Here is a 57,671-nt window from a genome sequence, read left to right as displayed (position 1 = left end):
ACATGGATCGACGTTGTATCAAACAGCGGAACAGAAAACTGAGTATCCCCAATGAGCATACAAATTTCTGTACATCCCAAAATAATGCCTTCAGCACCTTCTAATATTAGCTGCTCAACAATATGGATGTATTTCTGACGAGATTCTTCCTTGATCACACCTAAACACAATTCATCATAAATAATATTGTGAACCATCTGTCGATGCGCTTGGTTAGGCACCAGTACATTGATGCCTTGTTCTTCTAACCGATGCTTATAGAAGTCCTGTTCCATGGTAAATTGAGTACCTAACAAACCGACTTTGCCAATGTTCTGATTTAAAACGTCTTTTGCTGTTGCATCAGCGATATGAATAAATGGAACTGAGACCGAGCTTTCAATAGCAGAAGCAACTTTATGCATGGTATTGGTACACAGTAAGATCCCTTCTGCCCCTGCTTTCTCCAACTGAATTGCCTTCTCTGTTAAATACAGTGCTGCATCGTCCCATAAGCCTTGACGCTGTAATATTTCTATCTCAGCGAAATCAACACTGATTAAAACAATTTTTGCAGAGTGTAATTTTCCTAATTTTTGTTGAACGCTTTTATTCAGCTGTTGATAGTACAAGTCGGTAGATTCCCAACTCATTCCACCTAATAAACCAATCGTTTTCACTTTTTTGCTCGCTTAGAATTTTCATCTTTTCTAGGGTGTTTTGATATTTGATAAATGCTTTGCGTTGTAGACTCAAATTGAGCACGTCAGGCATATGATCAATATCAATCAAGTTACTTTTGTTTAAAGCTCTATATATTTTCCAATACAAGCACTTTAAATATCTAGTGACTATCGTACGATATTGTCGTGATCAAGCCTTCATTCATTGTTTCAATTTAAATTTCGTCCTACTCATCGCTGAAACAATCTACACGATATCGCATATTTGTATGATTATTCAGCTATACTTTGATCTCATTTCAGCTCTTTATGATTCGCATGCGCCTAGACTTCTTCGATTTGCAACTGTTTATCAATATCGTGGACACAGGAAGCCTCACCAAAGGCGCAGAACGCTCATCGATTTCACTACAAGCAGCCAGTGAACGTATTAAAAAGCTCGAACAACAATATGCCACAAGCCTTTTTACCCGCCATGCCTCAGGGGTCAAACTCACGATTGCAGGTCAAACTTTTGCAGAGCAGGCTTTACGTCTAATACAACAAAGTAAACAGCTTGAACAAGCGATGTCACCCTTCGCAAAAGGTCTAAGCACACAGATGACTTTATGGTGTAATTCATCTGCACAAAGTGAATATCTGCCCTTATTACTCCCTCAGTATTTAGTTGAAAACCCACATATTCAGATTGATCTACAGGAAGCTGAAAGTAATGAAATTATTCAGACCATTGAAAAAGGCAATGCAAAACTCGGCTTAATTTCGAGTTTTTTTAATGCACATCAATTACAGACTTTAGCCTTTTCAGATGATCCGTTAGTGCTGATTTGTCCATCAAATCATGAATTAAGCCAGCGAACAGAGCTCAGACTGGTCGATACTCTGAACTATGCCTTTGTGGGTTTAATGCAATATCACTCTCTACAGCAGTCGATTGAAAACCAAGCCAAATTGCTTAATTGTGCAATTCAGTATCGTTTAAGATTGCCAAATTTTGCTGCGATCGCTCAAGTGGTTGCAAGTGGTGTCGGCATTGCCATTATGCCCAAACGGGCAGCAATGCGACTCAATCAACTCTATGCATTTGATCAAATTGAGCTGGTTGGAGAATGGGCAAAACGCCAACTACAATTGGCTGCTCAAAATTTTGATGAACTTCCAACAGCATATCAACACTTTGCCCAATTTTTAATTTCACAAAAATCGAAACTGATTTTAGCTTAATGACTTGAGCACCACGCTGATATTCATTTTTAAAACTAACTAAATCGCTATCATCTGCTTTGTTTTTTTCAGTTTCTCCAAACATGATCATAACTTCACGTTTGTGGACAAAGCGATTAAACGACCATTTAAGTCCACAAATTAGATCACGCCAAATTGATGCAATACTGAATATAAGCCAAAAATCACCAAGCCACAGAAGAAAACTTTACGAAATTTTTGCTCTGGAATACGGTAACGAATTTTTGTTCCCACCCACATTCCTATTAACGCAGGTACCAAGGCAATAATGGATAGTTGATAATCAATTGGCGTATCTTCAACAGGGTTCTGATGTAAGAAAACCGCAAGGCACAGGGTTGAAACGGTAAAAGCTAAACCTAAAGATTGAACCAAGTCATCACGTTTTAACTGCAAAGATTGTAAATAAGGGACCACAGGAATCACCACCACTCCCGTGGCAACAGTTAAAGCACCGCCTAAATATCCAATGATTGGGGAAAGCCATTTTTCATGCGGTGCAAGATTTGGCATACGTTTGGAAAATAAACCATAGAGTCCATACAATGCCAGCATTCCCCCCAGTAATGCTTCACTATGGAAACCACCACTAGAGTGGCCTAAAGTTGGAAAAATACTCCAAATTGAACCGATAATAATTCCCAACAATAAGGGATAAAAACGGTGAACCAACCGCCATACATGGCCTTCAGCAAACAATTGCCAAAAGTTGGTCACCATAGATGGAATGATCAATAAAGTTGCGGCTTGGAATGGGCTAATCACAAGGCTCAACAGCCCCATTGAAACGGCAGGTAAGCCGAGACCAATTGTGCCTTTAATCATGCCTGCAATTGCAAATACACCAATTACAAATCCCATCATGTCGTTTTACCTCAATATTCTGAGGCAATGCTACGCCAAAGCTTTGCTTTGAAATATCACTGTTTTTAGGATAGAGCCTCAAGCAATGATTGAGGCTTAATATTGAGTGTTTTGGCTAAGTGTCTAAGAAAAGAATTTACGATCATTTTACGTTACTCGAGTAAGCAAGCTTTCTATAATTTTTTTACCTCATTTGGATCTATTCACAATGAATATGTCGCTTGCCAGTTCTACAAAAATATTCCCCACAGCACTGATCTTAGAAAATCAGGACATGCATGATTTCAACAAAGAAATTCAACAATATTTAGAAGATTATCCAGAGACCCAGTTTATTGATATCTGCTTACATGATCTCAATGGTCATCTTCGTGGTAAGCGTATTGAAGTAAATGCCCTCCACCAATTGCAGAAAGGCTGTTATTTTCCGTTGTCTATTTATGCGATGAGCTTGGATGGTCAAGTGGTTGAAGAAAGTGGGCTGGGAAAATATATTGGTGAACCCGATCGCTTATGTATGCCCGTCTTGGGCAGTCTAAAGCCTTGTGCAGATCAACCCACTCAACATGCTCAGTTGCTATTAACCATGAAATCCGATGATGGTTCAGATTGTGTGATTGAGCCTCGCAATATATTAAAAAGAATTTTATTGACACTACATCAGATGCACTATTTTCCAATGATGGCTGGTGAAATCGAGTTTTATTTGTCTAAAAATATCCAAGATGCCCCGTTTTCTCCCCAACCTGATCCGCTCTCTACCCAATGTTTCGATGTTGATACTCCGCATAATTTTCAAACTGTCATTCAACAAATTGAATTAGAAGCAAAACGACAAGATATTAATTTAACAGGTATTGTAGCTGAAAGTGCTTCTGGACAATTTGAATTGAATATTCAGCACAGTGACAACATTTTAAAACTGTGTGATGACATCATGAGTATTAAACGAATGATTCGTCAAATTGCGATGCAACATGGTTTAAAAGCCAGTTTTATGGCAAAACCAAATATGGCTAAAGCAGGCAGTGGCATGCACTTTCATATGAGCATACGCAACCAATGGCAAGACAATCTTTTTAAAATAGATCAGTTGAAAAATCCAAACCCCATCATGCAGAACGTGATTGCAGGTTTACTTGACTTAATGCCCGCATCCATGGCTATTTTAGCACCCAATATTAACGCATTCCGCAGATTTCAACTTGGCAATCATGTTCCACTAGAAGCCAATTGGGGCTTCAATAATCGCAACGTTGCGATTCGCATCCCCTGTTCAGATCAGGACAATCAACGCTTGGAATATCGTGTTGCGGGTGCAGACGTCAACCCTTATTTGTGTGTTGCAACCATTCTGACGGGGGTACTGCATGGCTTACATGCAGCACTGGATTTACCTCAATCAATCCAACAAGTAAAAGTGATCAACTCACAGCATTTCTTACCCTCTAATCAGCTTGAAGCACTGCAATTATTTGAAAAACATGCAGTCTTTAAACAATATTTTGGTTCAGATTTCATCCAATTATGGTGTGCATGTAAAAAATTTGAATATCAATCTGTCATCAATAAAATCACAAATGCAGAATTGGAATGGGGCATATAAAGGGCTAATTCAAGAATGAAAATGCCTAAATCAAAATATAGTCAACTTGTCAAAAACGCATACACAAGAATATAATTTCTCTTAATTTATATTTTTAATTAAATCAATTACATGGGGGAATAAATTGTTTGGTTATAAAAACGTTGATTGCCACATTTTGCTTTGAAAGTTTGAATAAGTTTGTGTAGGCGATGCCTAACTTTTCAGAGATGAAAAGTAACAAAAATCTTCTGTTGGATGAGAGGTACGTCCTGTACCTCCATCCAACGGCGACATCCATGCCGCCCCACGATAGGATAACCATCTATGATTCAAAAGTATAAAAAACGAATTGATAACCAATAGTTTCTAAGAGTTGATACAAGAACATAAGTTCATTTATGATCAATAACTTGATGCAAATCATTTATATGAATAATTAGGTGGTTTGGCTATAGTATGATGACCATAAATTGACAGTAATCAATAAAAAATCCCTTTTATATAAAAGGGATTTTAAGCAGCTTAGACTGAATTGCCTTAAAGCTGATTATGCTTTAAGTATTCAAATAAATAACAATTTAAAAACTATTTACATACGACTTTAAAAAATGCCAGATTAATTTCATCATCATCGATATCACTTGGATCTGAATCTTGCGGATCGCTATTGATCAATTGACCATTTTTTTTATAATCTTCAACCAAGGTGATATTTGTCGTACGATCAGCACATTGGTCTAAATTATGAGAAAGTGTATAGTCACCTTTTTTCATATCCAGTTCTTCACTGTCTGCATCAGCAACAAACTTAGCCCAATAATTAACCGTTTTGTCTTTTTTCACAATACGATCGGTATCTAGATAAAAACTGCCATCCTCATCTTTGACAATAAATTTCCAATTTTCTGCAAGTGCATACTGACTCAACATTGTTGTGATGCAGATTAGAATAATTTTTTTCATACCGTTCTCTAAAATAAATATTTTTATGGGCAAAATTAAAATCACATCACCGTTATGGACGGATTTCTTTTAATTCTCTTTGGATAAAATGCTGGATCATTTCCCGATAGAGCATTTCCACCAAATCAGGGTTGGTGCCAACATCTATGGCTTTCTGACGTACTTTATTAATCACTTGTTGTACACGCTCTGGAGACTGTACGTCATCTACATTACGTTTAAATCGGACGGCTTGATCAACATAAAATTGGCGGGTTGCAATCAGCTCAATCAGTTCCTGATCCAACTGATCGATTCGATCACGTACTTGTTCTAATGATTCACATTTCTCTTTTTTAATCATCTGTTTTTTCTGCATCCTGTGCTTCTATATGATGTTGAGCGCGTTCCAACTCATTCTCGGCTTTATACTTCTGTTCTAACACATTACTAAAAATACTTTCAATCATCCAAACCCGATATAGGCTATTAAAAACGTAACGCTTTCCTTCAATACGCAATTCTAAAACAGGAAAATCAGGCTGATGTTTCTCTGCACATTGCTGATCGTTGGCTGTTAATAAAGCCTCAACATCAGTATCGGTTAGATTTTCAATCCCTAAATCATGTTGCATTTGCTGTAAATGCGGCTTGAATGATAAATCACGCCCCTTGGTCCAAACCGCCTGTAAAATGTCATACATCACATCTACACGTTGCTCTTCTGGTACGCTGTAATAAAGCTTTGCCATATTTAAGGTGCTTTCAGCAGTCGGACGACAGAACGGGGTAAATTTCACTTCTGAACGCTTGGAAAGACGGGTCGCCAAACTCCAGTCAAAAAAGTCCCGACCGTGATAACTCAGCGGAAATAGGTTCAACTGAATATTATAATAATTTGCGAGTTCTTCTTTGATATATGCCAATAATAACCAACTGATCGGGTCTTCTAAGGCAATATATAAATCAAGTTCAGGATGCATAGCCTGAATTTCAGCAAGCTCTTCTGCATCACTCATCAAATGCTCACGCCATTCAATGTGATTGATCAGAAAAATAGGGTTATCAATCAATAATTTTTGTTGTTTTAAACGACGAGTTAACCGTAATAAATCATCCACGGCATGATATTTACGTCCACCAAATTCAAAATAGCTTTCTAAAATTGGGTTTTGACCAAACACGCGTTCTGGAAAATTTTGCGGTTTTTGATGCTGACTAGCCATCACGAATAAAGTGCGCAATTTGCCATACTGCTGTTGCCACAGCATATGGAATACATCTTCGAGTAAATAAAGAAAATTTTGACCGGTCAGCGGTGTATTTCTAAGGATTGTTTCCGCTTGTTGTAATGCTTCTTGAGTTGGTTGTTCTGGTTTTTCATCATCATAACTAAAGCGATGTTGATTGGCTAAGATTTTGGCGTCTTCTAAACTATAATTGCGCCATTCCTCTATAGTCATGCCATTGGGGGGTTCTGCTGCGGTATTGGAAATAATCACTTTAAGTGGCTTTAAATCATCACTTAAAAGATCTTCCAATTGTGTCAGTTGCTGTACAGCAAGATAACTATAAACATCATCTAAACGCAGATAAATACTTAGTCCCTGTTCCGTAGATAACACCTCTTGGCGAATCGGCTTTTGGTAAAACCAACTCGATCGGATTGGATCAAACCAACGGCGTAACAGTGACATGCGTAGAGCCTCGAAATAAGCACTGAAAAATAAAAGAAAATCTGATTGAAACTCGCTCAAGCATACCATTCATTCACGGGTGATGCTGAGAAAATTAATTCTAACCAGTCATAACAAAACTTATAACAATTTGAATCTGAATGATCAATATCCCAAAACTCGATAAAATTTAAATCGTTAGGTCAATTCAATAAAAAGCACCCAATCCATGAGTGCTTTTGTTTTGTTTGAGAATCGTATTTTAACGCTTAGATTTCACGCACCGCACCTTTCGACGCACTGGTGGTATGCATAGCATAAGCTTTTAATGCTTTTGAAACCTTACGTGGACGTTCTTCAGCTGGCTGCCAACCTTTTTCGTCTTGAACTTTACGGCGTGCAGCTAAGGTTGCATCATCAACAGCGAGATGAATTGTACGATTTGGAATATCGATTTCAATCAAATCACCATCTTCAACCAATCCAATAACACCACCCTCAGCAGCTTCTGGCGATACGTGACCAATGGAAAGACCTGAAGAACCACCAGAGAAACGACCATCTGTAAGTAAAGCACATTCTTTACCTAAGCCTTTCGATTTTAGATAGCTGGTTGGGTAAAGCATTTCTTGCATACCCGGACCACCACGTGGACCTTCATAACGGATGACAACCACATCACCAGCTTTGATTTCATGACCAAGAATTGAATCTACAGCAGCATCTTGGCTTTCAAAGACACGAGCCGTACCATTAAATTTCAGGATCGAATCATCTACACCCGCAGTTTTTACAATACAACCATCTACAGCGATATTTCCGTACAGTACAGCCAAACCACCGTCTTTAGAGAATGCATGTTCAGCATTACGGATCACACCTTTTTCACGGTTGCCATCTAAAGTTTGATAATAACGGTTTTGTGAAAATGCTGTTTGAGTTGGAACACCACCTGGTGCTGAACGGAAGAACTCGTAAACCTCTGGATCTTCGGTACGAATAATATCCCATTTATCTAAGGCATCTTTCAAGGTATTTTCATGTACGGTATGCACCGTTGTATCCAATAAACCTGCACGATCTAATTCACCTAGAATCGACATAATACCGCCAGCACGATGGACATCTTCCATATGGACATCTTGTTTTGCCGGTGCAACTTTACACAACACAGGAACTTTACGAGATAAACGATCAATATCGTCCATGGTAAAATCAACACCTGCTTCATGTGCTGCAGCTAATAAATGCAAGACTGTATTAGTTGAACCACCCATTGCAATATCTAAAATCATTGCATTTTCATAAGATGCTTTGGTCGCAATTGAACGTGGTAAAATGGTGTAATCATCTTGTTCATAATGGCGTTTTGCCAACTTAACAATCAATTGACCCGCTCTTTCGAATAATTTTTTTCGATTTGCATGGGTTGCTAAAGTTGAACCATTGCCCGGTAATGATAAACCAAGGGCTTCTGTCAAACAGTTCATTGAGTTGGCTGTAAACATGCCTGAACATGAACCACAAGTTGGACAAGCTGAACGCTCATATTCCTTTACTTCTTCATCGGTAAAGCTATCATCAGCGGCAACCACCATTGCATCAACGAGATCAATCGCATGTTCTGTACCACGGATTTTAACTTTACCCGCTTCCATTGGACCGCCAGAAACAAATACCACAGGAATGTTCAGACGCATTGCCGCCATTAACATCCCTGGTGTGATTTTGTCGCAGTTAGAAATACACACCATGGCATCTGCACAATGCGCATTGACCATGTATTCAACAGAATCTGCAATCAAATCACGCGAAGGCAATGAATACAGCATGCCATCATGCCCCATTGCAATACCATCATCGACCGCAATCGTATTGAATTCTTTTGCCACACCACCCGCTGCTTGAATCTGTTCAGCAACCAGCTGACCTAAGTCTTTTAAATGCACATGACCAGGGACAAACTGAGTAAATGAGTTGACTACCGCAATAATCGGTTTACCAAAATCTTCATCTTTCATTCCTGTTGCACGCCATAAGCCACGTGCACCAGCCATATTTCTTCCATGTGTCGATGTTTTTGAACGATAGTCAGGCATTTGTATTTCCAACATTGTTTGAGCTTGAAATGAATATCAATTCACTCTGGCTAAATAAAACTGATATAGCAATAAATCAGTCGAAATATGAACACATCATACTATAACTTAGCATATAACCAATGATCTTGAGCATGATCTTTTTTTAAACAAGACGTGTCTATTGATATTCCAACAAGCTTTATAGATAAATAAAACATTAGAATTTAATATAACGCTATCGTGTTGGATAAAACACAAAACTTCTATGAATAATTTTTTATTTTTTAATAAAAAATATTTATCATTTAACAAAATTCACTAAATTTTATTTTATAAAAGGCCTCAAAAAGAAGCCTGTTCATTCATTTCCGCATAGATTATTTCTGTTTAATCAAATATAAGCCTGTACATTGTTTGCCTTCACGGTCTGTACAAAGCTCCACTGTTTTAGCGGATATCCATTTTAAACTTAACCGAATATCAGCATTGCTATAATCCACAGGCTCGCCACCACAATCCGCTTTTTTGTTGTCTAACTTAACTTTCATGGCTAAAACATCTAAAGCCTGAGCATTCTCATTTCTTAATATCGCAAAATCACCTGTCATCCGTTTTTGCTTTGTGGTGTAAGTAAATTGGTCTGGCCGAGTAAATTGATAGCTTTCGGTACATTGGATCTTCGCATTGTATACAGTCCAAGTTCCCCAAAAATCATTGGCCAGATTCACTTGTGTTTTATCAAAGGCTTGTGTTTGTATCGCAAATCCAAACCCAAGCAACGCGAATACTATCTTCTTCATCATTTTTATACTCAATACATTCAAATTAGATTTTAGAGCGAAGTTAACTAAATAGCTTAATTCTTTTTTACAGCATCTCATCAAAAAATTTGATTCAACGCTTTCATTAAAAAGTAAGTTGTTGATGTTCTTGATTGGTCAACTAGGCAATCAATATCATCAAGCTGGTTATGATTTATTTCAAAACAAATTATCATTGTATAAGCTTTAACTGTGCATAATTTAAAACGCCCGATGAATTTCATCGGGCGTTTGCATGAAGTAAGACTCGACCTATTTGAGGAATAAGCACCTTCTTTCAAACTGAATTCATTTAATTATGCATTCAGTTTTACCAAGTGATGTTTACTCGGCGATTAGGCGCTAAACACTCGACCAATTGAATTTTTTTGTTCATTCCATTGCATTTCTGATACACGTCAGTTTTATTTTCTGCTGAAAATTGAATTTGATCAGCAGGAATTCCCTGTTGTTTCAACAAATTTACAACGGTATTGGCTCTCGCTGCTGATAAACGTTGGTTATACGGAAATGAACCTAAACGGTCAGTATAACCTGCAACAAAAATTTTACTGTTCCCATCAGTTTGCTTAATCTGATCGGCAATTTTGCTAATCACTTCAGGATTTTTTACCCCACTTTTATCTGAATGATCAAAATAGAATAAAACACTGGCTGATTGACCTGTAGGGGATAGAGCCGTTTGTTCTGTCGAAGATTGGTTATTGATGCCCCAAGCCATCAGACCTTGGCATTGTTCACCTTTCCAATATAAGTTTTCTGAACGATAGTGCTTATCAAAGTCTATGCGCAACTGGCAACGTTTATATTGATTTGAATTCGGCTCTCGAACATCTAATACATAGTTCCAAGTTTTAACAGCAAAAAGGCCTTCAGAAAATTGCGGATTGCCCAAAACATGGCGAATCTGATCTTTGCTTAAACCTTTATCTAAACGTGCCACGTCATCGTTTTCATAACGATTCACTTGCTTTAAATAACTGTCTTTCACTTCAGGAAAATGAATGTCTTGGGTATTTGATGTTTCAACTTCAGCTGCATGACTCAATGACATCACAAGACCACTGAATACACTGAACATAATTTTTTTGTTAAATGCTTTCATTTTTTCTCTCTTAAAAATTTGCGAAGAAAAAGGAAGACCGTTCGATCTTCCTTGTCTCGTGATTTAGTCAATTACACCACTGATACCGATACGAACACTTGGATCGCCTTGAGATGCTGCTGCAACACCACCTGTAATCGACCAACGTCCATTATCTGCAGTTTTACGTAGCGTCACACCTACCGCATTCTCACCACCATGGTATGCCGCACCTGCAGCATAGGTATATTTACCAGGAATATATGGTGCTGATTCAAGTGCCATTGCTGCTGCAATACCCGCATTGGCTTTTTTCTCTACATCATCAATCCGGTTATTGGTAATACGGAAAGCGTTGTCTAACTTGTTGCTGACATTGTCAATTTTGCTATTCAATGCTTGATCCGCTTGGTTCAATGCATCGATTGCACCACCGACATTGTTATACTTAGAGTCACCTACATTGTAAGTTGGTGCAGTGAAGCTACCCGTAATGTTGTCATAACCAGCACCACCGCCAAGATAATTCACAACTGCTTGGTTGGTCGTATTCAATTGGCTACCGTTGACTGCATCTTTTGATGTTACATTGACTGCGCCATCTTTAACACCTGTCACAACACGGTTACCGTCTGTACCCGCCACACTCACACTTGTACCACCAGTATCTTTCGCAACTGTAACTGTTGCGTCTTTACCTGCTTGTTGAACTAAGCCGACAGTACCATTGTTAATATCATTTTTGATATTGCTGATATCCGTTGAGTTTTGATCAACTTGTTGCTGAACATTCCACAATTGACCGCCATTTACAGCATCTTTAGAACCTTGAGTGACTGCACCATCTTTCACATTGCTAATGGTTGTACCATTTGTACCACCACCAAGTGTGATCTTATCTTTTGATGCATCGTCATATTTAACAGCATTATTAGCAAGCTCATTGACATTGTTATTCACAGTGCCAATTGCGCTATCTAACTGCCCTTTATTGACTGCATCTGTAGCGTTAACAGCATTTGCCACATTGGTAATTGTTTTATTACCCGCGTTAATACCTGCCACCGTTACACTTGGTCCACCTGCAATAGTTAATCCTGTGTTGTTTATCACAACCGCATTATTACCAATTGAGATTCCAGTATTATTGAGAACCGTATCACCAGCTTTCACAGAGTCGACTGTTAAATCTTTTGCTGTTGATACCTCATAGTTGTCTGAACCATCAGCATTTTTGCTCTTATTCACAACAATATTCTGACCATTAGAAACAGTCGTTTTAGATGTTGTTGCTGCAGAACCAATGGCTTTATCCAATGCTGTTAAAGCATCACCAACATTCGACTGATTACCTTGTGCAACATTATAGGTTGGTCCAGTAATGGTGCCATCAGCATTGACCTTCGCATTACCGCCCAAACCATTTACAAGTGCGTTTTGAGTGGTAACAACTTGGTTACCAACAGCTTTTAGCTGAGCTACGTTTACAGCATCTGCATCTGCGCTACCTGCTGCAACACCAGTAATTTGACGATAAATACCGCTTGCCGCATCACCAACTGCTACTGCTCCAGTTGTTGATGTTGTATTGCTAATTGCTGTTTTGTCTGCACTTGTTGCAGCTGACAACGCATAACCCGCAACACCTGCACCAGTCGTCGCCGCAGAGCCATTGCCTAACACAACTGAACCAGCAACTGTTTTGGTCACATTGTTTCCAAGTACAAACGTATCATCTGTAAGCACTTGGTTATTATTACCCACAGAATAGCTGTTCGCACCATCAACAATAGTCGGGTCACCAATGGCACCAGAATGATTACCTTTCACTTTGTTGCCCGTACCAATACTGATTGATTGTGTACCTAATGCCTCAGCACCCTGACCAATTGCAATGGATTGTTTGCCCTCAGCTTTTGTATTGTGACCTAATGCAACAGCACTATCTGCACCCGTTGCCACAATTGCATTTACACCAATCGCTGTAGAGTTTAAACCACCCGCGCTTGAGTCATTGGTTGTTCCTAAATCACCTTTCGACATATCGGCATTGGTATGGAAGAATTTAATACCATCGGTATTCATCTTCTGTACTGTTTGACCAATCGTTAGACGATCTGTAGTTTCTTGACCTTGTTTATCATAGGTTAAGAACAATGAGTCTTGGTTTTTATTGTCAGGTTTCGTATTTACAACCTGGTCAATAATATTCACTTTGTTGCCATTACCATCCACAACTTCAGTGATGTTTTTCGTGACAGCTTGCTTCAATTGCTCTTCAGTCGCTGCTCTACCTTTAGTCGCAAAATCACTTGCTCTTAAGTCAGTATTACTTAAGCCTTCGATTGTATTGCTGGCTTTATTTACAACAACATTACCTACTGTCACTTTGTCGAAGTTTACGTCTTTCGCTGTCGCAACTTGATAGTTGCTTGAACCATCTGCATTGGTACCAGCAGTTACTACAACGTTGTCTCCTGCTGTAACTGTGCTCTTCGCTTTGGTTGCTGAATCTTTAACGCTGTTGATCGCACCATCAATTGTGTTGGAACCTGTGCCACCAATGTTATTGGTGGTGATTGCACCTGTCGTTGCATCAATTGTCGTTGATCCACCAATCACATTTTTAACGCTATCTGCAACACCGTGTAATTGACTACCGTTGATCGCATCTGTTGATGTTGAGTTAACAGCACCCGCTTTAACGTTGCTGATTGTGGTTCCAGCTGTACCCGCTAAAGTGATTTTGTCTTTCGTTGCTGCGTCGTCATATTTAACCGCTGCACCATCTAAATTACCAAGCTTGCTATCAACTGCTTGTAATTGGTCTTCTGTCGCTGCTTGACCTGTGACTGCTGTACCGTTCCAAGTCGTATTGCTTAGACCTTTGATCGTATTACTTGTTTTATCAACAACAACATTACCTACAGTCACTTTGTCGAAGTTTACGTCTTTCGCTGTCGCAACTTGATAGTTGCTTGAACCATCTGCATTGGTACCAGCAGTTACTACAACATTGTCTCCAGCCGTAACGGTGGTCTTCGCTTTGGTTGCTGAATCTTTAACGCTGTTGATCGCACCGTCAATTGTGTTGGAGCCTGTGCCACCAATATTATTGGTGGTGATTGCACCTGTCGTTGCATCAATTGTGGTTGATCCACCAATCACATTTTTAACGCTATCAGCAACACCATGTAATTGACTACCGTTGATTGCATCTGTTGATGTTGAGTTAACAGCACCCGCTTTAACGTTGGTGATCGTGGTTCCACCTGTACCTGCAAGGGTTACGCTGTCGTAGTTTGCACTGCCATCAGCATTCTTGTCGTACTTCACTGCAAACTTATCAGTTTCACCTTGCGATGCATTCAGGGTATTGATCGCTTTGTTAATGCTGGTTTCTGTGTTGCCACTACCATCTTTAACTGTCAATACTGTGTTATCTACACCTGCAATGGTATTGCCTGAGCCATCTTTAACCGAGATGCCATCTTTACCGATCACTGTAGAACCATTTGTACCATTGGTTCCATCGTTCACTGTAATGCTGGTTAAGTTATTGAGGTTTTTATTTAACTCAATCGCAACTTGACCATTTGCAACCTTCGTAGTGATGTTGCTATCTGCACCGACAACTTCAACTGCTTCGCCTAGGTTCTTCTGAACTTTAGCGCCATCTGCTGCTTGTAATGCAAAGCCTTTACTGGTCGCTGCATTAGTTGCGTCAACAACTGCATTGTTCAAATCACCAGCGTTAACGCCTTTGCTCGCATTGGCCTCTTTAGTGTAGTCACCCGCACTCGCAACATTGTTTAAGCTTGTACCACCTGTTGTGGTGATCTTGCCTGTCGTTGCATCTTTAGTACTAGTTGAAGCACTACCTGCTAATGTGATGTTGTTATAGTTTGCACTGCCATCAGCATTCTTGTCGTACTTCACTGCAAACTTGTCAGTTTCACCTTGCGATGCATTGAGAGTATTGATCGCTTTGTTAATGCTGGTTTCTGTGTTGCCACTACCATCTTTAACTGTCAACACTGTGTTATCTACACCTGCAATAGTATTGCCTGAACCATCTTTAACCGAGATACCATCTTTACCGATCACTGTAGAACCATTTGTACCATTGATTCCATCGTTCACTGTAATGCTTGTTAAGTTCAAATCTTTGCTTAAAGCAAACGCGACATTGTTACCTGTCTTGGTCGCTGTAAGGTTAGTATCCGCTGGCGTAGCTACACCAATATCAACTGTATCACCCGCTTTGATCGCACCACTATTCTGACCGTTAGTTTGTAAGTTAAAGCCACCTTTTAAGGTCGTGATGTCAGATGTATTGGTCGCAATATTTGATGTATTCGTTGCGATATTCGACGTATTGGTTGCGATGTCTTTGCTATTCTGAGCTACATTCTGGTTTGTCGTATAAAGCTGACTACCATTGATTGCATCTGTTGAGTTTGCAGAAACATCACCCGCTTTAACATTTGTCAGCGTTGTACCTGTAGCGCCACCGCCTAAAGTCACTTTATCTTTAGTTGTGGCGTTGTCGTATTTCACTGCCGAATTATCTGTTGCTGTTTGTTGTCCTGCCAAAGCGTCTAATTGACCTTTGTTTACAACATCTTTCGCATCAGTTCCTGCTTCTACACCACTGATCTTGTTGGTTGTTTTATCTATAACAACATTACCAACTGTCACTTTATCTGCGGTTATACCAGCAGTATTAATCACTGTATTACCTGTAGTAACGCTGGTTAAGTTCAAGTCTTTGCTTAAAGCAAACGCAACATTATTACCTGTCTTAGTCGCTGTAAGGTTGGTATCCGCTGGTGTTGCTACACCAATATCAACCGTGTCACCCGCTTTGATCGCACCACTATTCTGACCGTTGGTTTGTAAATTAAAGCCACCTTTTAAGGTCGTGATGTCAGATGTATTGGTCGCAATATTTGATGTATTCGTTGCGATATTCGACGTATTGGTTGCGATGTCTTTGCTATTCTGGGCTACATTCTGGTTTGTCGTATAAAGCTGACTACCATTGATTGCATCTGTTGAGTTTGCAGAAACATCACCCGCTTTAACATTTGTCAGCGTTGTACCTGCAGCGCCACCGCCTAAAGTCACTTTATCTTTAGTTGTAGCGTTGTCGTATTTCACTGCCGAATTATCTGTTGCTGTTTGTTGTCCTGCCAAAGCGTCTAATTGACCTTTGTTTACAACATCTTTCGCATCAGTTCCTGCTTCTACACCACTGATCTTGTTGGTTGTTTTATCTATAACAACATTACCAACTGTCACTTTATCTGCGGTTATACCAGCAGTGTTAATCACTGTATTACCTGTAGTAACGCTGGTTAAGTTCAAGTCTTTGCTTAAAGCAAACGCAACATTATTACCTGTCTTAGTCGCTGTAAGGTTGGTATCCGCTGGCGTAGCTACACCAATATCAACCGTGTCACCCGCTTTAATCGCACCACTATTCTGACCGTTAGTTTGTAAGTTAAAGCCACCTTTTAAGGTGCTGATATCAGATGTATTGGTTGCGATATTCGACGTATTGGTTGCAATGTCTTTGCTATTCTGAACTACATTCTGGTTTGTCGTATAAAGCTGACTACCATTGATTGCATCTGTTGAGTTTGCAGAAACATCACCCGCTTTAACATTTGTCAGCGTTGTACCTGCAGCGCCACCGCCTAAAGTCACTTTATCTTTAGTTGTGGCGTTGTCGTATTTCACTGCCGAATTATCTGTTGCTGTTTGTTGTCCTGCCAAAACGTCTAATTGACCTTTGTTTACAACATCTTTCGCATCAGTTCCTGCTTCTACACCACTGATCTTGTTGGTTGTTTTATCTATAACAACATTACCAACTGTCACTTTATCTGTGGTTATACCAGCAGTGTTAATCACTGTATTACCTGTAGTAACGCTGGTTAAGTTCAAGTCTTTGCTTAAAGCAAACGCAACATTATTACCTGTCTTGGTTGCGGTAAGGTTGGTATCCGCTGGCGTAGCTACACCAATATCAACCGTGTCACCCGCTTTAATCGCACCACTATTCTTACCGTTAGTTTGTAAGTTAAAGCCACCTTTTAAGGTCGTGATGTCAGATGTATTCGTTGCGATATTCGACGTATTGGTTGCAATGTCTTTGCTATTCTGAGCTACATTCTGGTTTGTCGTATAAAGCTGACTACCATTGATTGCATCTGTTGAGTTTGCAGAAACATCACCCGCTTTAACATTTGTCAGCGTTGTACCTGCAGCGCCACCGCCTAAAGTCACTTTATCTTTAGTTGTGGCGTTGTCGTATTTCACTGCCGAATTATCTGTTGCTGTTTGTTGTCCTGCCAAAGCGTCTAATTGACCTTTGTTTACAACATCTTTCGCATCAGTTCCTGCTTCTACACCACTGATCTTGTTGGTTGTTTTATCTATAACAACATTACCAACTGTCACTTTATCTGCGGTTATACCAGCAGTATTAATCACTGTATTACCTGTAGTAACGCTGGTTAAGTTCAAGTCTTTGCTTAAAGCAAACGCAACATTATTACCTGTCTTAGTCGCTGTAAGGTTGGTATCCGCTGGTGTTGCTACACCAATATCAACCGTGTCACCCGCTTTGATCGCACCACTATTCTGACCGTTAGTTTGTAAGTTAAAGCCACCTTTTAAGGTCGTGATGTCAGATGTATTGGTCGCAATATTTGATGTATTCGTTGCGATATTCGACGTATTGGTTGCGATGTCTTTGCTATTCTGGGCTACATTCTGGTTTGTCGTATAAAGCTGACTACCATTGATTGCATCTGTTGAGTTTGCAGAAACATCACCCGCTTTAACATTTGTCAGCGTTGTACCTGCAGCGCCACCGCCTAAAGTCACTTTATCTTTAGTTGTAGCGTTGTCGTATTTCACTGCCGAATTATCTGTTGCTGTTTGTTGTCCTGCCAAAGCGTCTAATTGACCTTTGTTTACAACATCTTTCGCATCAGTTCCTGCTTCTACACCACTGATCTTGTTGGTTGTTTTATCTATAACAACATTACCAACTGTCACTTTATCTGCGGTTATACCAGCAGTGTTAATCACTGTATTACCTGTAGTAACGCTGGTTAAGTTCAAGTCTTTGCTTAAAGCAAACGCAACATTATTACCTGTCTTAGTCGCTGTAAGGTTGGTATCCGCTGGCGTAGCTACACCAATATCAACCGTGTCACCCGCTTTAATCGCACCACTATTCTGACCGTTAGTTTGTAAGTTAAAGCCACCTTTTAAGGTGCTGATATCAGATGTATTGGTTGCGATATTCGACGTATTGGTTGCAATGTCTTTGCTATTCTGAGCTACATTCTGGTTTGTCGTATAAAGCTGACTACCATTGATTGCATCTGTTGAGTTTGCAGAAACATCACCCGCTTTAACATTTGTCAGCGTTGTACCTGCAGCGCCACCGCCTAAAGTCACTTTATCTTTAGTTGTGGCGTTGTCGTATTTCACTGCCGAATTATCTGTTGCTGTTTGTTGTCCTGCCAAAGCGTCTAATTGACCTTTGTTTACAACATCTTTCGCATCAGTTCCTGCTTCTACACCACTGATCTTGTTGGTTGTTTTATCTATAACAACATTACCAACTGTCACTTTATCTGCGGTTATACCAGCAGTGTTAATCACTGTATTACCTGTAGTAACGCTGGTTAAGTTCAAGTCTTTGCTTAAAGCAAACGCAACATTATTACCTGTCTTGGTTGCGGTAAGGTTGGTATCCGCTGGCGTAGCTACACCAATATCAACCGTGTCACCCGCTTTAATCGCACCACTATTCTGACCGTTAGTTTGTAAATTAAAGCCACCTTTTAATGTACTGATATCAGATGTATTGGTTGCGATATTCGACGTATTGGTCGTGATTTGATTACCTTGATTAGTAACAGTGGTATTTAACGTACTAATGTCTGATGTGTTTTTCGCAACATTCTGATTCGTCGTAAATAATTGACCACCATTCACAGCATCTGTTGATGCTGCTGTACTGATATCACCGGCTGCAACGTTGGTAATCTTTTTACCGCCCGCATTGATCCCAGTCGTTTTATCAACCACCACAGTACCAACAGTCACTTTATCCGCTGTTACACCAGCAGTATTAATCACTGTGTTACCTGTAGTAACGCTCGTTAAGTTCAAGTCTTTGCTTAAAGCAAACGCAACATTATTACCTGTCTTGGTTGCTGTAAGGTTAGTGTCTGCTGGCGTTGCTACACCAATATCAACTGTGTCACCCGCTTTAATCGCACCACTGTTCTTACCGTTGGTTTGTAGGTTAAAGCCACCTTTTAAGGTGCTGATATCAGAAGTGTTGGTTGCGATATTCGACGTATTCGTCGTAATTTGATTACCTTGATTAGTAACAGTGGTATTTAGCGTACTAATGTCTGATGTGTTTTTCGCAACATTTTGATTGGTCGTAAATAATTGACCACCATTCACAGCATCTGTTGATGTCGCTGAGCTGATATCACCTGCCGCTACGTTGGTAATCTTTTTACCACCCGCATTGATCCCAGTCGTTTTATCAACCACCACAGTACCAACAGTCACTTTATCCGCTGTTACACCAGCATTGTTAATCACTGTGTTACCTGTGGTAACGCTGGTTAAGTTCAAGTCTTTGCTTAAAGCAAACGCAACATTATTACCTGTCTTGGTTGCGGTAAGGTTGGTATCCGCTGGCGTAGCTACACCAATATCAACCGTGTCACCCGCTTTAATCGCACCACTATTCTGACCGTTGGTTTGTAAATTAAAGCCACCTTTTAATGTACTGATATCAGACGTATTGGTCGTGATTTGATTACCTTGATTAGTAACAGTGGTATTTAGCGTACTGATGTCTGAAGTGTTTTTCGCAACGTTTTGATTAGTCGTAAATAATTGACCACCATTCACAGCATCTGTTGATGCTGCTGTACTGATATCACCTGCTGCTACGTTGGTAATCTTTTTATCACCTGCATTGATCCCAGTCGTTTTATCAACCACCACAGTACCAACAGTCACTTTATCCGCTGTTATACCAGCAGTGTTAATCACTGTATTACCTGTAGTAACGCTGGTTAAGTTCAAATCTTTGCTTAAAGCAAACGCAACATTATTACCTGTCTTAGTCGCGGTAAGGTTGGTATCCGCTGGCGTAGCTACACCAATATCAACCGTGTCACCCGCTTTAATCGCACCACTATTCTTACCGTTGGTTTGTAAATTAAAGCCACCTTTTAAGGTGCTGATATCAGATGTATTGGTTGCGATATTCGACGTATTGGTCGTGATTTGATTACCTTGATTAGTAACAGTGGTATTTAACGTACTAATGTCTGATGTGTTTTTCGCAACATTTTGATTGGTCGTAAATAATTGACCACCATTCACAGCATCTGTTGATGTCGCTGAGCTGATATCACCTGCCGCTACGTTGGTAATCTTTTTACCACCCGCATTGATCCCAGTCGTTTTATCAACCACCACAGTACCAACAGTCACTTTATCCGCTGTTACACCAGCATTGTTAATCACTGTGTTACCTGTAGTAACGCTGGTTAAGTTCAAGTCTTTGCTTAAAGCAAACGCAACATTATTACCTGTCTTGGTTGCTGTAAGGTTGGTGTCCGCTGGAGTTGCTACACCAATATCAACCGTGTCACCCGCTTTAATCGCACCACTATTCTTACCGTTGGTTTGTAAATTAAAGCCACCTTTTAAGGTGCTGATATCAGATGTATTGGTTGCGATATTCGACGTATTGGTCGTGATTTGATTACCTTGATTAGTAACAGTGGTATTTAACGTACTAATGTCTGATGTGTTTTTCGCAACATTTTGATTGGTCGTAAATAATTGACCACCATTCACAGCATCTGTTGATGCTGCTGTACTGATATCACCTGCCGCTACGTTGGTAATCTTTTTACCACCCGCATTGATCCCAGTCGTTTTATCAACTACCACAGTACCAACAGTCACTTTATCCGCTGTTACACCAGCATTGTTAATCACTGTGTTACCTGTGGTAACGCTGGTTAAGTTCAAGTCTTTGCTTAAAGCAAACGCAACATTATTACCTGTCTTGGTTGCTGTAAGGTTAGTATCCGCTGGAGTTGCTACACCAATATCAACCGTGTCACCCGCTTTAATCGCACCACTATTCTTACCGTTGGTTTGTAAATTAAAGCCACCTTTTAAGGTGCTGATATCAGATGTATTGGTTGCGATATTCGACGTATTCGTCGTAATTTGATTACCTTGATTAGTAACAGTGGTATTTAGCGTACTGATGTCTGAAGTGTTTTTCGCAACGTTTTGATTAGTCGTAAATAATTGACCACCATTCACAGCATCTGTTGATGCTGCTGTACTGATATCACCTGCTGCGACATTGGTAATCTTTTTACCACCCGCATTGATCCCTGTCGTTTTATCAACCACCACAGTACCAACAGTCACTTTATCCGCGGTTACACCAGCGTTGTTAATCACGGTATTACCTGTAGTAACGCTGGTTAAGTTCAAGTCTTTGCTTAAAGCAAACGCAACATTGTTACCTGTCTTGGTCGCTGTAAGGTTGGTGTCCGCTGGCGTTGCTACACCTATATCAACCGTATCACCCGCTTTGATCGCACCACTGTTCTTACCATTGGTTTGTAAGTTAAAACCACCTTTTAATGTACTGATATCAGACGTATTCGTCGTAATTTGATTACCTTGATTGGTGACAGTTGTCGTCAAATTACTTACGTTTTGATTGGTTGTGGTTAATTGACCAAAGTTAACAGCATCACCTGTTGCTGTCCCTGCAGCAACATTTGTAATTTTTTGGCTGTTTAAATTTGCCCCACCATTTAAGTTACTAACTCCTGTAACACTCAACGTCCCACCTGTTGCTAGATTTCCAGCAGTTACAGTACCTGTAAATACAGGTGCTTCTGCCATCTGGATGCTAACGGTACTTCCACTCACAGATGTTTTTAAATTATTACCCGTATATGAGCCTGCTGTAGAACCTGTTCCTGTGATATTCAGAGTCGAACCAAGCTTGTTTGCTGAAGTTCCTGTATTGCCTGCAAAAGTAATGGCTTTTGTTATTTCATTATTTAAGTTAGTTAAAGCAGCAGGTACTGTATTGACTGCAGCATAACTTGTTCCATCTGTCTTAGTAATGATATAGCTTGGAGGTGCAACTATACCTGTTGTTCCATCAACCGTCGTACCTAGTGCTGTAGCAAGTGGTTTTATTTGTGAGACATTGACAGCATCATTATTTTTATAACCATTCGCAATATTCGCTACTCTCATAAAGCGATCATCTGTCCATGTACCACTCGCGACACCACCTACATATTTTGCATCGCCATTCGCATGACCGAAAGAAACGGTATTGTCTTCAACAACAGAAGCTTGTGCACCTAGAGCAAATGAGTTTTTTCCAATTGCAACGGCATCATTACCGATAGCAACGGCACCCTTACCATCTAATACATTTTCACCTGAGTTTGCATATGCCCCACTACCAATCGCAATAGAACCACGACTAGCTGCTTTTGCATTATTACCAATAGCTGTTGCATATGCCTGACTTGCACAAGGGGCCTGATCCCCTCCACCGATTGCTATAGCACCAGTTTGCCCACCAGCACCCGTACTAGTACTATTACAAGCAGTGTTAAGAAAACCGCCTCCAGCACTATAACCTCCTGCGAATACATCTGGTGAAAAGCTGATAGCCCCAACAATAGCAACAACTGCCCCGACAGAGCCTGTGGTTTTAGAAGATTTGGTTTTCCCTTTTGCCAATTCAGAAACTGCAACCCATGCCGACAAAGTCGCATTCCAAATCACTTTGTAGATCTTATTCATATTACTTTTCCTTTAGGAGGTGCATTACAGCCGCTGATTTCGCATCAATAATGCATATAAAATGTACAATTTTTTTTATTTAACAATTTACATACATTTAAAGCAATAGAAAAATTGAGATATATTTCACTTATTTTGTTTTTTTAAACATATGGTCTAAACTTTTAAATAAAAAGCAAAATAATCACACATTTTATAATTTTTATACCTATAAATCAGCAATTTATACACCAATCAAAAAACATTAAGATTTATTAAATACATATTGTTGATAAATTGAGCATGTGACAAAATTTGTCACATTTATCAAAACAATGTGAGACATAGTTTACATTTGACATATTGTTAAATTTCGATTAACTGCCTATGCTTATTCAGTTAACAATTTTTTATTGTGAAATTAGTCACAATTATTTTAACTTCAACTGCCAAACCATCTCTTTATTTAGATTAAGTTAAAAATAAGATATATTTCTATCAATTTAAATCAAAAAATATGACATAAAAAAGTGATTTTTATTTTAAAAAGTGGATGTTGAATAATGTAGATTTACACCAATTTTAAAGGTGCTGTAAAAGACATCTGTTGACTGTTTTAAATCAGATAGCTGATCAGAACAAAATATACCATTGATCGTATTTTATTTTTTACATAGAAAAACCCGTATTTTCATTTGAAAACGCCACCGCATAATCAGGTTTGCTATAATTCAATTTAAAATTTAATCTGAGCATAACCTTTGAAGATCATTTTTGCAGGTACACCCGAATTTGCAGCTTCTGCTTTAGCAGCACTCATTGAAACTGATCACGAAATCGTCGCTGTGTATACTCAACCTGACCGTAAATCAGGTCGTGGACAAAAATTGACAGCTTCAGCCGTGAAACAACTTGCGCTCGCAAACAACCTACCCGTCTATCAACCACTTCATTTCAAAGCATCGACAGACGAAGGCTTAGCGGCTCAACAAGAATTAGCAGCATTGGGTGCAGATGTAATGGTCGTTGCGGCTTATGGCTTAATTTTGCCCCAGGCCGTATTAGATACACCGCGCTATGGTTGTTTAAATATTCATGGTTCTTTGCTACCACGTTGGCGCGGTGCTGCTCCGATTCAGCGTGCCATTGCAACGGGTGACACTGAAACTGGAGTCACGATCATGAAAATGGCGGCTGGTCTAGATACAGGCGATATGATCTTTAAAACAGTTTGCCCAATCACAGCAGAAGAAACCTCAGCAACTTTATATGACAAACTTGCGATCCAAGGCGCTGAAGCAATTTGTGTGGTATTAGAATCAGAACAAAAATTACAACAATATTTAGATGCACGTGAAGTGCAAGATGAACAATTTACGGTATATGCACATAAACTCACAAAAGCTGAAGCACAAATTGATTGGACTAAATCAGCAGTTGAACTTGATCGCAATATTCGGGCATTCAATCCTTGGCCAGTCGCATTTACACCAATAGATGAAAGCAATAATTTACGTGTATGGAATTCTCAAATTTCAGACCTTATAGCCAATGGCGAAGCACCCGGAACCATTATCGAAATGAACAAACAAGGTGTACATGTAGTTTGCGGAGATGGTGTGATTTGTCTGACTAGCCTACAATGGCCAGGTGGCAAAGCCATTAACCCTGTACAAATTATACAAAGCCATAAACTTTCAGTAGGAAATATATTCGCATGAGCCAAATTCAATCATCTGCAAAAAATTTGAATTTGCGCGCACAAGTGGTTAAAACACTTTTAGCTGTTCAAAATGGACAGTCTTTAGCTTCCGTTTTAAACCAACATATCAATATTGTTTCTGAACGTGATCGTGGTTTATACCATGAGCTTACTTTAGGCTGTTTACGTCAATGGTATTCTTTAAAAGCAATTACCTTACCTTTGCTCACAAAACCGTTAGACAATGAAGCACTAGAAAGTTGCTTATATCTGGGTTTATACCAGATTTTATGCACCCGTATTCCTGCACATGCGGCGATTTCAGAAACTGTCAATGCAGCGAAGCAATTAGGTTTTGAACCAATGAGTGGTTTGGTCAATGCCATCCTTCGTCGTGTTTCACGTGAAACAACTGAGTTTCAAACGGCTTTAAATAATACCCATGGTTTACCAAGTTGGCTATTCAAACGACTTAAAAAAGATTGGGCTGATCAACTTCCTGAAATCTGTCAAAATTTAAAACAAGTCGCTCCACTGACTCTTCGTGTCAATGAACGTCAAATTAGTCGTGATGAATATCTTGATATTTTAGATGAAGAACAGATTGATGCCCGTGCTTGTACGCTTTCAGATGTTGGTATTGTTCTGGAACAAACGGGTAATATTACTCATTTACCTGGCTTTGAAGAAGGCGGGTTTTCTGTTCAAGATGAACATGCTCAATTGTGTGCAACACTGTTACCCAACTTAGATGACAAAGTCATTATCGATGCTTGTGCAGCACCGGGTGGTAAAGCAGCTCATATCTTAGAACGCTTTAATCCTAAAAAATTAATCGCACTTGATCATGATGCTAAACGTTTATTGCGTGTTTCAGAAAACTTGGAACGCCTTGAATTAAATGTTGATGCAACAGTTGAAATCATCACAGCAGATGCTACAACATGGGTGCCTAAAGAGTTGGTCGATTGCATCGTATTGGATGCGCCATGTTCTGCTATTGGTGTTCTACGTCGTCATCCTGATATTCGCTTATTGCGCCAATCTACAGATATTCAGCAAGTGGTCGATCTGCAAAAGCAAATTTTAAAGCATATGTGGCAGCAGCTTAAAGTTGGTGGAACACTACTTTATATTACCTGCTCAATTCTGAAAGTTGAAAATGAACAGCAGATGGTCGAGTTTTTTGCTGAACACGCAGATGCTGAAGAAATCAAGATTGATGCAAACTGGGGAATAGAACAAATTCACGGTCGTCAATTGTTGCCTGAAGCGCATCATGGTGATGGTTTCTATTATTGCCGAATTCAGAAAACGGCTTAAAACGCATTAAAAAAGCAGGCTAATTCGCCTGCTTTTTTTGACTCAAGTTTAAAGCGTATGGTGATCTTTGACTTCTTCCAGAACGTCATCCAGTTCTTCAGGATTTTTCATCAAATGTAGGATCGATAAAATCAACCCACCCCATAAAAATACCATTGAAATAATCATCATCACGATTGCAGAAGTATTCATTTTGACGCTCCTATCGATCTTTCATTTTGCTAAGAACTAAAGCAATAACAGCACAGAAAATCACACTGCCCCAACCAAAGAACATCAACATACTTGAACTATAGGTATCATATCCATTTTTAATCAAGCTAAAAACGGTCATAGATAAAGTGACCAGCAAAATTAAAGAAGTGATTACGGTTAAAGTGAAATCCCAACCTTTACCAAGCTGCACAGTTGAAATACGATTCACATGATCACGTAATTCCATCAATGCCGAACGTTTAAACCACGCTATCGAAATGATTGACAATAATGCACCGCCAATAATCCCAATATTATTGATAAAGTGATCGACGATATCTACCAGTTTAATCGAGTTCACGCTAGAGAATAAGAAAATTGAAACCAACGCACTACCACCGCCAATGATGCTTACGGCTTTTTTACGCCCCCATTTTAATTTGTCTTGCATCGCTGCAATCGGCACTTCAAGGATACTCACCATTGAAGAAATACCAGCAACAAATAAAGAAGAGAAGAACAGTAAACCGAATAAATCCGCACCAGTCCCTAAACTAGAAATGATTTTAGGGAAAGCAATGAATGCCAAGCCGATACCACCACTGACCACTTGGTCTACAGGTTTTCCAGCTGAAAATGCCATGAAGCCCAGCGCCGCGAAGATACCAATCCCCGCAAGGATTTCAGTAGACGCATTGGCAAAACCAACGATAAGGCCCGAGCCTGTTAAATTGGTTTTTGGTTTAAGATACGAGGCATAAGTTACCATGATCCCAAAGCCAACAGAGAGTGAAAAGAACGTATGACCAAATGCTGCAAGCCATACTTTATAATCCCACATCGCTGCCCAGTTTGGTGTAAAGAAAGCATTTAAACCTTGAACTGCACCGGGTAAACGCAACGCTTGAATAACAAGAATCGTGAACAGAATAAACAGTAAAGGCATGAAAATTTTATTGGATAATTCAACCCCTTTTTTCACACCACCAAATAAGATGATCAACGTTAATGCCCAGATTCCTACAATTGGCCAAAATAAATGACCAACAAATTGAAAATCAAAACTTGTTGATTTTGAAGTTTGTAAATAGGTATTGAAGAAGAAGTTTTCAGGATCACTTCCCCACAATTGACCTACAGAAAAATAAACATAACTACCGGCCCATGTCAGTACGCTGGCATAATACAAACCAATAATGATACAGACACAGACTTGCCACCAACCTAAAGTTTCGCCCCCTTTAAATAAAGCACGATAGGCTTTAGGAGGTGAAGTATTACTTTTATGCCCTGTCGCATAATCTAAAAATAACAGTGGTAAACCTGCCGTAATAAGTGCAATTAAATATGGAATTAAAAAAGCGCCACCACCGTTTTCATAAGCGATGTAAGGAAAGCGCCAAATATTACCTAAACCGACAGCCGATCCAACAGCTGCGATAATAAAACCTGATCGTGATGTCCAGTTTTCACGAGATTCTGTCATAAAACACCTAATTCTGTAGATGTCCTCAAATGCTGCTTTTTTTCATTGTGATCTGCGAGCAAAAGAAGTACCAATTTTAAATTTTGTTGTTTGAATAAAACAGCACCTTTTGGGTGCTTTGTTATTATTCCAAACCAGTAACTTTGCAAACTTCTCGGTTAAAGTGCATCAACAAAATTACTGTTTAATGTTGTAACAATACTCGTTTTGCAGCGCTTTTTCTGTAATTTGTGTCTATTTTCTCAGGTTTTTTTTACTTTTTATTGCACATGGTTAATTTTTAGCTATTTTGCTTGAAATTGCCTATTTCTAATTGACCGTCTTGGGTAAACGATAATGCCCAATGATTTTATATTCATGCAAAATGTCATTTTCACGTGTTCCAGAACCAATGTTATGAATAACCAAAGGTGTTTTTGACAACATTGTGGTTTTATTTGAAATGATACCAATGTGGGTTAAGCCTTTACCTAAATCCCATGCCACGATATCACCTGCTTGATACTTTTGATCATTCACTTGATAACCTTGACGCTGAAAATAGGTCATGATATTTGGAACCCGTCGATGATCAATATTTCGATCGGTTGCTTTTAAACCCCACTTTTGTGGATATTTTTTAAAATTGGCTTTCATATCTTCATGAATACGTTGTTGTAAATCTATCCCTTGATGGCGTAAGGCACGAATGACCACATCTGTACATACGCCTTTGATCAATGGAACATCACCCATTGGATAAGATAATTGAGTATAAGCAGGATCATAATAAAGTGTTTTTAAAATCTGAGAACGTGCATCATTTACCAGTTTTTCAGATTGAAATGCCCAAATTTGCACACTCTGTAAGCAAAGCAAAACCATTAAAAATAATGAATTGAAAAATTTTATTATCATTTTTTAACTCTATATAAAATTCAAAGAAATAAGGAGCCGTAGCTCCTTAGAATATTAACTTATTGTTTGATCACAAGTAAGCGTTCTTCCTGCATATCACCAATTGCAGACTGGATCCCCTCACGACCTAAACCCGAATCTTTCACACCACCATATGGCATATTATCAACTCTGAAGGTGGGTATATCATTGATAATTACCCCGCCCACGTGTAAATGATCCCATGCATAAAGCATCTTATTGAGATTTTGAGTATATACACCAGCTTGTAAACCAAAGCGACCTTGGTTAATCACTTCGATACCTTTCTCAAATGTTTTATATTTTTCTAAAATTGCCACAGGGCCAAATGCTTCATTTTGATAAATTTCAAGAGATTCATCGACATTTTCAAGCAAAGTTGGTTCAAATAAAACCCCTTTTAAAGTGCCACCAATTAAGATTTTCGCACCCTTTTTCTCCGCTTTATCTACCCATTTTTTTAAACGAATCGCTTCTGCTTCTTTGATCATTGGGCCCACTATCGTGGTTTCTACATGGGGATCTGCCGCAGATACTTTTTTCAATTTTGCTAAGATTTTTTTTCTAAATTCTATATAAATATCAGCATGGACTAAAATTCGTTGCACACTAATACACACCTGTCCCGCATGACCATATGCACCACCAATTACTCGATCAATCAATGCATCACTTATTTCTGTATCAGGTTCAATTAAAACAGCTGCATTCCCCCCCAATTCGAGGGTTACTTTTTTGCGACCAGCACGTGCTTTCATATCCCAACCCACTTGATCAGAACCGGTAAAGCTGAGCAGCTTAAAGCGATCATCCGTCACTAACACATCAGCATGTTCTCGTGGACAAGGCAAAATTGAAAATGCGCCTTTTGGTAAATCTGTTTCAGCCAAAATTTCTGCGATTTTTAATGCGGAAATTGGAGTCAAACTTGCTGGTTTTAATACAAATGGACAACCCGCTGCAATTGCTGGTGCAATTTTATGTGCTGTTAAATTCAAAGGAAAATTAAACGGACTGATCAGAGACACTGCACCAATCGGCACATGTTGTACCATTCCTCGATATGCAGAAGCCGCAGCGGTTACAGCCAAGGGCATTAAATGACCATCATTAATTGTGGAGACTGCATCTGCCGCGAGCTGGAAAGTATTAATCAGCCTTTCAACCTCAGCTGCTGCAGCAAGTTTAGGCTTTCCACCTTCGATAATTAAAATTTGGGTTAATTCTTCACGCAGCTCTTTAAAACGCTGAACACAATGTAACAGTATTTTTTGCTTCTGAAATGGTTTTAAAGCAGCCATTTCTTTCTCTGCTTTCACAGCTGCACTGATGGCTTTTTCTAAAATTTTTGCATCCGCTAAAGCCACTTTTGCATAAATTTTCCCTGAAAATTTATCATGAACTTCAAGCCATTGTCCTGATTTAATCGCTTTATTGGCGACATAAAGTGGGAATTCAATCACTGCTTGATCAATAGAATCACTCATCCTACACCCTCGATTTAATCTTTTTAATAATGCAAAATTTGATAAACCCCTATATCATGCCTTCAGTTGGTACAGTATTGAAATGTATTTAAGTAACAAAAATATAGGATGAAAAATCATTTCATCAAGAAGGACATATGAAATCTATTCAATTACCCTTATTTATCGCAGCCCTAAGTCTAAGTTCATTTGCTCAAGCTGATTTTATTGGTTTAAAAGGTGATATTAGTTATTGGAGTATTGGTGGAGATTCTCAAATCAACCACAAAACATCCAGTCTATCCAACAAAACGGGGACAGATAATTTATTATTAGATCCTTATACTGGACTAAACGCAAAACATGATTTAGATACCAAAGGCACAATTCAAGCCTCTGTTGCTTTTGAGCACCCGATTCCAATCATTCCCAATGTAAAATTAAAATATACCAAGTTAGATACTGAAACTGAGTCTAATAATGAGTTTGCTAAAACTAAAATTGATTTAGACCATACAGATCTTATTCTTTACTATGAAATCTTAGACAACATTGTAAAAGCTGATGTCGGTGTAGGGGCAACTAAACTCAACGGTACTGTAAAGCAATTTTCACAAAATGTTGATGTTGATGAATATGCACCGATCCTTTATGCAGAGGCTGGCGCAAAACTACCATTTACAGGTTTAAGTGCAAAAGCTGAGGCGACTTATACCAATGTCAATGATGTAAAAATCACGGATGCTCAGGCTGAGATTCAATATGATTTTGTTAAATCTATTGTCTTAGATCTTGGTGCGAAAGTGGGTTACCGTGTTTTAAATATCGAACTCAGTGATTTAGATAACCGTGATATGAAATTTAATTTTAAAGGGCCTTATATTGGTTTAAATGCCCATTTTTAATAGAGAATACCCGTTTATGATCATGTAAGCTTTTTCTTACATGGTCTGCCGAATTATGCGTATAGGCAGAACAGCTAAATTTTAATACTATAAACACATCAGGAAACAGGAAGTTTCCATTAAAACAAGAATAAGATAGGACAATAACGCAGGATAGCGAAAGGTACGACAGGAGTTATACCTCAGAACCAATACAAAAAACCTCAGGCATGGATGTCTGAGGTTTTTTATTTTGAATACACTAAAAACAATTAAAGAAAAAAACTTACCACTTCATAAAAGCCATTCCTTCAATAGCATCAATTTGAATCAGTTCAGTTTGTTTTTGAACCAGTTTAATCGCTTCATGCAAACTTATTGTTTTTGTATAAGAGCCTTTTTGATCAGGAACAGGAATATCTGCATCTAATGAATAATCATCATTAACGATAAACTGTAAAGTATGATCATTTTTATCAACGATCCCTAAAAAGTTTTCTGGCCTGATTAACACAGATTGCATTAGTTCGATGATTTCATCGATAGATGCATACTGATTTTGAGTGGGTAAAACCTCTTCACCATCATAATCTGTAAAGAAAAATTGGAAAATCAACATATTATTAACTGTTTTTATCGTAATACTTTAATTTTTAGCATAAAGAGACAGCTGGTTCAATAGCTCGACTCTTTCTATATCTCTTACTTCAATGATGATCATGATGAGGAATACAGAAAATAAGTTCAGTTTCATCAATGCACAAGCTTAATCAGCCATCAATTAGCTCAATATAACGAGATCTATTTTATTTCGATAATAAACACTACAAATCCCACGCATAAAAAAACACCCCGCTCTCGCTAGAGATCGGGGTGTTTTAGATTTAAAAGCTGGCGATGACTTACTCTCACATGGGTAACCCCACACTACCATCAGCGCTAAGAGGTTTCACTTCTGAGTTCGGGAAGGGATCAGGTGGTTCACTCTTGCTATTGTCGCCAGCAAACTGTTATGGACTTGTTCGGGTCTTATTTAAATGCCTTACTTCGTACCAAATGAGTTATTAACAGAACATTTGAGTTGAATAGTTTAACTAGCTTTACAACTAAATCAAGTATGTTTGATCTTTTATGAATCAAATGATGCTTCGTATACAACTGCTTGGGTGTTGTATAGTCAAGCCTCACGAGCAATTAGTATTGGTCAGCTTCATGCGTCACCGCACTTCCACATCCAACCTATCAACGTCGTAGTCTTCAACGGCTCTTTAGAGGACATAAAGTCCTAGGGAAATCTTATCTTGAGGTAGGCTTCCCGCTTAGATGCTTTCAGCGGTTATCCCTTCCGAACATAGCTACCCGGCGATGCGACTGGCGTCACAACCGGTACACCAGAGGTTCGTCCACTCTGGTCCTCTCGTACTAGGAGCAGATCCTCTCAAATTTCCAACGCCCACGGTAGATAGGGACCGAACTGTCTCACGACGTTCTAAACCCAGCTCGCGTACCTCTTTAAATGGCGAACAGCCATACCCTTGGGACCTGCTTCAGCCCCAGGATGAGATGAGCCGACATCGAGGTGCCAAACACCGCCGTCGATATGAACTCTTGGGCGGTATCAGCCTGTTATCCCCAGAGTACCTTTTATCCGTTGAGCGATGGCCCTTCCATACAGAACCACCGGATCACTAAGACCTACTTTCGTACCTGCTCGACTTGTGGGTCTCGCAGTTAAGCGCGCTTTTGCCTTTATACTCTACGCGTGATTTCCGACCACGCTGAGCGCACCTTCGTACTCCTCCGTTACTCTTTAGGAGGAGACCGCCCCAGTCAAACTACCCACCAGACATGGTCCTCGTCCCGGATAACGGGACAGAGTTAGAACCTCAATATTACCAGGGTGGTATTTCAAGGATGGCTCCATAGCAACTGGCGTCACTACTTCAAAGCCTCCCACCTATCCTACACAAGTAAGATCAAAGTTCAATGTCAAGCTGCAGTAAAGGTTCACGGGGTCTTTCCGTCTAGCCGCGGGTACACCGCATCTTCACGGCGATTTCGATTTCACTGAGCCTCTGCTGGAGACAGCGCCCCCATCATTATGCCATTCGTGCAGGTCGGAACTTACCCGACAAGGAATTTCGCTACCTTAGGACCGTTATAGTTACGGCCGCCGTTTACTGGGGCTTCGATCAAGAGCTTCGCTTACGCTAACCCCATCAATTAACCTTCCAGCACCGGGCAGGCATCACACCCTATACGTCCACTTTCGTGTTTGCAGAGTGCTATGTTTTTAATAAACAGTTGCAGGGGCCTGGTTTCTGTGGCTGCCAATAGCTCAAGGAGCAAGTCCTATCACCGTCAGCAGCGTACCTTCTCCCGAAGTTACGGTACCATTTTGCCTAGTTCCTTCAGCAGAGTTCTCTCAAGCGCTTTGGTCTACTCGACCTGACCACCTGTGTCGGTTTAGGGTACGATTCCTGTGTAACTGAAGCTTAGAGACTTTTCCTGGAAGCATAGTATCAGCCACTTCGCTAGTAAACTAGCTTGCTATCAGCTCTCAGCATAGAGCACCCCGGATTTGCCTAAGATGCATGCCTACTGCCTTTCACCTGGACAACCAACGCCAGGCTGACTTAACTTTCTCCGTCCTCTCATCGCATTACACAGAAGTATTGGAATATTAACCAATTTCCCATCGACTACGCCTCTCGGCCTCGCCTTAGGGGTCGACTCACCCAGCCCCGATTAACGTTGGACTGGAACCCTTGGTCTTTCAGCGAACGGGTTTTTCACCCGTTTTGTCGTTACTCACGTCAGCATTCGCACTTCTGATACCTCCAGCATACTTCTCAATACACCTTCATCGGCTTACAGAACGCTCCCCTACCACGTATACATAGTATACATCCGCAGCTTCGGCATATAGTTTTAGCCCCGTTACATCTTCCGCGCAGGCCGACTCGACTAGTGAGCTATTACGCTTTCTTTAAAGGGTGGCTGCTTCTAAGCCAACCTCCTAGCTGTCTATGCCTTCCCACATCGTTTCCCACTTAACTATAATTTGGGGGCCTTAGCTGGCGGTCTGGATTGTTTTCCTCTTGACTACGGACGTTAGCACCCGCAGTCTGTCTCCCGGATAGTACTCATAGGTATTCGGAGTTTGCATCGGTTTGGTAAGTCGGGATGACCCCCTAGCCGAAACAGTGCTCTACCCCCTATGGTATTCGTCCGAGGCGCTACCTAAATAGCTTTCGGGGAGAACCAGCTATCACCGAGTTTGATTAGCCTTTCACCCCTATCCACAAGTCATCCCCTGGCTTTTCAACGACAGTGGGTTCGGTCCTCCAGTTAGTGTTACCCAACCTTCAACCTGCTCATGGATAGATCACCCGGTTTCGGGTCTATACCCAGCAACTAAACGCCCTATTAAGACTCGATTTCTCTACGGCTCCCCTATGCGGTTAACCTTGCTACTGAATATAAGTCGCTGACCCATTATACAAAAGGTACGCAGTCACCGAACAAGTCGGCTCCCACTGCTTGTATGCATGCGGTTTCAGGATCTATTTCACTCCCCTCACAGGGGTTCTTTTCGCCTTTCCCTCACGGTACTGGTTCACTATCGGTCAGTCAGGAGTATTTAGCCTTGGAGGATGGTCCCCCCATATTCAGACAAGGTTTCACGTGCCTCGCCCTACTCGTCATCATTATATGTGCCCTTTCGTGTACGGGACTATCACCCTCTACGGTAGCACTTCCCAGAGCTTTCCGCTAAAACACATATAACTTAATGGGCTGATCCCCGTTCGCTCGCCGCTACTGAGGGAATCTCAATTGATTTCTTTTCCTAAGGGTACTGAGATGTTTCACTTCCCCTCGTTCGCCTCGCATGACTATGTATTCATCATGCGATACCTACCTTATGGTAAGTGGGTTTCCCCATTCAGAAATCTCCGGATCACAGGATATTTGCCGCCTCCCCGAAGCTTATCGCAGGCTATTACGTCTTTCATCGCCTCTGACTGCCAAGGCATCCACCACATGCACTTAATTACTTGACTATACAACCCCAAACAGTCGTTAATCCCTACAAGGAGGATCAACAATGTGAACTTAATCACTTCTATTTGTTGCCTGTGAACTTAATCACCATACAGCTTCAATTTAATTCATATACCAAAACGCTTGATTCAGTTTTATCGCTAGTGCTCATTTCATTCAATATTAACAATTACTTGCTAACATCAACTAAAACGAGTTTAAACAATTATTTCAACTCAAATATATTCTGTTAATGATTCACTACCGCCTCGTCAGCGAGTAGTTAACTGTGATAAATCACAGAACTTAATAAGCTATCTGCTTACTAAGTTCTGTAATCACTTAGTCTTTATATAGTGGTGGAGACTAACGGAGTCGAACCGTTGACCTCCTGCGTGCAAAGCAGGCGCTCTACCAACTAAGCTAAGTCCCCAGCTTAAGATCTTAATATATCTGCTCTTCTGTGTTCAGTAGACTTGGTGGGTCTGACAAGACTTGAACTTGTGACCCCACGCTTATCAAGCGTGTGCTCTAACCAACTGAGCTACAGACCCTCAGATACATCAATGAAGAACAACTTGTTGTGGATTCTTACCAATCGTCAATCTTTCGTTAAGGAGGTGATCCAGCCGCAGGTTCCCCTACGGCTACCTTGTTACGACTTCACCCCAGTCATCGGCCACACCGTGGTAAGCGTCCTCCTTACGGTTAGACTACCTACTTCTGGTGCAACAAACTCCCATGGTGTGACGGGCGGTGTGTACAAGGCCCGGGAACGTATTCACCGCGGCATTCTGATCCGCGATTACTAGCGATTCCGACTTCATGGAGTCGAGTTGCAGACTCCAATCCGGACTACGATCGGCTTTTTGAGATTAGCATCCTATCGCTAGGTAGCAACCCTTTGTACCGACCATTGTAGCACGTGTGTAGCCCTGGTCGTAAGGGCCATGATGACTTGACGTCGTCCCCGCCTTCCTCCAGTTTGTCACTGGCAGTATCCTTAAAGTTCCCACCCGAAGTGCTGGCAAATAAGGAAAAGGGTTGCGCTCGTTGCGGGACTTAACCCAACATCTCACGACACGAGCTGACGACAGCCATGCAGCACCTGTATGTAAGTTCCCGAAGGCACCAATCCATCTCTGGAAAGTTCTTACTATGTCAAGACCAGGTAAGGTTCTTCGCGTTGCATCGAATTAAACCACATGCTCCACCGCTTGTGCGGGCCCCCGTCAATTCATTTGAGTTTTAGTCTTGCGACCGTACTCCCCAGGCGGTCTACTTATCGCGTTAGCTGCGCCACTAAAGCCTCAAAGGCCCCAACGGCTAGTAGACATCGTTTACGGCATGGACTACCAGGGTATCTAATCCTGTTTGCTCCCCATGCTTTCGTACCTCAGCGTCAGTATTAGGCCAGATGGCTGCCTTCGCCATCGGTATTCCTCCAGATCTCTACGCATTTCACCGCTACACCTGGAATTCTACCATCCTCTCCCATACTCTAGCTTCCCAGTATCGAATGCAATTCCCAAGTTAAGCTCGGGGATTTCACATCCGACTTAAAAAGCCGCCTACGCACGCTTTACGCCCAGTAAATCCGATTAACGCTCGCACCCTCTGTATTACCGCGGCTGCTGGCACAGAGTTAGCCGGTGCTTATTCTGCGAGTAACGTCCACTCATCTTGGGTATTAACCAAGAGAGCCTCCTCCTCGCTTAAAGTGCTTTACAACCATAAGGCCTTCTTCACACACGCGGCATGGCTGGATCAGGGTTCCCCCCATTGTCCAATATTCCCCACTGCTGCCTCCCGTAGGAGTCTGGGCCGTGTCTCAGTCCCAGTGTGGCGGATCATCCTCTCAGACCCGCTACAGATCGTCGCCTTGGTAGGCCTTTACCCCACCAACTAGCTAATCCGACTTAGGCTCATCTATTAACGCAAGGTCACAAGTGATCCCCTGCTTTCCCCCGTAGGGCGTATGCGGTATTAGCATCCCTTTCGAGATGTTGTCCCCCATTAATAGGCAGATTCCTAAGTATTACTCACCCGTCCGCCGCTAGGTCAATTACCGAAGCAATCTCCCCCGCTCGACTTGCATGTGTTAAGCCTGCCGCCAGCGTTCAATCTGAGCCATGATCAAACTCTTCAGTTAAAAATCATTAGTGACTTAAGGTCACAATTCTGGCTCATCAATGTACTGACAAATTCTCTCAAATAAACTTCGAGTAATTTAAACCAATCAATTAATGATAATATTTCGATTAATCAATCAGTAAAAATCCACACAAGTTGTTCTTCATATTCTCTTAATGATTAATTTATCACTTCGTCAGTGATAAATAAGACGCAATAAACATTTAACAACTTAACCCTCTAAGCTAAGTTCGTTTGCTGTATCGCGTCGGGATGAGCTCATTATAGGGCAATTTCTTACACACGCAAGTGCTTTTAACTGATTGTTTTATTGAGTGTTGTATTTTTATGCACTGTTTTGGTTCATTTTTAGGCTTTTTGTCGCGTAAGCTTTTAATATTAAAGCAGAAATATGAACAAAATATTTCTGCTTTATTTTTTAACTATTTTTTCACATTTGTTTTTATTGTTTGAATACTGATGATTTTTACAGCTTGTTTAGGTACATCTTGGTGCATACCCACTGTTTGTGTTGGTGTCTGTACGATTTTATCGACGATATCCAGTCCTTGTGTCACCTTACCAAATACGGCGTACCCAGGGTTTCCAGCAGACTTATTTAAAAAGTCGTTATTTGCAACATTAATAAAGAATTGACTGGTTGCAGAGTTTGGCGCATTAGTCCTTGCCATAGCCAAAGTCCCACGAACGTTCTTTAAGCCATTGCTAGATTCATTCTGGATCGCTGGTTGAGTCGCCTTCTCTTTCATGTTGCTATCAAAGCCACCGCCTTGAATCATAAAACCAGGGATAACACGATGGAAAATGGTGCCGTTGTAAAATTGACTATTTACATAGCTCTTAAAATTTTTTACTGATATCGGTGCTTGATCATCATAAAGCTCTATATTGATGTTGCCTAAATTGGTTTTAATTTGCATATCTGTATTGGCGAACGCTTGATTCACTAAAACCACTAAAGCAAGACCGATGCCTATTTTTTTGATCATTCTCTTTTCCTTAAACATTTTAAATTAATAAGCCTCTCATAGTAGTCTGCTTTTATTCTGTTGAAAAATGACATTTAAACACGTTTACCAATACTCAACAGTATTCACGACTATATCTATATAGCTGTCATAAACCTTATTGGTTGTTGAATATGTTGATGATGCTTTATCAACAAAAGAACTGTATGGATAAATCCGTGTGCTTAGCCTTTATAGAACAATTATTCTTATTTGATTATTTTTTAATCAGTCACTTTTGTTCCACGTGAAACAAAAGTGACTTGTACAAGTGGATATTATGTTATTGCTTATCCCAGAATTTACGGAACTCTTTACTCATCTCTATAACGTATTTTTTAGCTTTACGTGAAACAGGGGTTAAGTTAATAAATCCGTGGGTTTGATCTTCATAATCATGATAATGAACCTTTACCCCATTTTGACGTAACTTATAAGCATAGATTTTACCTTCATCATGCAAAAGATCATGTCCAGCCGTTACTACAAATGCAGGAGCAAGTTTCTTTAGCTGGCCATTGGTCGGTGAAATGATTGGATCATCCAATGCCATATTAAAACGCGTCGCATAATAGTCGGTCACATAATCAATATCTGAGCCTGTCAACACCAAGCCATCTTTATAAGCAAAGAAAGATGGATGTCGACTCTTAAAATCAACGGCAGGATAAATCAAGAACTGGGCTTGAGGCGCAAACACTGTATTGACTGTGCGTTGTGCAACAACAGCGCTAATATTTCCGCCCGCGCTATCTCCTGCAACCGCAATCCGGTTTTTGAGAATTTTAAATTGACGGCGATTTTGATACACCCAAGCCAAAGCATCTTCACAAGATTGAATTAAGTCACGTGGGCCAACTTCAGGTGCGAGTGGATATTCAATACTTAAAACCTGAACTTTTGCATGAGCAGCAATTAAGCGACACACTTCATCATGGGTGTCTACACTACCCACCACAAAACCACCGCCATGATAAAATACAATCATTGGCAATTTTTTATTTGGTGCAGGATGGTAATGGCGTGCATAGACGCTGCCACTTTGTAGCGGAAGACGAATATCTTCAACAAATTGGATATGGGTCGGTTTGTTTATAATAGATTGCATTTGTGATTCAAATTGCTTTCTAGAGCGCTCTACATCTGCGCCAATAAAACCCACTTTGCCCTGTTTAAGTTGAGCTGCCATCAAACATTTGGTGAAACTATCCAATTGAGGAAACTGGTACGGGTAACCCAATAACTTGGTTAATGACTCTTGAGCAAATGTAGGCAAACGATCTAAAGCCCTACCTGCCGAACCCTGCCCTTTTTCGACTAAATCATGAATACTACGTTGAAAAGCAACCATTACGCTTCTTCCTTAAATGTTCAAATTCTTCATATTGTCTACATGATCAGGTATCGACTGACTATAATCTTATACAAGTCTCATCATCGATATACAAATATAATTTTTAAATACGCTAATCTGAGTTAAATGACTTGTCATTGACTATTTTGCTATATCTGAATTTTTTTTTGCTATTTTGCTTGTTAAATGGAGACAACTTATGGCTATAAAAGCATTAATTGTTTCATTCATAACATCTATTATTGCTGTTGGTTGTGTTGCATTTCCTGAAGATGGTTATGACTCTCGCGGCTATGGGCAACCCGTATATCGAGATTATGGCTATGGACAACGTTATGATCCAAGATATGACCGAAACAATGATCGCCAACGTTGGGAACGCGAGCGAGCTTATCGTTTACAACAAATGCGCATTGAACAAGAACGGCGCCAAAAGAACTGGGATAAACAACGTTGGCAATATGAACAAGCCAAACGTGATCAAATGAAAAAGCAGCAATGGGAACAACATAGAAAAGATTGGAACAATAAATCAAATCGTGACCATCGCTGGGACAATAGACCTGATCAAAAACAGTGGCAACAGCGTGATCGTCAAAATCAACAACAGCAACGTGATAAAAGACGTGATGAGCGTAAAAAGAGAGATCAAAACCAAGATTAATCTTCAAGAATCTGGGGCTAACCCAGATTCTTTTGTCTTTTTAGCAAACAATTTATTCATTTATAAAAGCAAAAGTAATGATTTTCCTCAGTAATTAATAGCTTCTGGCATTTCTTCTTTGCTGAGGAAATTTTGTCATTTGGGTCATTGCGAACTGACTCATTTCAAGTAATGATTTCAATAACATCAATTCATCATTGAACTCGAACAATTGATTTGGAAAATCGATTGTTCAGAATAGATCATGTTGGGTTTAGCAATAAACAATTTTCTAAACTAGATACATTTTTGATGTCACAAAGTTCTATTGGTCGAGGCTCTTCGATTCAATTGAACATGAATAATATTGATCATGGAAAGGAAAAAAATAATGAAATGGTCTAACGCTCTCATTGCTGCTGCGGGTCTTTTGCTTGCAACATCTGCCACTCAAGCAAAACAAGTCATGTGTGTTTTTGATTTAGTGGGTAAAAATGGTGATGTTTTTACCTTAATGAAAGATTATCAACTTGCAGCGAAAAACTGGGGTGCGGATCTGGAATTAAAAGTGAATTCAAATGAATCTGTTATTGCAGAAGATTTTAAAGCGGGTAAATGTGATGCTGTCAGTATCACAGGTATGCGTGGCCGCCAATTTAATAGTTTCACCGGCTCTTTAGATGCAATTGGTGCGATTCCAGATCTCAATCTCGCGGTAAAAGTCATGCAAGGCTTAGCAAATCCAAACTTTGCAAAATACATGACCAGTGGTAAATATGAAGTTGTTGGTGTTATTCCAGTAGGTGATGCTTTCCTGATGGTCAATGATCGCAATATCAATACCGTTGCAAAAGCAGCGGGTAAAAAAATTGCGGTACTCGACTATGACCAAGCACAAAAAATTATGGTTCAACAAATTGGTGCTCAAGCAGTTGCCGCGGATGTTACAAATTTTGGCAGTAAATTCAATAATGGTCAGGTTGATATTATTGGTGCACCTGCAGCGGTATTTAAACCTTTAGAGTTGCATAAGGGTTTAGGAACCAAAGGCGCTATTGTGAATTACCCACTGCTACAAGTCACAGGTAATATCATCATTCGTCCAGATAAATTTCCTGCTGGTTATGGTCAAAAATCTCGTGATTGGATTAAAACGCAATTGCCTCGTGCAAACACCATCATTGGAAAAATGAAAGCAGATATTCCGGCGAAATACTGGATGCAAGTTCCAGATGGTGATAAGCCTGGTTATCAAAAACTCATGCGTGAATCGCGTATCAGCTTGACCAAACAAGGCGTTTATAACAAACAAATGATGAAAATCCTTTGGCAATTCCGTTGTAAAAACGATCCGAAAAACTTTGAATGTGCGCTACAAGATGAGAACTACAAATAATTCTAGATTAAATCCGATAAATTTAGTCTGAATTTACTTTAAAGTTCACTCACTGACCATATATTGAGTATGTTATACTGAATATATGGTCTTTTCATTTAAGCCATTTGAAATCTGAGGAACAATATCATGACCGCCCAAGCACTTGAGCTGACTGACAATGCTGCAAATAAAGTTCGCCAACTTCGTGATAGCGAAGGTAATCAAGATCTGATGTTACGTGTCTATGTAACGGGTGGCGGCTGTTCAGGATTTTCTTATGGATTTAACTTTGCCGAAAGTATGAATGAAGATGATGCTGAATTTATAAATGGTGATGTAAAAATGTTGGTTGACTCGTTGAGTTATCAATATCTCGTCGGTTCTAAAGTTGACTATATTGAAGGCTTAGAAGGCTCACGTTTTATTGTAGAAAACCCGAATGCAACAACAACTTGTGGTTGTGGTTCATCATTCTCCATTTAATTTAAACTATATTTTGAATCAAATCGTGCCCTCTTCTTATGAGGGCATTTTTATGGTTGAGAAATCAATGTTAAATCGTTTCTAAAATATGTTGGCTCAATTGTTTTGCATTCTGCACTGGTATCCAATGCGTCGCATCCATCACAATTTCTTTATAAGCTGCTTTTACATAATGATGATTTAAGGCAACGCTTTTAGAACCGATCGCTGAGTCATGTTTGCCCCAAATAAATAAAGTCGGCACACAAACCGGTTGGGTTAAGTTTTTATTTGAACTAAATGGAAGTCCCCGATACCAATTTAATGCAGAACTTAGACGCTTTTCCACCACGATGTCTTGTTGGAAATCTTCGAGTTGTTTTGCGGTCATTCCTGAATCTTTTAATAAACCCAGACCCAACTTTGGTAGTTTCTCAAATAATAATTCTGGAATTTTAGGTAACTGGAATAAACCAATATAGTAAGATTTTAACAATTGATTACTGCTTAACATTGAACGCATAAATGCAGCTTTATGCGGTACAGAAATCGTAATCAAATGTTTTATTTTTTCAGGATAGCGTTGTGCAACATCCCAAGCAACCACTGCCCCCCAATCATGTCCAACTAAATAAACCTGTTGTTGGATCATATCGATTAAAGCATTTACATCTTCAACCAAAGCAGAACTTCTATAATCACGGCGGTTTTGCGGTTGTGCACCTAAACTATAACCACGTTGATTAACAGCAAAAGTACGATAACCGTTTTGATTCAAGATCTCTGCAGTTTCTTGCCAGCTTTTATTGGTTTCAGGAAAACCATGTAACAAGACAAAAGGCTGCCCATCTAAAGGACCCGAATCTATCACATCAAAGCTAAAACCCTCTCTTTGAAATGATTCTATGCGCTGTTTCTGTATCGCTAAGTTCATTGTGATCTCAGTTTTAATTTTTATTGATAGTGGAAGCTTATGCGCTATTTTTTAACAGCAGTAAAGGACAATCTCAGCGCTAAACAGGTCGATCATTGTTCTACAAAATATCTCAGGCTACTAAGCAAAAAATGAATTCTCTTTTTAAAGAACAATAATCAGTAGTCGTTATAGATCAGCAAAATTTATCCTATTCTGGTTGCATTCATTTGTTTTTTTTACAGCGCATTTGTTCTTGTGTAAATATTGATTACTAAGGTGTATCACTCACCTTAGCAATCATTTCAGTTTTAAACTGCCGTAATCGTGCCTAAGATACGATAGCCTTTTGCCCCCGTAACAGCAGGTAGGTTGCCACTCAACTGTTGGTCAAAACGCATTGCGAGCCACGCAAATGCAGTTGCCTCTACCCATGTCGGTGCTAAGCCCAGTGCAGAAGTCGATTGTACAGACCAATTGTGCTTACGTAGACGCCAACGGAGTTGTTCAAGTAGATGTGAGTTATAAGCACCTCCACCGCAAACATAGACCTCACCCGTATCTAGAGGCGAACGATAAATGGCTTTCTTGATGGCACGTGTCGTGAGTTTCATCAACGTTGCCTGAATATTTTCAGGGGTATCTTCTAATTCATCATATTCTAAATCATTGCGCCAATCTAAAATCTGCTCATCTAACCATTCCAAGTTAAAGTCTTCACGCCCTGTACTTTTTGGAGGTTCTTTAGAGAAGTATTCATTTGATTGAAGGCGATCTAACAATGAACGTATCGGTTGACCATAAGCTGCCCAATTGCCATTTTCGTCATAAGGTTGCCCAGTATAACGATGACACCACGCATCCATAAGAATATTGGCAGGACCTGTATCAAAACCATAAACATTCTGCTCATCACCAGCAGGCAGCATGCTGACATTGGCAATCCCCCCTAAATTGAGAATCACTCGATGAATGGTTGAATGTTGGAATAAAGCTTGATGAAACGCTGGAACTAGAGGAGCACCCTGCCCACCTGCCGCCATATCACGACGACGAAAATCTGAAATCACAGGAATTTGAGTAATTTCCGTAATAATATTTGGATCACCAATTTGTAAAGTAAACCCGTGTTCTGGGCGATGCCGAATAGTTTGTCCATGACAACCAATCGCTTTAATTTGGCTTTTATCTAAATTATTTTCTTGTATAAGTTGGTTAATGCCATTGCCAATCATGGTTGCAAGAGCGACATCCGCCTTACCCATTCGATCGATTTCATTATCATCAGGTAAGGTCAATGCCATCAATTCATCGCGTAAATGAGGATCAAAAGCCACTGTAAGCGTGGCATGGATATGTAAAGGATCAAATGAAGCAGCAACAAAATCGACGCCATCCATGCTGGTTCCAGTCATTACGCCAATATAGATTGTTGTCATGAGATATTCTTCGCCTGCATTATGCTGAAAAAATGTTAGTATATCGCACAAATAGTCTAACTGAAGTATTTGGGTTTTTGTAATGTCAAATTTCCTGCCGGCTGAAGAACAACTTGCCCTCATTCGCCGAGGCACTCACGAAATTATTTCTGAAGAAGATCTTCTGAAGAAACTAAAAGAAAATCGTCCTTTAAAAATTAAAGCAGGATTTGATCCAACTGCCCCAGATTTACATTTGGGTCATACTGTTTTAATTAACAAATTAAAAGCGTTTCAAGATCTTGGTCATGATGTCACATTCTTGATTGGTGATTATACCGCCATGATTGGTGACCCAACAGGTAAGAGTGCGACTCGTCCACCGCTATCGCGTGAACAAGTTTTAGAAAATGCCAAAACATATCAAGAACAAGTGTTTAAAATTCTTGATCCAAATAAAACCAAAGTTCGTTTTAACTCTGAGTGGTTTGCAACAAAAACCGCTGCGGATTTGATTCAATTGGCTTCGCAGCAAACTGTTGCGCGTATGCTCGAACGTGATGACTTTACTAAACGCTATAATAGCCATCAACCGATTGCTATTCATGAGTTTTTATATCCTTTGGTTCAAGGTTACGACTCTATCGCGCTTGAAGCCGATGTTGAGCTTGGTGGTACAGACCAGACTTTTAACTTACTCATGGGGCGTACTCTTCAAGGTCGTTATGATCAAGAAGCTCAAGTGTGTATTACCGTACCGATCCTAGAAGGATTGGATGGCGTTAATAAAATGTCGAAGTCTTTAGGCAACTATATTGGTGTATTTGATGCCCCTGGCGCAATGTACCAAAAAGTATTGTCTATGCCTGACAGCTTGATTGAGCGCTATTTTGAATTACTCAGCTTTAAGTCTATGGACGAAATTGATGTTCTTCTCAAAGAAATGGCTGAAGGTCGTAATCCGCAAGACATTAAGAAAATTCTTGCACTTGAGTTGGTTGAACGCTTCCATGGCGCAGAAGCTGCTGAACATGCACATAAAGGTGCGGGTAACTTAATCACAGAAGGCGAGCTACCTGAAGGTACGCCTGAAGTGACTATTTCTCGTGGTGAATACAATGGAGAAATCTCGATTGTGTCTATTTTACGTGCCGCAGGCTTAACCAAAAATTCAGCACAATCTAAAGATGCTGTTTCACGTGGAGCCGTAAAAGTAGATTGGGAAGTTGTGGATGCAAACTTCACTGTGAAAGAAAATGTCACTCTAGTCATTCAGGCAAGTAAAAAAGCCATTGCAAAAGTGACCTTTACCGATTAATCCCGTTTAAGCCAATAAAACCAGAAAAGCCATCAACATTGATGGCTTTTTTTATTGAATAAATTTATTCACCTGCAAGTGAACATTCAAAGTTAGTGCGATCTACCGTACAGCGTGCTTTTTTCAGTACCGACATCATCACAGGATCGTACACCCCTCTTTTTGTTAACTCAATCCGCCCTTCTCGCAATAATTTCTGATAACGGAGTGCATCATCCTTGGACACATTTAATTTATATTTTGCTGGTATTTCAGCTTCCATTTTTTCTATTTTCTTAAATGAACTTGGTAACTGCTTCACAGCCCACTCACGTGACTTAATACCAAAACCTTCTGGAAATTGCTCAGGTTTAATAATTAAATCGGCAGTCACATTCACTACGGGATAAGTAAACATTGCACCATTGCTACCTAAACCTTTATAAATTTCCAATGGTTTATAGGCATAGGCTGGTGAAGCAATCGCATCCACCTCACCATCATTAAATTTTTTCACAAAATTAAAAATATCAGAAGGAACCCCGATTGCCCCTACACGCTCAACGGCAACCTTTTGTGCAAGATCATAATGCAGATAGGCAAACTTTTTACCTTTGCCCTTTTCCAAAGTATTCATTGCGCGATCTTTAACAAAGATATAAGCAATACCAATCGGGGTAATCATTGCCAATTCATATTTGACCCCATTTTTTTCAGAAACCAATCTTTTTGCATTGCGTTTATCCAAGGCATAGTTGATCGCTCTTCTGGCAATTTCATTGTTGGGAATTCCTCCCAAAGCATCAATAGATCCACCAAATTTATTGTATTCACGTGAACGCATCGTGGTCATTGCCGCGGCATCACATTTATTGGTTTTAAAATTTTTATCCACGGCTTCTTCTGACTGATACATCGTTAAATTAATATCAGCGCCCCATGCTTTGGCTGCTAAAGCCCATTCTTCCATGAGTTTATAAGATTCACCCGCCTTACCCAGTAAATCAAACACACACACATTTTGTTTTGCCTGTAGCAGAGGTGAAAAAAAAACTGAAAAAACAATCGGTAAATATCCTATTTTATTCATCATCTAACGTCCATATTTTTATAAATAGATTTATCCTTGTAGATGTAAAAGCAATCCGAGTCTTTTACTTTAACTACACATTTTTAAGTGATACTGTGATTAATTCTACATAAATTGGATATTTTGTGTTAGTTTTTTAACCAACTTTTAGATGAAATAACAATTCAACGCAAAATTCTGATAAAAATAAGTGGCTGATCTGATTTGATTGAGCGATTGTTTATTGAGTGGTTTTATAATTAAAATATTCTAACTATTGCTGCTGGTTTGGGAGATATGCGCATTTTTTCATTGAAGCATTCACAATAAAGCATTGTTTGTTTTTTGAATTGGTCCTATTTACCCAATTTATTGTGCATTTCACTCAAGAAAAGACATTTTGTCACTTCTTTTATCAAATACATTTTTTGAACTCTACCATTTATCCTTTACTATACCGCATCCGATATTCAATAGTCAGTTTCCTATGATTCAGTTAGACCAACTTTCAATTCGCCGTGGTGGACGCATTTTATTCCAAAAAGCGTCTATGCAACTTCATCCTGGTTGGAAAATTGGTTTAACAGGTGTAAATGGTGCGGGTAAATCCACATTGTTCTCAGCACTTTTGGGTGGAATGGAGTCAGACAGCGGTAGCTTAACCCGTCCAAATATATGGACCGTCGCCCATATGGCTCAGGAAATCAAAGCCTTAGATATGAAAGCTATTGATTTTGTGTTATCTGGCGATGAAGAATATTGGCTGATCCAAGACAAACTAAACCATTCTGAAGATTTGAGTAATGATGAGTTAGCGCATTTATATAGCCGTTTTGAAGAAATTCATGGCTATACCGCTGCATCTAAAGCATCTCAACTGATGGCCGGTTTAGGTTTTTTTGAGCATCAATCAGAACTCTTGGTTTCAAGTTTCTCTGGTGGGTGGCGGATGCGTTTAAATCTTGCTCGCACCCTGATGAGTCGCTCAGACTTACTATTACTCGATGAACCGACCAACCATTTAGATTTAGATGCAATTTTATGGTTAGAAGATTGGCTCAAGGCATATGAAGGCACGCTCATTTTAATTTCACATGACCGCGATTTCTTAGATGCAATCACAGATCATATTTTACATATCGAAAATCAAGTACTGACTTTATATACCGGCAACTACTCTACTTTTGAAACCACACGTGCTGAGCGATTAGCACAACAACAGCAAGCGTTTGAAAAGCAACAAGAAGCTAAAGCACACTTACAAAAATTTATTGACCGTTTTAAAGCCAAAGCGACTAAAGCACGACAAGCGCAAAGCCGTATTAAACAACTTGAACGTATGCAAGAGCTTGCCCCTGCGCATGTCGATAATCCATTTACCTTTAGTTTCCGTGAACCAAGCAAAATGAGTTCACCGCTGCTCACACTCGAACATGCAGATATTGGCTATGGCGATAAATTAATTGTCACCAATGTAAATTTACAGATTACACCAAGCAGTCGTATCGGTTTACTGGGAATGAATGGTGCAGGTAAATCGACTCTAATTAAATCTTTAGTCGGTGATTTACCGCTAATTCAAGGTTTACGTAAAGATTCTGAGTTACTCAACATTGGTTATTTTGCCCAGCACCAAATGGATGCTTTAGATGGCAATGCCAGCCCGATGTTACAACTTTCTCGCATTGCTGACCCAAAGATCAGTGAAGCAGCATTACGCTCCTTTTTAGGAAGTTTTGGCTTTAGTGGTGAACGTATGGACACTCCAAGCGAAAGCTTCTCTGGCGGTGAACGTGCGCGTTTGGCTTTGGCTTTAATCGTCTGGTTGCGTCCAAATGTTTTAATTCTCGACGAACCGACTAACCATTTAGATTTAGATATGCGCCATGCACTTACGATGGCTTTACAGGATTTTGAAGGTGCTGTGGTTTTAGTTTCCCATGAACGTCAGCTGATCGCTTCAGTCTGTGATGAACTGATTTTGGTTCATGCAGGTCAAAGCAAGGAATTTGACGGAGATTTACAAGATTATGCAACGTGGTTACGTCAAGCACGTATCGATATGATCAAGAATGGACAACAGCCTAGTGCACCTGTTCAATCTCAGGTGGTTGAAAAGCCAAGTATTTCAAAACTCGATAAAGAAGCACAACGTAAAGAAGCTGCTCGTCAACGTGAACTGAGCCGTCCTATTCGTAAAAATATCGAGAAAATTGAAAGCCAAATTGGAAAAATTCAAGCTAGACTTTCAGAAATTGAAGCATTACTTGCAGACTCAGCCCTTTATGAGGCAAACCGTAAAGATGATTTACTCAAACTCATGAATGAACAGACAGAGTTAAAAGTAAAATTAGAACAAGCTGAAGAAAAAATGCTTGAACTGATGATGGAACTAGAAACATTAGAAAGCTCTTTCGATTAAAAGGCGCTTTTAATTAAAAAGTGCTTTTAAAGACAGTAAGCCCCTCAAATTAGCTAGAAATAGGCAAATGCCTTTTCTAGCTTTTTAATAAAATATAATTAAAAATCAACAATTTAAACAATAAAAAATATTTTATTTAAGGTTTTAAACACAACTTCATCGCCTTAACAAAATTTAAAGTTCTATACCTCCTCTCATAAATCATCAGTAATTCAATACATAGCCACGCTATGCAAACACGCTCAGGTATTGTTTCGCATTACTCTATATTCCCGCAGATCAAAAAGAAGGCTTTTTAATACAATAATCCAATAAAAATCATAAGCTTATTTTATTTAACCTCCAAGCCACATCCAACAGCCACGTCCAAGCCTAAAAGCATCTTTAAATCGACAAAATGCAATCATAACTTTTATTTATAATAGGTAATTTCCACCGTGGAACATATTAGCACACCTAAATAATAGCGAAAAAGGCTTTAAAAAAGACAATTCATTTGAACTTAAAAATATTTTTTATCAATTGCTTGTGGATAAGTTAAAATTTTAAAACAGTTCTTTTGACTCATTCTTTGAGAGCATTTTTTAATGATTTTGAAGTTTTATATGTGATTAAATCAGTCAGTGTTGATCGAATTTAGGCTTAATTGCAAAGTTACCCACATACTTATCAACATTATTTTGGTTAATAATAGAACAAAATTCAAGTGCAAAATTTAACCGTTCGTCGCTTTTTATAATGAACATTCATCTAATTTTTTTTGATTTCAGCAAAATTATTTAAAATTACATAGATCATGAATTTCGAACAATTTGTAATGAAAAAGCATAACTCAGACTTAAAAAACTGATTTACTTATAAAAAGATTGTCGATGAAATGAAGTTCAGTCGCTAATTCACAATAATTGTCAAAAAAAAAATAATAAATGGAGTAAATGCTCTATTTTTTTCAAACAAAGCTGATTAATATTGCGCTTATGGAAAAGTTCCTAAAGATGGATAAATAGATAAGGACGAAAATATGAAAAAAATTGCATTCGCTATTGCTGCAACTTCAATCGTTGGATTTAGTTCAGCATCTCAAGCTGCGACAGATGTCTGCGTATTTGACTTATTAGGTAAGTCAGGTGAATCATTTCAAATGGCACAAGAATGGGCATTATCAGCAAAAAGTTGGGGCGCTGATATTAATCTCATTCCAAAACAAGATGAGGCTGTTGCAGATAACGACTTTAAAGCAGGCAAATGCGATGGCGTATTTATGACTGCAATGCGTGCGCGTCAATACAATAAATTTGTGGGTTCAATCGACTCTATTGGTGGTGTGCCAAGTAATGCGATTGCACAAAAAGCCATTACTTTTGCCTTAGATGCGCGTAATGCTGCAAAAATGACCACAACCTTGGGTGGTAAAAAATACGAAGTTGCTGGTATTGCACCACTTGGTTCAGCATTTATTTTTGTACGTGATAAAAATATCAACTCGATTGAAAAAGCAGCTGGTAAAAAGTTTGCTGTGTTAAGCTATGACAGCGCTCAAAAAATTCTGGTACAACGTGTTGGTGCGCAAGCAGTTCCTTCAGATATCACCAACTTTGTTGCAAAATTCAACAATGGTCAAGTTGATATGGTCGGTGCACCAGCTTATGCCTACAAACCACTTGAAATTCAAAAAGGTTTAGGTGCAAATGGGGCAATGTTTAACTTCCCTGTATTACAAGTAACTGCTGACTTTGTCATCCGTCCTGAAAAATTCCCTGCAGGTTTTGGTCAAAAATCTCGTGATTATTTTGTGAAAAACTTGCCAAAAAGCTTTGCTATGATTAATCGCCTAGAAGCGACTATTCCAGCAAAATACAAAATGAATTTAACTGCTGAAGATAAGCTGAAATACCAAAAGCTAATGCGTGATGGCCGTTTAGAACTGACTAAACAAGGTATTTATGATGCAGGTATGATGTCTGTGTTGAAAAAAGCGCGTTGTTCAGTAGATAAAGCCAACTTTGAATGTACGCTAGGTGGTGAATAATACTTTAGCTGAAATAAGCTAAAGCCTACAAAAAACCAGCTTTGATAAGCTGGTTTTTTGTTTTAAATAGAAGCAGCAGCACTATCAAAATTAAAATAGCGGATATAAAAAAGGGAATAAACCGAGGTTTATTCCCTTTTATTGATTAAAATGCGTTTAATTAAGCATCAATATCTGCATTTAATGCATTTTCTTCAATGAACGCACGACGTGGTTCTACATCATCGCCCATTAAACATGCAAACATACGATCGGCTTCAATCGCATCATCAATGGTCACTTGCAGCATATTACGGTTTTCAGGATCCATTGTGGTTTCCCAAAGCTGTTCAGCATTCATCTCACCCAAACCTTTATAACGTTGGATCATCATGCCGCGACGTGAATCTGTCAAAATGTGTTGCCAAACCTGATGGAAAGTCGAAACGTTGATTTTACGTTCGCCTTTTTGCAGATAAGCACCTTCTTCTAACAAGGTGAACCAGCTCTTCGAGTTTTGCAATAAACGCTTATATTCGCCCGATGCCAATAAACCCGCATCTAATAAATAGCTATGCGGTAAATTGTGCACATAAATCGTTATACGCGGGAAATAAATCGTCGTTTTAAGCCCATCAGCAGTTTCTTTATCAAACGACTCCAAGCTCAACACTGGACGTAAACTTGGTTGCGTTGTTTCAATCGCAGCACGAAGTTTCTCACCCCATTGTTGTACATAATCTTGGTCATGATTTTGATCAAGTTTAAAATGCTCAAGACTTAATAAACCATCCAGCAAGGTCGCAGGATAACGTACGGTTAAACGCTGCAAACTCTTTTGGGAGGTTTGATAATCAGCAATCACTTTCTCTAATGCTACGCCACGAATTGCAGGCGCTTCAGCATTGACACGTAATTCAAGTTCATCAATCGCATTTGAAATCAAATAAGTTTCTAAAGCATCATTGTCTTTAATGTACTGCTCTTGCTTACCTTTTTTCAGTTTATACAGTGGTGGTTGTGCAATATAAATATAACCACGTTCCACAAGTTCTGGCATTTGACGGAAGAAGAAAGTCAAAAGCAGGGTACGAATGTGTGAACCATCCACGTCAGCATCGGTCATGATAATGATTTTATGATAACGCAACTTGTCTGGGTTATATTCTTCACGACCAATACCACATCCTAATGCAGTAATCAGCGTACCCACTTCCTGAGATGAAATCATCTTATCGAAGCGTGCACGTTCCACATTCAGGATTTTACCTTTGAGCGGAAGAATGGCTTGCATTTTACGGTTACGGCCTTGTTTTGCAGAACCGCCCGCAGAGTCACCCTCGACTAAGTATAATTCTGAAAGTGCTGGATCCTTTTCCTGACAGTCTGCCAACTTACCTGGAAGACCGGCAATATCAAGCGCACTCTTACGACGTGTCATTTCACGTGCTTTACGCGCAGCATCACGCGCACGTGCAGCATCAATGATCTTGCCTGCAATAGACTTTGCGGCCTGAGGATTTTCTAATAAATACTCAGAAAAGGCTTTGTTCATTGCCTGCTCGACAGCAGGTTTAACTTCACTCGACACCAATTTTTCTTTGGTTTGTGATGAGAATTTAGGATCAGGCACTTTAACTGAAACAATTGCTGTTAAGCCTTCACGCGCATCATCACCAGTGACCGCAACTTTCTCTTTTTTGAGTAAGTTTTCATTTTCCATGTAGCTGTTTAAGCCACGTGTCAACGCTGCACGGAAACCAGCTAAATGCGTTCCACCATCTTTTTGTGGAATATTGTTGGTAAAGCAACGAACATTCTCTTGATAGGTATCATTCCATTGCAAAGCAACTTCAACACCTATGCCATTTTCAGCTTGAGTGGTGAAATGGAAGATTTCATTGAGATGGGTTTTACCTTGGTTGATATATTTTACAAACTCAGATAAACCACCTTCGTAATCGAAGACATGTTCTAAGGCAACACGTTCATCACGTAGGACAATACGAACACCCGCGTTCAAGAATGAAAGTTCACGTAAGCGACGTGCCAAAATATCGACATTAAAAATCGTTTGGCTAAACGTTTCAGTACTTGGCCAGAAACGAACAATGGTCCCTGTGGTTTCAACATCACCCACAATTTTTAACGGATAAACCGGATCACCATGTTTATATTCTTGTTGATGAATATGACCAGCACGATGAATCGTAAGTTCAAGTTTGCTTGAAAGTGCATTAACTACAGATACACCTACACCGTGCAAACCGCCTGAAACTTTATAGCTATTATCATCAAACTTACCACCTGCGTGCAGGATCGTAAGAATTACTTCTGCAGCAGAGACACCTTCTTCCGGGTGAATATCGGTTGGAATACCACGTCCATTATCTGCAACGCTGACTGACTCATCTTCATGAATCGTCACTAAAATTTCATCACAATGACCAGCTAAAGCTTCATCAATCGCGTTATCGACGACCTCAAATACCATATGGTGTAAGCCTGAACCATCATCAGTATCACCAATATACATACCTGGGCGTTTACGAACTGCATCTAGACCACGTAATACTTTGATACTAGAGGAATCATAAGCCTTTTCAATGGTTGGTTCTGTTTGAGAAGCTATTTGATCTTCTGAACTCATGGTTTCTCCCTAGTGAAAAATAGGTCTTTCCAAAATTGGCTAAAATCTAAAATCATGTTGCAACAACACTTACCTGACCTTGGTCAACATTGAATAACTGGTAGGAAATAGACAAATCATGTAAATGTTTTTTTACTGATTCATGGTCTAGTGTGGTAATAAAAACTTGACTACCAAGTTGGCTCAATCGCTCAATTAAACGTTGTTGTGCGCTTAAATCTAATTCTGCTGTCACATCATCTAATAATACCACAGTTTCTTTATTACAGGCATGTAACATGGCAATTTGTGATAGTTTTAAAGCCATTATCAATAACTTTTTCTGCCCTCTAGACAGTACCACATCCGCTTCGCCTAATGGGGTTTTTAATCTGATATCTGCACGATGCGGTCCATACTCGGTATAACGTCGATCAACATCTTTTTGGTGATATTGAATCAGGTCATTGGCCAAACCATGTTCCACATGGAACCCTGCACTGTATTCCATTTCAATCTTTAAATCGGGTAGCAACTGCGCCAAATCTTCTTGCAAATATAGCTTCCATTGCTCAACAATCTCGACCCGTTGAGAATGTAACATTTCACCATAATCACTGAGCATTTTGTTCCATGGCTCTAAATCGAGCAAAGTCAGATTACGTTTGGTTTTAAGTAAGCTATTTCTTTGCTTTAAAGCGCGTGAATAATATTGCCATGCATGATAGAAATCTGGTTCCACGTGAAACATGAGCCAATCCAACAATTGGCGACGTGGTTTTGCCCCATGATCGATAATATCGGTACTTAATGGGTCAATCAGTTGCAACGGTAAGATTTTGGCAAGCTGCCCTTGGGTTGCAACAGTATCACCATTGACTTTAATTAACTGCTCACCACTTTGCAGCTTTTGCATACCAATTTTTTCAGTCAAAGATTGGGCAAAAACAATGGCGTCTGATTGATTATTTTGAATGTAATTTTTAGGGATATGTGTTCGAAAAGATCGACCAGTTGCCAATAAATGAATGGCTTCTAAAATCGAGGTTTTACCTGAACCATTTTGTCCATAAAAAACATTAAACGGTTGCAACTCATGCAGAGCAACCGTCTTGAGGTTTCGAACACGTTGTATATTTAAACGCGTAATATGCATGGCTATGATTTAAAAATAAATCAATTAAACACGCATCGGCATCACAACATAAGTTTGATTAGATTGGGTTGGATCTTGTACCAATACCGACTGATTCGCTTCAGACATGGTCATTGCGACATCATCACCATCTAAAACGCTTAATACATCTAAAATATATTGCGCATTAAACGACATTTCCATCGGCGCATTGGCATATTGAATGGCTAAATCTTCAATCGCTTCATCTTGCTCAGGGTTATTGGCACGTAATTGCAAAGAATCAGCATTAAAGTTTAAGAATACACCACGTAATTTTTCATTACTTAAAATCGCAACACGTTGTAAGGATTGCTTAAATACATCATGTGGAATATTTACAACTTTGTCACCGCCACGTGGAATCACACGACGATAATCAGGGAATTTCCCATCAATTAATTTTGTTGTGAAACGTACCGTAATATCGCCTTGTTCTTTGTCGCGGCTCGAGGTTTGAATGGTAACATTTAACAATTCACGACCAATTAACAAGGTCAGTTGCTCATCTTCGATACTTAAAAGACGTTGTAACTCACCGACTGCTTTACGTGGAACAATGGCTTGAACCAATTGTGCAGCGGTTGAAGACGCTAATGTTTCACACAGCGCTAAACGGTGCCCATCGGTAGTGACTGCGCGCAATTGATTTTCATCAATTTCCAATAATGTACCTGTCAGGTAAAAACGTACATCTTGCACAGCCATGGCAAATGAAGTTTTTTCAAATAAACGTTTTAATTCACGCTCAGTGACTTGAACTTGAGTGCCTTGGCTATTTTCATTGGTTAACAATGGATAATCTTCAGCAGGTAAGGTTCCTAAAACAAAGCGGCTGTTTCCAGATTTTAAAATACAGCGTTGATCTTCAGTGATCTGCAAATCAATCAAAGCTGCTGCTGGTAAAGATTTACAAATATCGACCAACTTACGTGCAGGAACTGTAGTTTCCCCTGCTTGTAAACATGCACCTTCAGCTAGAGTTGTACTTGCCACAAGCTCCACTTCCAAATCCGATCCTGTAATCGTAAGGGCTTGATTTGTAGCTTGAATTTTCACGTTTGAAAGAATGTTTAAAGTATGGCGACGTTCAACTGCTCCAACCACATGGGACAAAACATTAAGTAAGCTCTCTTTCGCGATTTTCAAACGCACGGTGGAATTCCTCTAACTAAATATGACAAAAATGTGGGTAATAAATTTTTTTTAATGACGTACTATGCGGCAGTTTATGCCGCATTGCAAGCGCATAATTTGTACAAATTTTAACTTTGTAACAGGCGCATGAGGTTTTTATAATCCTCATTAAAAATTGGATCTTCGTCGCGTAAACTTTGCACTTTTTCACACGCATGCATGACCGTACTGTGGTCACGACCGCCAAAAGCCATCCCAATTTCAGGGAAACTGTCTCCAGTAAGCTCACGCGCAAGCCCCATCGCCAACTGACGTGGTCGTGCGTAAATACGTGTACGTTTTGGCCCCACCAATTCTTTCAATGGAATACGGAAGTATTCACTCACTACGCGTTGAATATTTTCAGTACTGATGGTACGGGCACGAATCGCCAAAACATCTTTCAATGATTCACGAACTACTTCTAGATCAATTGCAGAACCCTTAAAGCGTGAGATTGCCACAACTTTGTTTAAAGCGCCTTCAAGCTCTCGCACATTGGCAACAACTTGTTGTGCAATAAATAAAGCGCAATTTCGAGGCAGATCGATGCCACTGCTTTCGGCTTTTTTCAGCAAAATTTCGATTCGTGTTTCAATATCTGGTGGTTCAACCCCAACCGATAATCCCCATGAAAAGCGCGAGACTAAACGCGGATCCAATTCGGTTAATTCTTTTGGATAACGGTCAGATGTTAAAATAATTTGTTTGGATTCATCCAATAAAGCATTGAATGTATAGAAAAATTCAACAAGACTGGCTTCTTTACCCGCCAACAAATGAATATCATCAACCAACAATAAATCTAAAGAACGGCAATTCTTTTTAAATTCTTCAACCTTGCCTTTTTGCAAAGAGCTGACAAAGTCTTGGACAAAGCTTTCTGCAGTCATATACATCACACGCGCATTTGGCTTTGCCTGTAATAATGCATTACCAACAGCTTGCATTAAATGCGTTTTACCTAAGCCTGTAGGGCCGTATAAAAAGAGTGGATTATGTTGAGATTCACCGAGTTGTGTTAAAACTTTGCGGCAAGTTTCAGCCGCCATTTGGTTTGAACGACCTTCAACAAATAAAGCAAAGTTAAATAATGGGTTAAGTTGTCGTTTCTTGACGTTTTTAGCAGAAACAACTTCATATTCTTTGTCTTTTTTGGCTTTGATATGCTGTGTAGGCATCGGAGAACTTTCAAGCGCCGCCGTTGTGGTAGCAGGCTGTTCAGCAGCAGAAAGAATTGCACCAGGACGCGAGTCGACTAAAATTTCGACTTTGCGAATACGACCTTCAGATAATTGTTCTGCCAAAATAGAAATCAGTTCTAAATGATGTTCTTGAATGTAGCGAGTCCAATATGGATTGGGTGCATACAGTTTTAAAGTATCTTCGACTTCTTCTGCAACCAAAGGACGAATCCACATGGCAAAGACATTATCAGAGAGCTCTTGTCGCAAGCGAGTTAAGCAGTCCGTCCAAAGCATGTGAAACCCCTTCATTCAATTTTAAATTCAAAAAAGACTATTTACCCCTACCCTGTAGGTGAAGGGGTCGCCATTCTAACCAAGTTATCCACATCTGTCATGGTTAATTCAATCTAATTCGCTCAAAAAAGCAACCTTCTGTAAATAAACTCAAATTCAAAGCAGTTGTGGATAAGGTTTTCCACAAGCTGTGGATAAATTATC

Annotated in this window: 34 protein-coding genes, 2 tRNA genes and 3 rRNA genes (1 of these 39 running past the window's edge); 11 read left to right on the top strand and 28 right to left on the bottom strand. The window is 39.7% G+C overall.

Annotated features, from left to right (window positions below; all coding sequences use genetic code 11):
* Nucleotides 1-659 carry the 5' portion of an aspartate/glutamate racemase family protein gene (locus AS4_RS00195; protein WP_096732448.1) on the bottom strand. It extends 31 nt beyond the left edge of the window, so only the first 659 of its 690 coding nucleotides appear in the window; its start codon is at nt 657-659; the stop codon falls past the left edge of the window.
* A 321-nt stretch (nt 660-980) separates the two neighbouring features.
* Here AS4_RS00195 and AS4_RS00190 point away from each other — a divergent pair, with 321 nt between their 5' ends.
* Nucleotides 981-1,886: a LysR family transcriptional regulator gene (locus AS4_RS00190; protein ID WP_096732446.1), complete on the top strand. Its 906-nt coding sequence runs from the start codon at nt 981-983 to the stop codon at nt 1,884-1,886.
* A gap of 141 nt (nt 1,887-2,027) precedes the next feature.
* On the opposite strand, the gene AS4_RS00185 is transcribed toward AS4_RS00190, so the two are convergent.
* Nucleotides 2,028-2,771, bottom strand: coding sequence for a sulfite exporter TauE/SafE family protein (locus tag AS4_RS00185; RefSeq protein ID WP_096732444.1), 744 nt, complete (start codon nt 2,769-2,771; stop codon nt 2,028-2,030).
* A 208-nt stretch (nt 2,772-2,979) separates the two neighbouring features.
* Between AS4_RS00185 and AS4_RS00180 the strand changes: the two genes are divergently transcribed.
* Entirely contained in the window at nt 2,980-4,377 is a 1,398-nt protein-coding gene (locus AS4_RS00180; protein WP_096732442.1) for a glutamine synthetase family protein, read from the top strand.
* Nucleotides 4,378-4,944: 567 nt separating this feature from the next.
* On the opposite strand, the gene AS4_RS00175 is transcribed toward AS4_RS00180, so the two are convergent.
* The 7 genes from AS4_RS00175 to AS4_RS00145 all read right to left on the bottom strand — a co-directional run bounded on the left by AS4_RS00175 (nt 4,945) and on the right by AS4_RS00145 (nt 22,885).
* A complete protein-coding gene (locus tag AS4_RS00175; RefSeq protein WP_004718881.1) occupies nt 4,945-5,322 on the bottom strand; it encodes a surface-adhesin E family protein in 378 nt (125 codons plus the stop codon).
* A 52-nt stretch (nt 5,323-5,374) separates the two neighbouring features.
* Nucleotides 5,375-5,665, bottom strand: a complete 291-nt coding sequence (locus AS4_RS00170; protein WP_016539541.1) for a chorismate mutase — start codon at nt 5,663-5,665, stop codon at nt 5,375-5,377.
* Nucleotides 5,658-6,998 carry a hypothetical protein gene (locus tag AS4_RS00165; RefSeq protein WP_096732441.1) on the bottom strand — a complete coding sequence of 447 codons (1,341 nt, stop codon included), beginning with the start codon at nt 6,996-6,998 and terminating at the stop codon, nt 5,658-5,660. The genes AS4_RS00170 and AS4_RS00165 overlap by 8 nt, the downstream gene beginning before the upstream one ends.
* 248 nt (nt 6,999-7,246) lie before the next feature.
* Nucleotides 7,247-9,076 (bottom strand): dihydroxy-acid dehydratase, encoded by a 1,830-nt coding sequence (gene ilvD, locus AS4_RS00160; RefSeq protein WP_096732439.1) that lies wholly within the window; start codon nt 9,074-9,076, stop codon nt 7,247-7,249.
* Between the two features lie 359 nt (nt 9,077-9,435).
* Nucleotides 9,436-9,861 (bottom strand): hypothetical protein, encoded by a 426-nt coding sequence (locus AS4_RS00155; RefSeq protein WP_096732437.1) that lies wholly within the window; start codon nt 9,859-9,861, stop codon nt 9,436-9,438.
* A gap of 328 nt (nt 9,862-10,189) precedes the next feature.
* Nucleotides 10,190-10,984 (bottom strand): trimeric autotransporter adhesin/peptidogylcan-associated protein TpgA, encoded by a 795-nt coding sequence (gene tpgA, locus AS4_RS00150; protein WP_096732435.1) that lies wholly within the window; start codon nt 10,982-10,984, stop codon nt 10,190-10,192.
* 63 nt (nt 10,985-11,047) lie between these two features.
* Entirely contained in the window at nt 11,048-22,885 is an 11,838-nt protein-coding gene (locus AS4_RS00145) for an ESPR-type extended signal peptide-containing protein (RefSeq protein WP_096732433.1), read from the bottom strand.
* A gap of 740 nt (nt 22,886-23,625) precedes the next feature.
* Between AS4_RS00145 and fmt the strand changes: the two genes are divergently transcribed.
* Together fmt and rsmB are read left to right on the top strand one after the other, a co-directional pair.
* Nucleotides 23,626-24,585, top strand: coding sequence for a methionyl-tRNA formyltransferase (fmt, locus tag AS4_RS00140; protein ID WP_096732431.1), 960 nt, complete (start codon nt 23,626-23,628; stop codon nt 24,583-24,585).
* The gene (rsmB, locus tag AS4_RS00135; RefSeq protein ID WP_096732429.1) at nt 24,582-25,889 is read left to right on the top strand and encodes a 16S rRNA (cytosine(967)-C(5))-methyltransferase RsmB; all 1,308 of its coding nucleotides are present in this window, start codon (nt 24,582-24,584) and stop codon (nt 25,887-25,889) included. Before fmt ends, rsmB begins: the two co-directional genes overlap by 4 nt.
* Nucleotides 25,890-25,937: 48 nt before the next feature.
* Here rsmB and AS4_RS00130 read toward each other — a convergent pair whose 3' ends face one another.
* The 4 genes from AS4_RS00130 to AS4_RS00115 all read right to left on the bottom strand — a co-directional run bounded on the left by AS4_RS00130 (nt 25,938) and on the right by AS4_RS00115 (nt 29,975).
* Nucleotides 25,938-26,081 (bottom strand): methionine/alanine import family NSS transporter small subunit, encoded by a 144-nt coding sequence (locus tag AS4_RS00130; protein WP_004818200.1) that lies wholly within the window; start codon nt 26,079-26,081, stop codon nt 25,938-25,940.
* Between the two features lie 10 nt (nt 26,082-26,091).
* On the bottom strand, nt 26,092-27,570 hold the full coding sequence (locus tag AS4_RS00125; protein ID WP_034618072.1) for a sodium-dependent transporter: 1,479 nt from the start codon (nt 27,568-27,570) through the stop codon (nt 26,092-26,094).
* A gap of 309 nt (nt 27,571-27,879) precedes the next feature.
* Entirely contained in the window at nt 27,880-28,467 is a 588-nt protein-coding gene (locus AS4_RS00120) for a DUF1287 domain-containing protein (protein ID WP_034618071.1), read from the bottom strand.
* 59 nt (nt 28,468-28,526) lie between these two features.
* On the bottom strand, nt 28,527-29,975 hold the full coding sequence (locus AS4_RS00115; protein WP_096732427.1) for an aldehyde dehydrogenase family protein: 1,449 nt from the start codon (nt 29,973-29,975) through the stop codon (nt 28,527-28,529).
* Between the two features lie 137 nt (nt 29,976-30,112).
* Between AS4_RS00115 and AS4_RS00110 the strand changes: the two genes are divergently transcribed.
* Nucleotides 30,113-30,859, top strand: coding sequence for a TIGR04219 family outer membrane beta-barrel protein (locus tag AS4_RS00110; protein WP_096732425.1), 747 nt, complete (start codon nt 30,113-30,115; stop codon nt 30,857-30,859).
* A gap of 265 nt (nt 30,860-31,124) precedes the next feature.
* Here AS4_RS00110 and AS4_RS00105 read toward each other — a convergent pair whose 3' ends face one another.
* The 8 genes from AS4_RS00105 to AS4_RS00070 form a co-directional block, all read right to left on the bottom strand.
* Complete coding sequence (locus tag AS4_RS00105; RefSeq protein WP_096732423.1) at nt 31,125-31,457, bottom strand: hypothetical protein; 333 nt, start codon at nt 31,455-31,457, stop codon at nt 31,125-31,127.
* Between the two features lie 270 nt (nt 31,458-31,727).
* Nucleotides 31,728-31,842: ribosomal RNA gene (gene rrf / locus AS4_RS00100) — 5S ribosomal RNA — on the bottom strand.
* 169 nt (nt 31,843-32,011) lie between these two features.
* A 23S ribosomal RNA gene (locus AS4_RS00095) occupies nt 32,012-34,902 on the bottom strand.
* A gap of 337 nt (nt 34,903-35,239) precedes the next feature.
* Nucleotides 35,240-35,315: transfer RNA gene (locus AS4_RS00090), tRNA-Ala, on the bottom strand.
* Nucleotides 35,316-35,359: 44 nt separating this feature from the next.
* Nucleotides 35,360-35,436 (bottom strand) — tRNA-Ile (locus AS4_RS00085).
* A gap of 59 nt (nt 35,437-35,495) precedes the next feature.
* Nucleotides 35,496-37,034: ribosomal RNA gene (locus AS4_RS00080) — 16S ribosomal RNA — on the bottom strand.
* Together the 16S, 23S and 5S rRNA genes with 2 tRNA genes alongside form the textbook arrangement of a ribosomal RNA operon.
* A 424-nt stretch (nt 37,035-37,458) precedes the next feature.
* The gene (locus AS4_RS00075; RefSeq protein WP_004718908.1) at nt 37,459-38,025 is read right to left on the bottom strand and encodes a peptidylprolyl isomerase; all 567 of its coding nucleotides are present in this window, start codon (nt 38,023-38,025) and stop codon (nt 37,459-37,461) included.
* A 301-nt stretch (nt 38,026-38,326) separates the two neighbouring features.
* Nucleotides 38,327-39,394, bottom strand: a complete 1,068-nt coding sequence (locus tag AS4_RS00070) for an alpha/beta hydrolase (RefSeq protein ID WP_096732420.1) — start codon at nt 39,392-39,394, stop codon at nt 38,327-38,329.
* A 202-nt stretch (nt 39,395-39,596) separates the two neighbouring features.
* Here AS4_RS00070 and AS4_RS00065 point away from each other — a divergent pair, with 202 nt between their 5' ends.
* From AS4_RS00065 to erpA, 3 genes are all read left to right on the top strand, one after another.
* On the top strand, nt 39,597-40,061 hold the full coding sequence (locus tag AS4_RS00065; protein WP_096732417.1) for a hypothetical protein: 465 nt from the start codon (nt 39,597-39,599) through the stop codon (nt 40,059-40,061).
* A 370-nt stretch (nt 40,062-40,431) separates the two neighbouring features.
* Nucleotides 40,432-41,436, top strand: a complete 1,005-nt coding sequence (locus tag AS4_RS00060) for a putative solute-binding protein (RefSeq protein WP_004818193.1) — start codon at nt 40,432-40,434, stop codon at nt 41,434-41,436.
* Between the two features lie 129 nt (nt 41,437-41,565).
* Entirely contained in the window at nt 41,566-41,901 is a 336-nt protein-coding gene (erpA, locus tag AS4_RS00055; protein WP_004718915.1) for an iron-sulfur cluster insertion protein ErpA, read from the top strand.
* A gap of 70 nt (nt 41,902-41,971) precedes the next feature.
* On the opposite strand, the gene AS4_RS00050 is transcribed toward erpA, so the two are convergent.
* The gene (locus AS4_RS00050) at nt 41,972-42,814 is read right to left on the bottom strand and encodes an alpha/beta fold hydrolase (RefSeq protein ID WP_096732415.1); all 843 of its coding nucleotides are present in this window, start codon (nt 42,812-42,814) and stop codon (nt 41,972-41,974) included.
* Nucleotides 42,815-43,104: 290 nt separating this feature from the next.
* Nucleotides 43,105-44,232: an anhydro-N-acetylmuramic acid kinase gene (locus AS4_RS00045; RefSeq protein ID WP_096732413.1), complete on the bottom strand. Its 1,128-nt coding sequence runs from the start codon at nt 44,230-44,232 to the stop codon at nt 43,105-43,107.
* Between the two features lie 82 nt (nt 44,233-44,314).
* On the opposite strand from AS4_RS00045, the gene tyrS reads away from it, so the two are divergent.
* On the top strand, nt 44,315-45,529 hold the full coding sequence (gene tyrS, locus AS4_RS00040) for a tyrosine--tRNA ligase (RefSeq protein WP_004718921.1): 1,215 nt from the start codon (nt 44,315-44,317) through the stop codon (nt 45,527-45,529).
* A 64-nt stretch (nt 45,530-45,593) separates the two neighbouring features.
* Here the strand turns inward: tyrS and AS4_RS00035 are convergent, their stop codons facing one another.
* Entirely contained in the window at nt 45,594-46,601 is a 1,008-nt protein-coding gene (locus AS4_RS00035) for a putative solute-binding protein (protein ID WP_096732411.1), read from the bottom strand.
* A 463-nt stretch (nt 46,602-47,064) separates the two neighbouring features.
* On the opposite strand from AS4_RS00035, the gene AS4_RS00030 reads away from it, so the two are divergent.
* Nucleotides 47,065-48,999, top strand: coding sequence for an ATP-binding cassette domain-containing protein (locus tag AS4_RS00030; RefSeq protein WP_096732409.1), 1,935 nt, complete (start codon nt 47,065-47,067; stop codon nt 48,997-48,999).
* A gap of 1,021 nt (nt 49,000-50,020) precedes the next feature.
* Nucleotides 50,021-51,028, top strand: a complete 1,008-nt coding sequence (locus AS4_RS00025) for a putative solute-binding protein (RefSeq protein WP_004718925.1) — start codon at nt 50,021-50,023, stop codon at nt 51,026-51,028.
* Nucleotides 51,029-51,188: 160 nt separating this feature from the next.
* Here AS4_RS00025 and gyrB read toward each other — a convergent pair whose 3' ends face one another.
* From gyrB to dnaA, 4 genes are all read right to left on the bottom strand, one after another.
* Nucleotides 51,189-53,657 carry a DNA topoisomerase (ATP-hydrolyzing) subunit B gene (gene gyrB / locus AS4_RS00020; protein WP_034613335.1) on the bottom strand — a complete coding sequence of 823 codons (2,469 nt, stop codon included), beginning with the start codon at nt 53,655-53,657 and terminating at the stop codon, nt 51,189-51,191.
* Between the two features lie 52 nt (nt 53,658-53,709).
* Complete coding sequence (recF, locus tag AS4_RS00015) at nt 53,710-54,792, bottom strand: DNA replication/repair protein RecF (RefSeq protein WP_004718931.1); 1,083 nt, start codon at nt 54,790-54,792, stop codon at nt 53,710-53,712.
* Nucleotides 54,793-54,816: 24 nt separating this feature from the next.
* A complete protein-coding gene (gene dnaN, locus AS4_RS00010; protein WP_004718933.1) occupies nt 54,817-55,965 on the bottom strand; it encodes a DNA polymerase III subunit beta in 1,149 nt (382 codons plus the stop codon).
* 110 nt (nt 55,966-56,075) lie between these two features.
* The gene (dnaA, locus tag AS4_RS00005) at nt 56,076-57,467 is read right to left on the bottom strand and encodes a chromosomal replication initiator protein DnaA (RefSeq protein ID WP_096732407.1); all 1,392 of its coding nucleotides are present in this window, start codon (nt 57,465-57,467) and stop codon (nt 56,076-56,078) included.
* Between the last annotated feature and the right edge of the window lie 204 nt (nt 57,468-57,671).

The organism is Acinetobacter guillouiae, assembly GCF_002370525.2.
Classification (GTDB): Bacteria; Pseudomonadota; Gammaproteobacteria; order Pseudomonadales; family Moraxellaceae; genus Acinetobacter; species Acinetobacter guillouiae.
Note: the sequence above shows the minus strand (reverse complement) of the source record. Positions and strands in the feature narration are given on the sequence as shown.

What these genes read in the sequence shown, in the direction of transcription:
- AS4_RS00190 (WP_096732446.1), top strand. Translation starts at nt 981, where the DNA reads ATGCGCCTAGACTTCTTCGATTTGCAACTGTTTATCAATATCGTGGAC.
- AS4_RS00185 (WP_096732444.1), bottom strand. Translation starts at nt 2,771, where the DNA reads ATGATGGGATTTGTAATTGGTGTATTTGCAATTGCAGGCATGATTAAA.
- AS4_RS00180 (WP_096732442.1), top strand. Translation starts at nt 2,980, where the DNA reads ATGAATATGTCGCTTGCCAGTTCTACAAAAATATTCCCCACAGCACTG.
- AS4_RS00175 (WP_004718881.1), bottom strand. Translation starts at nt 5,322, where the DNA reads ATGAAAAAAATTATTCTAATCTGCATCACAACAATGTTGAGTCAGTAT.
- AS4_RS00170 (WP_016539541.1), bottom strand. Translation starts at nt 5,665, where the DNA reads ATGATTAAAAAAGAGAAATGTGAATCATTAGAACAAGTACGTGATCGA.
- AS4_RS00165 (WP_096732441.1), bottom strand. Translation starts at nt 6,998, where the DNA reads ATGTCACTGTTACGCCGTTGGTTTGATCCAATCCGATCGAGTTGGTTT.
- ilvD (WP_096732439.1), bottom strand. Translation starts at nt 9,076, where the DNA reads ATGCCTGACTATCGTTCAAAAACATCGACACATGGAAGAAATATGGCT.
- AS4_RS00155 (WP_096732437.1), bottom strand. Translation starts at nt 9,861, where the DNA reads ATGATGAAGAAGATAGTATTCGCGTTGCTTGGGTTTGGATTTGCGATA.
- tpgA (WP_096732435.1), bottom strand. Translation starts at nt 10,984, where the DNA reads ATGAAAGCATTTAACAAAAAAATTATGTTCAGTGTATTCAGTGGTCTT.
- AS4_RS00145 (WP_096732433.1), bottom strand. Translation starts at nt 22,885, where the DNA reads ATGAATAAGATCTACAAAGTGATTTGGAATGCGACTTTGTCGGCATGG.
- rsmB (WP_096732429.1), top strand. Translation starts at nt 24,582, where the DNA reads ATGAGCCAAATTCAATCATCTGCAAAAAATTTGAATTTGCGCGCACAA.
- AS4_RS00130 (WP_004818200.1), bottom strand. Translation starts at nt 26,081, where the DNA reads ATGAATACTTCTGCAATCGTGATGATGATTATTTCAATGGTATTTTTA.
- AS4_RS00125 (WP_034618072.1), bottom strand. Translation starts at nt 27,570, where the DNA reads ATGACAGAATCTCGTGAAAACTGGACATCACGATCAGGTTTTATTATC.
- AS4_RS00120 (WP_034618071.1), bottom strand. Translation starts at nt 28,467, where the DNA reads ATGATAATAAAATTTTTCAATTCATTATTTTTAATGGTTTTGCTTTGC.
- AS4_RS00115 (WP_096732427.1), bottom strand. Translation starts at nt 29,975, where the DNA reads ATGAGTGATTCTATTGATCAAGCAGTGATTGAATTCCCACTTTATGTC.
- AS4_RS00110 (WP_096732425.1), top strand. Translation starts at nt 30,113, where the DNA reads ATGAAATCTATTCAATTACCCTTATTTATCGCAGCCCTAAGTCTAAGT.
- AS4_RS00105 (WP_096732423.1), bottom strand. Translation starts at nt 31,457, where the DNA reads ATGTTGATTTTCCAATTTTTCTTTACAGATTATGATGGTGAAGAGGTT.
- AS4_RS00075 (WP_004718908.1), bottom strand. Translation starts at nt 38,025, where the DNA reads ATGATCAAAAAAATAGGCATCGGTCTTGCTTTAGTGGTTTTAGTGAAT.
- AS4_RS00070 (WP_096732420.1), bottom strand. Translation starts at nt 39,394, where the DNA reads ATGGTTGCTTTTCAACGTAGTATTCATGATTTAGTCGAAAAAGGGCAG.
- AS4_RS00065 (WP_096732417.1), top strand. Translation starts at nt 39,597, where the DNA reads ATGGCTATAAAAGCATTAATTGTTTCATTCATAACATCTATTATTGCT.
- AS4_RS00060 (WP_004818193.1), top strand. Translation starts at nt 40,432, where the DNA reads ATGAAATGGTCTAACGCTCTCATTGCTGCTGCGGGTCTTTTGCTTGCA.
- erpA (WP_004718915.1), top strand. Translation starts at nt 41,566, where the DNA reads ATGACCGCCCAAGCACTTGAGCTGACTGACAATGCTGCAAATAAAGTT.
- AS4_RS00050 (WP_096732415.1), bottom strand. Translation starts at nt 42,814, where the DNA reads ATGAACTTAGCGATACAGAAACAGCGCATAGAATCATTTCAAAGAGAG.
- AS4_RS00045 (WP_096732413.1), bottom strand. Translation starts at nt 44,232, where the DNA reads ATGACAACAATCTATATTGGCGTAATGACTGGAACCAGCATGGATGGC.
- tyrS (WP_004718921.1), top strand. Translation starts at nt 44,315, where the DNA reads ATGTCAAATTTCCTGCCGGCTGAAGAACAACTTGCCCTCATTCGCCGA.
- AS4_RS00035 (WP_096732411.1), bottom strand. Translation starts at nt 46,601, where the DNA reads ATGATGAATAAAATAGGATATTTACCGATTGTTTTTTCAGTTTTTTTT.
- AS4_RS00030 (WP_096732409.1), top strand. Translation starts at nt 47,065, where the DNA reads ATGATTCAGTTAGACCAACTTTCAATTCGCCGTGGTGGACGCATTTTA.
- AS4_RS00025 (WP_004718925.1), top strand. Translation starts at nt 50,021, where the DNA reads ATGAAAAAAATTGCATTCGCTATTGCTGCAACTTCAATCGTTGGATTT.
- gyrB (WP_034613335.1), bottom strand. Translation starts at nt 53,657, where the DNA reads ATGAGTTCAGAAGATCAAATAGCTTCTCAAACAGAACCAACCATTGAA.
- recF (WP_004718931.1), bottom strand. Translation starts at nt 54,792, where the DNA reads ATGCATATTACGCGTTTAAATATACAACGTGTTCGAAACCTCAAGACG.
- dnaA (WP_096732407.1), bottom strand. Translation starts at nt 57,467, where the DNA reads ATGCTTTGGACGGACTGCTTAACTCGCTTGCGACAAGAGCTCTCTGAT.